Below are 43,179 nucleotides of genomic sequence, written 5' to 3' on the forward strand. Positions count from 1 at the left end.
GCTGGGGTGCGTGCATCGCAAGGCGGAGGATTGAGCCATGGTGATGGACGACAACGCCGCGAGGTGCGTGCCCCAGCCCCGTGACGCCGCCCCCCAATTGCCGGTCGGTCTAAGGAGCATTCCGACTAGGCTCGGTCCATGAGCTGGCTCCGGGCGCTGAGAGAGACCGCCCGCTCGGGGCTGACGATCGAGCGGCGGCGCCTCGAACCGCTCATCGCGATCCGTGGCGCGGCCGGACTCGCCCTGGTCATCGGGGTCGGCCTCGCCTTCTTCGGGCCGGTGGTCGCCGCCAGTTCCGCGTTCGGCGCGTTCCAGGCGGCCATCGCCACCTTCCAGCGCAGCTGGCGCCCCCGGCCCGTCCTGGCCCTGGTTTCCGGTGCGAGTCTCGCGGTATCGACGTTCCTCGGCTATCTCACCGGCGCCCATCTCCCGCTGTTCATGGCCCTGCTGGTCCTCTGGACGTTCCTGGCCGGGCTGGCCTGGGCGGCCGGGCCGACGGGCGGCATCATCGCCGCATCCAATGTCGGCATCATGCTGGTCACGATCACCCTCCCCACCTCCGTCGCCCAGGCGGCCGTACACGCTGTGATGATCGCGTTCGGCGGAGTCGTCCAGGCGGCGTTGATCGTCCTGTTTCCGGTACGCAGATGGGGCGCCCAGCGCGACGCCCTCGCCGACGCACTGGCGGCGGAGGCCGACTACGCCCGCAGGCTGCGCCACGACCCGGTCGCCGTGTTCGACCCGGTCCCGCTGATGACCGCCCGCAGCGCCGCCGCCGTCACCCCGCGCCAGGCCCGCCACCGCCCCGCCGAACTGCATGGCTCCCGCGGCGTCGCCGAACGGATCAGGCCGGTGCTCGCCTCGCTCGCGGACCCGGCGGTGGGCGCCCCCGCCGAAGGTCCGGAACGCGGCCGGGTCCGCGAACTCCTTGCCGCCGCAGCCTCCGTACTGGACGCCGCGGCCCGCGCGATCCGGCACGGCATCCCAGTGCGCCTTCCCGCCCCCGCCGTCGCCGCCCTGAAGACCCCCGACACCGGGGCGATCCTCACCGGAGCCGCGCGCCGTGCCGCGCGCCGCCTCGGCGCGCTGCTCGCCGATGTCATCGAGACCGCCGAGGGCGACGGGACGAAGGAGGACCGGGCGGAGGCCGATGACGCGGCCGACACGATCGCCCCGCACCGCCGCCGCCCCACCCTGCTGCGGCTGGTCCCCGTCGTCCTGCGGGCGATGCGCGCCGAACTGCGCCCCGGTTCGCCGATCCTGCGGCACGCCGTCCGGGCCACTGCTGTCGTCGCCGTCGGCTATCTCATCGGCGCCGCCCTGCCGTTCGGTCACGGCTACTGGGCGCCGATGGCCGCCGTCATGGTGATGCGGCCCGAGTTCTCCCAGACGTACGCCCGAGCCGCGGGCCGGTTCGGCGGCACGATCGTCGGGGTCTTCGTCGCCACCGCCATCGTCCGGGCCGCCCATCCCGGTGTCGGTCCCGCTGCCGCGCTCGCCGTCGGCTGCGCCCTGCTGATGTACCTGCTGATGCGCACCGGGTACGTGGTCGGCCAGGCGTGCGTCTCCGCGTACGTCGTCTTCCTGCTCGGCATGGCGGGCGACCACTGGTCGCAGACCGTGGCCGAACGCGTCGTCCTCACCCTGGTGGGCGGGCTCCTCGCGATGATCTCGTACGCCGTCTACCCGGCCTGGGAAACCCCTCGGCTGCGCAACCGGCTCGGAGACTGGCTGACAGCCGGTGGACGGTACGCCGCCGCCGCCGTCGACCAGTACGCGGATCCGGCGGAGCGCGGCCCCGAGGACGTCCGCGCCGCGCTTCTCGCCTCCCGCGTAGCCCGCGTGGCCTGGCAGGAGGCGGTCGCGAGGGCCCAGCACGAACCCGTGCGCCACCGCGGCCTCTCCCGCACGGACGCCGACGACGCCCAGCACGCCCTCGCCCAGCTGAGCCGGGCCGCGATGCTGATGGAGGCGCACCTGCCGGAGGGCGATGCCACTCCCGTCCCCGCCGCCGCGCAACTCGCCGACGCGCTGCGCCGGGCCACCGAGCAGGGCGCGAAGGACGTGCGGGAGCGCCGCGCACCGCGCTGGGACGCGGTCCGTGAGGCGCTGGAGCGGTGGGACGAGGAGGACCGACGGCGCGGGCGGACATCCGACCCGGTCGTACGGAACGGGGCCGATCTGCTGCTGGAGTCCCTGGAGGAGTTCTCCCGGGCACTGGACGGCGGCGCGGGCGCCCGGCCCGGGACGAGCGGTGCCGGACGGAGCTGAACGGTCCGGCAGCGCTCCCGCGTCACGGGGTGGGCAGGCCCGGCAGTCCCGTCGGCAGCGCACCCGGCTCCGTCTTGGCCAGCGTGTCCTTGCCGCCGGCGTCCCACTGAACGACGATCGTCCTGCCGTCGTTGGACGCGATGACTCCCATGGTGCGGGCGGTGTCGCCGTCGGTGCACTTCAGCGCCAGCATCACCTTGCCCATGTCCTTCACCTCGCCCGAGCAGACGTGGGCGTCGGCGACGAGCGCGGCCTTGCCGGCGGTGACCGACAGGGCGACGGCCTTGCCGTCGGTCACCCCGGCCCATGTCCCGTCGAGCGCCGCGGCGTCTCCCGCGGAACCGCTGTCGCTGCCGTCGGCGGGTGCCGAGGTGCGCCCGTCGGCTGCGCCCGTGTCCGAGTCGCTCTTCCCGCTGTCACTGCCGCAGCCCGTCAGTGCGACCGCGGCGGCCAGACCCGCGACGGCGACGGCGCCGGTTCGTACGAGTGGGTGCACCCGGAATTCCCCCTTGTTGACGAAAGACCGCCCAAAGTTACCAGGGCGTGCCGATCGATCTGCGGGGCAACTCCTCCTGCCGGGAGCCAAATAGACGCTGCGTTCGTCTATCTCTGCGTGCGAGCGGGCGGGCGGGCGAAGGTAAAGCTGTAATCAAGAGGACACCCCGCGTGCACGTGCATCTGCTCATGCATCGGCATATGAACACAGCTATGATCCGAACCAGTTGACACTTGCACCTTGCAACTCGGGGAGCGTCCTGTGCACCACGTGTACAACGGCATGGCCGCCACAGAGCTTCGCGGAGTCGTCTGGCAGAAGAGCAGGCACAGCAACTCCCAGGGATCCTGCGTGGAGTTCGCCAAGTTGCCCGACGGGGGTGTGGCGATGCGGAATTCACGCCACCCCGACGGTCCCGCCCTGGTCTATACGCCGGCCGAGATAGAGGCGCTGCTGCTCGGCGTGAAGGACGGGGAGTTCGATCATCTGATAGCGGGCGGCTGACCGCCGCACGGGCGGAAAGCGCAGGCCGTGCGCGCGGAACGCCGCGCCGGGCCGCGTGCGTCAGACGGTGTCGGAGAGCCGGAACAGCGCCCAGACCACCTTGCCGCGCGGCGCCTGCGAGCCCGTCGGCGGATTCTCCGGACCCAGTACGGGGGACGGGTGCCAGCCCCAGCCGTCACTGAACGACTCGACCAGGAAAAGACCGCGGCCCGACTCCGCCGAGTCCGCCGCCTCGGACGCCACCGGACTCGCCTGACTGGGGTCGCGGACCGCGCACACCAGACGTGCGGACCAGCGCATCAAGTGCAGTCTTACCGGAGCCTCCTGAGGGTCCCTCGGGGCGTCATCGGGCAGCGCGTGCCGCAGCGCGTTGGTGACGAGTTCGGAGACGACCAGGGCGACGTCGTCGAAACGGTCGCTCAGCTCCCACCGGGTCAGCGTCGCCTTGGTGAACTGGCGGGCTCCACCGACGGCTTCGTAGCGGGCCGGCAGGGTGCAGGTGGCTGATCCGGAGACGGCTGAGGGATCGATGGGGGGAAGGCCCTGCCGTAACGGCCCGAGCATCGTCGATCCATTCGTCCCCATGCGAGGCACTCCCGGGATTCGCGGCTGTAGCGGTACTGCGGCACAACACGAACGAGCACGCAGGTGCGCGGGGCCCATGGTTCCGAATGCGCTGAGCAGATGCAAGGGCAGATGCACGTGCACGCGCCGGACCTGTCCGACCCCGTGCCGGTTCTTGCTCATTTCTTCCTACGGACAGATTCATGGCTTTCTGCAAGTCTTCTCATTTCCGTAATCGAATGAGTACGGGCTGAAGCGTTTTGATGGCAGAATCCGGCTCTTGGGGTTCAGGGGGTGCCCCGATGCCCAGGAAGCGATGGGGAGGGTTGGACCAGTGGCGGCAGGCGAGTCGAGTGGATCCGTGGTACGGCGCATCCTGCTGGGCTCTCAGCTCAGGCGACTGCGTGACTCGCGCGGCATCACCCGCGAGGCGGCCGGCTACTCCATCCGTGCTTCCGAATCGAAGATCAGCCGCATGGAGTTGGGACGGGTGAGGTTCAAGGCCAGGGACGTCGAGGACCTGCTCACGCTCTACGGGGTCACGGACGAGGCGGAGCGCGACTCGCTCCTCGGCCTGGCTCGCGAGGCCAACGTGGCGGGCTGGTGGCACAGTTACGGAGACGTGCTGCCCGGCTGGTTCCAGACGTACATCGGTCTGGAGGGGGCGGCCTCGCTCATCCGGATCTACGAAGTCCAGTTCATCCATGGCCTGTTGCAGACCGAGGCCTATGCGCACGCCGTCGTCTCCCGCGGCATGTCCGGCGCCCCCGCCGCCGAGATCGACCGCAGGGTCGCGCTCCGGCTCGAGCGGCAGAAGGTCCTCGTCTCCGAACACGCTCCGAGCTTCCATGCCGTGCTGGACGAAGCGGCACTGCGCCGCCCGTACGGCGAACGCGAGGTGATGCGCGCACAATTGCGGCATCTGATCGAAATGTCGGAACAGCCGAACATCACGCTTCAAGTGATGCCCTTCAGTTTTGGCGGGCATGCCGGAGAGAGCGGCTCCTTCACGATGCTGCGATTCCCGGAATCCGATCTGTCGGACATTGTCTATTTGGAGCAGCTGACAAGTGCGCTCTATCTGGACAAGGCCGAGGAAGTCGCCCAGTACGAAAGGGCGATGACGCGGCTCCACCACGACAGTCCGGGTCCCGAAGAGAGCCGTGATCTACTCCGCGGTCTTCTCCAACTGTCCTGATTCATCAGTAAGATGACGTATCAACAGGAGTCTGCACCTGCAGTAAGGGATCGCATGTCCTTCTTCAACGAGCTGGCCAACCAGTACATCGACGGTGAGTGGCGGACCGGCACGGGCTCGTGGGACATCATCGATTTCAATCCGTACAACGGGGAAAAGCTCGCCGCCATCACCGTCGCCACCGCGCAGGAGGTCGACGAGGCCTACCGTGCCGCCGAGCGCGCCCAGCGGGTCTGGGCCACCACCAACCCGTACGAACGCCGCCTCGTCCTCGAACGCGCCCTGCGTATCACCGAGGAGCGCACCGAGGACATCATCGGGGCGATCAACGACGAACTGGGCGGCACCCGGCTCAAGGCGGAGTTCGAGATCCGCTGCGCCAAGGACTTCCTGCGCGAGGCGATCCAGCAGGCGGTGCGAGCCGAGGGGCGGATCCTGCCGTCCCCGCTGGACGGCAAGGAGAACCGCGTCTACCGGCTGCCCGTCGGCGTCATAGGCGTGATCAGCCCGTTCAACTTCCCCTTCCTGGTGACGATGAAGTCGGTCGCACCGGCCCTGGCGCTCGGCAACGCGGTCGTCATCAAGCCCAACCAGAACGCCCCCGTCGTCGGCGGCGGACTGATCGCCAAGATCTTCGAGGACGCCGGGCTGCCCGCCGGACTGCTCAACGTCCTGGTCACCGACATCGCCGAGATCGGCGACGCGCTGATAGCGCACCCCGTGCCCAAGGTGATCTCCTTCGCCGGCTCGGACCGGGTCGGCCGCCATGTCGGTGCGACCGCGGGCGGACTCTTCAAGCGGGCCATCCTCGAACTCAGCGGCAACAGCGCCCTGGTGGTGCTGGACGACGCGGACATCGACTACGCGGTCGACGCGGCCGTCTTCAGTCGCTTCGTCTACCAGGGGCAGGTCTGCATGGCCGCCAACCGCATCCTGGTGGACCGCTCACTCGCACCCGAGTTCACCGAGAAGTTCATCGCCAAGGTGGCGGCGCTCAGGACCGGCGACCCGCGCGACCCCGAAACCCAGATCGGCCCGGTCATCAACACCTTCCAGGCCGACGCGCTGACCGCGCTGGTCGACCAGGCGGTCGCCGAAGGCGCCACGGCGCTCGTACGGGGCGGCACCCGCGGCAATCTCGTCGAGCCGACAGTCCTCGCGGGGCTCCCGGACGACTCGCCGCTGCTCGCCCAGGAGATCTTCGGTCCGGTGGCGCTGCTGATGACGTTCGACGGCGAGGAGGAGGCCGTACGGATCGCCAATGACACCCCGTACGGGCTGAGCGGCGCCGTGCACACCGGGAACGTTGAGCGCGGGGTGCGGTTCGCGCAGCGCATCGTGACCGGAATGTTCCACGTCAACGACTCCACGATCGCGGACGACCCGATGGTGGCGTTCGGCGGCGAGAAGTTCTCCGGGACCGGGCGGCTGAACGGCGACGCCACCGTGGAGGCGTTCACCACCCAGAAGTGGATCTCGATCCAGCACGGCCGGACCGAATTCTCGCTCTGATGCCCGCCCGTTGAGGACGGAAGCTGTCCGCAAGGGTCCGTAGCTTGGTCGGTGTCAGGAAGACACCGAGCGCAGGCTCGGACGGTTCCGAAGGGCGGACATCATGGTCACTCACGTTCCCGCAGAGGCCCACGGCGACGAGCGCGGCGCGCTCCTCTCCTTCGTCGAGGCCCAGCGCGGCGCGATCCGGCGCTCGCTGCTCGGACTCACCGAGGAGCAGGCGGCGAGCCGGCCCAGCGCCAGCGAACTCTCCCTTTCCGGGCTGCTCAAGCATGTCGCCGAGACCGAGCTGAACTGGCTGCGCCTCGCCCAGCAGCGGCCCAATGAGAAGGCCCGCACCGAGGAGACCTGGGCGGACAGCTTCCGGCTGGTCGGGGACGAGACCGTCCCGCAGATGCTGGAGTTCTGGGCGAAGGTCGCGGCGGAGACCGAGGGGTTCATCCACTCGGTGGAGAGCATGAACGACACGTTCCCGCTGCCCGAGGCGCCCTGGTTCCCCAAGGACCAGAAGTGCTCGATGCGCTGGCTGCTGGTCCATCTCGTCGAGGAGATCGCCCGGCACTCCGGGCACGCGGACATCATCCGGGAGTCCCTGGACGGCCGGACCGCGTTCGAGCTGGTCGCCGAGGAGGCGGGCTACCCTAGTCAAAGTTGAATAGGAAGGGTGAGTGGGATGTCCGCGATCCGGCTGCTGGTCCTCGGTGCCGTGCGTCAGCACGGCCGGGCGCACGGCTATCAGGTCCGCAACGACCTGGAGTACTGGGGCGCCCACGAGTGGTCCAACGCCAAGCCGGGCTCGGTCTACCACGCCCTGAAGCAGATGGCGAAGCAAGGGCTGCTGATCGCCCATGAGATCGCCCCGAGCGCCGCGGGCGGCCCGCCCCGTACCGAGTACGAGATCACCGAGAAGGGTACCGAGGAGTACCTCTCCCTGCTGCGTGCGGCGCTGACCTCGTACGACCAGAAGATGGACGTGCTGTCGGCGGGCATCGGCTTCATCGTCGACCTGGAGCGGTCCGAGGCGGTCGCGCTGCTCAAGGAGCGGGTGGCGGGGCTGGCGGCCTGGCGGGCCTCGGTCACCGAGTACTACACGCCGCAGGACGGGCCCGAATCGCTCGGTCACATCGGCGAGATCATGAACATGTGGGTCCACTCGGCGGACGCGGGAGCCGAGTGGACGCGGGGGCTGATCGAGCGGATCGAGGGCGGCGCGTACACCTTCGCAGGGGAGGGCGATCCGTTCGTCGGGGTGCTCGCCGAGGGCGAGGAGAACCCGTACGCGACCGGTGTCCCGGATCCCGGGGATCTCGACTGATCAAGTTTGACGAATGGGTTGGCTCCGGTTACCTTTCTCCATCTAGTCAAGTTTGACTAGATGGGTGGGTGGCGACGAGAGGGTGTGGCGAGAGTGACGGACGCGATCGTTCTCGACGATGTGCACAAGAAGTACGGGGGCAGACGCGCCCTGGACGGCCTCGATCTCACGGTCGGCCGGGGCACGGTGCACGCCGTGCTCGGCCCCAACGGTGCGGGCAAGACCACGGCCGTACGCATCCTGTCCACGCTGCTCCGCCCCGACGGGGGCCGGGCCGAGGTGGCGGGGTTCGACGTACGGACCGAGGCCGGTGAGGTCCGGCGGCGGATCGGGCTGCTCGGACAGCACGCCGCCCTCGACGAGGAGCTCGGCGGACGGCAGAACCTGGAGATGTTCGGCCGGCTGCACCACCTGGGCGCACGCCGGGCGGGCGCACGGGCCGACGAACTGCTGGCCCGCTTCGGGCTCGCGGACACCGGCCGCAAGCCGGTCAAGGAGTACAGCGGCGGTATGCGCAGGCGGCTCGATCTGGCCGCGTCCCTCCTCACCGACGCCCAGGTGCTCTTCCTGGACGAGCCGACGACCGGACTCGACCCGCGCGGGCGCGCCGAGGTGTGGTCGTCGGTGCGCTCCCTGGTCGGAGGAGGTACGACCGTCCTGCTGACCACGCAGTATCTGGAGGAGGCCGATCAGCTCGCGGACCGGATCTCGCTGATCGACGGCGGCCGGGTCGTCGCGGGCGGCACCGCCGACACACTGAAGGCGCAGGTGGGCGGGGACCGTATCGACGTCGTCGTCCGTGACGCGTCCCAGCTGGACGCCGCGGCGCGGCTCCTGACGGGCGGCACGGTCCTCGACGCCGACCGGCGGCTGATCGGGGCGCCCGCCGGGGACCGGATGGCGACGCTGACCCGGACGGTGCGGGCGCTGCAGGAGGCGGGGATCGAGGCGGATGACGTCGCGGTGCGCCGCCCCACCCTGGACGAGGTCTTCATGGCGCTCACGGGCGCGGACACGGAGGTTGCCGCATGAGTGCCATCGTTTCGAGCAGCGGCACGAGCGCGCTCGGCTGGGCGCTGGCCGATTCATGGACGATGACCCGGCGCGAACTCGCCCACTGGGCGCGGCAGCCGGTGCAGATCGTCGTCGGTCTGGTCTTCCCCGTGATGCTGCTGCTGATGTTCACGTATCTGGTCGGCGGCGGCCGAGGAGTCGACGGCGACCACGCCGAGTTCCTGGTGCCGGGCATGCTCGCGCTGACCATGGCGTTCGGCCTGGAAGCAACCATGCTCGCCGTCACCCAGGACCTCACCAAGGGCGTCATCGACCGGTTCCGCGCCATGCCGATGGTGTCCGGCTCGGTGCTGGTCGGCCGGAGCGTCGCGGACATGCTCCGGTCGGTGGCGGCGCTCGCGGTGATGATCGGCGTCGGATACGCGGTCGGCTGGCGCTGGCACAACGGGGTCACCGCGGCGCTGGGCGCGGTCGGGCTGCTCCTGCTGCTGCGGTTCGCGATGCTGTGGATCGGCATCCAGCTGGCGATGGTGGCGGGGAGGCCGGAGATGGTGCAGGCGGTGCAGATCCTGGTCTGGCCGGTCGGCTTCCTCTCCAACGTATTCGCGACGCCGGAGTCGATGCCGGGCGGGCTGGGCGCGGTCGTCGAGTGGAACCCGATGTCGGCGACGGCCACGGCGGTCCGCGGGCTGTTCGGCAACCCCGGCGGTTCCGGGGGGTCCTGGGCGGCCGCCCATGCGGAACTTCTCGCGTTGGTGTGGCCATTGGCACTGATCGCGGTGTTCTTCCCGCTGGCGGTGCGGAGGTTCGCCCGGCTCGGCCGGTAGAACCCCCACCCCTGACTCAGTGATGGAACGCCGTCCTGACGTTTCGGTCGTGGCTCAGCGGATGCCGCTGGGAGCGCAGATCGGGCAGCAGCAGGCGCAGGTCCTCCATGAGCAGTTCCGCGAGGTCCGAGGAGAAACCGTTGCGGCACACCACCCGGAGCACCGACAGGTCCTGCCGGTTGGCAGGGAAGGTGTAAGCGGGCACCAGCCAGCCGTGCTCGCGCAGCCGCCGGGACACGTCGAAGACGTCGTACGCCCGCACATCGGGCGCGGTCGTCAGCGCGAAGACGGGCAACTCGTCGCCCCGGGTGAGGAGGTGGAAGTCGCCCAGCTTCTCGATCTGGGCGGCGAGTCCGCTCGCCACGTCGCGGGACGCCTGCTGAACGGCTCGGTAGCCGTCCCGCCCCAGCCGCAGGAACGTGTAGTACTGAGCCACCACCTGGGCTCCGGGCCGGGAGAAGTTCAGCGCGAAGGTCGGCATGTCACCGCCCAGGTAGTTGACCCGGAAGACGAGCTCCTCGGGGAGTTCGGCGGGCGAGCGCCACAGCGCCCAGCCGACGCCCGGGTAGACCAGGCCGTACTTGTGCCCGGAGGTGTTGATGGACGACACCCGGGGAAGCCGGAAGTCCCACACCAGGTCCTCGTCCAGGAACGGTGCCACCATCGCCCCGGACGCACCGTCGACATGGACGGGGATGTCGAGCCCGGTGCGCTCCTGCAGCGCGTCCAGGGCGGCGCAGAGTTCGGCGATGGGCTCGTACGAACCGTCGAAGGTGGAGCCCAGGATCCCGACGACACCGATGGTGTTCTCGTCGCAGAGCTCGGCGGCGGCCTGCGGGTCGAGATGGAAGCGGCCACCCTCCATCGGGACCTGCCGGGCCTCGACCTCCCAGAAGTTGCAGAACTTGTCCCAGCAGACCTGCACATTGATGCCCATGACCAGATTGGGCCGCGCGGTCGCCGGGTAGCGGTCGGCGTTCCTGGCCGCCCAGCGTCGTTTGAGCGCCAGGCCGGCGAGCATGCAGGCCTCGCTGGAGCCGGTGGTCGAACAGCCCACGGCCGTCGACGGGTCGGGGGCGTTCCACAGGTTGGCGAGCATCGCCACACAGCGCCGTTCCAGCTCGGCGGTGCGCGGGTACTCGTCCTTGTCGATCATGTTCTTGTCCCGGCACTCGCCCATCAGTGAGCCGGCCTCGGGCTCCATCCAGGTGGTGACGAAAGTGGCGAGATTGAGCCGGGAGTTGCCGTCGAGCATCAGCTCGTCATGGACGAGTCCGTACGCGGTGGAGGGCGGCAGCGGACCGTCGGGCAGCTGATGCCTGGGGGGTGCGGACGTCATACCCGCGGTCGGGTCCGCCTCCCCGAAAAAGGGGTTGAGGGCGAGCCTGCGGCGCTCCGCGGTCGGTTCCCTGCCGTGGTTCGAACCCTGATGGAGAGGCATTGGCGGACAGCCCTTCTCAGCTGGTGGTGGCTCTGACGGTGGTCTGCTCGGTGCTCGGGGTCAGCTCGCGACCGCGAGGCCGTCCTTGATGGCACGGGTGAACTTCACGACACGATCGGCCTGCACCCGGGCGGCGGTCAGCGTCTGCTCGCCGACCGGGATGTCGCCCTGCCCCGCCACGTGCGAGGTGCCGTACGGATTTCCTCGGCGACCCTGCGCAGCCGGACCTCGGCGCCCGCCTTCTCGGCGTCCTCCGCGATCGCCTTGGCCACGGTGGCCACGGTGCCGGTGGAGGAGTAATAGATGACGGCGACGTTGACGGGCGTGGGCATTGCGCGAACCTCCGTGGGGCAGGGCGAGGCATGACCATACGAATGCGACGATACGGACAACTGCCGTGACCGGCGCGTCGGACGGCACCGGGAGGGGACCCGGTTCACCGCAGCGGTGTGCCGTCCGTGCGCAGCTGCATCTGCGGCCGTCCGGTCACCAGCAGCCAGGCCGGCAGGGAGGCGACGCAGAGCAGCGGCAGCACTCCCGAGTCACTGACCAGCACCGCCGCCGTGAACAGGCTCAGCCAGCCCTGCCGGGTGACGGCCAGCAGGACCCCCAGCACCGCGCTCGGCACCGCGAGGGCCAACGGCACCGCGTCGGCCAGCGCATGGGCGCACATGCCGAGCGCGACGCCCACGAAGACGGACGGGAAGATCCGCCCGCCCCGGAAGCCACAGGTCGTGGCGATCACCAGGGCAGCCGTCTTCACCACGGCCATGGCGGCGAACTGCGCGGCCGACCAGCCGCTCGGATCGGCGCTGAGCTCCTTCGCCTCGTCCAGCCCCTTGAAGAGGGTGAGATGCCCGCCGAGCGCGCCGAGCAGCCCGAGCAGCAGACCACCGGCGGTCAGCACCAGGACCGGATGCCGCAGCGCGCGGAACGCCCGGTGCGCGTGCGGCACCGCGTACACCGCCGCCAGGCCGAGCAGCGCCCCCGCCGAGGCGATCACGGTCGACGAGAGCAGATCGCCCCAGTGCGCTCCCGGGTACGGCGGCAGCGACAGGTCGAAACTGGGATGGGCCAGCAGTGTCATGGTGAGCGCCCCCGCGGCGCCCGCCGCGAGCGGGGCGAAGAGCCGGTTCCAGAGCGCGCCCGGTTCGCCGCCGCCCGTGGTGAGCGACTCGGTGAGGATCAGGGCCGCGGCGACCGGGGTGCCGAAGAGGGCGCCGATCGTCCCGGCCGAGGCGAGCGCGATCCAGAGGTCGGCCGTACTGTCCGGGGCGGCCCGGCGGCCCAGCCAGAAGGCGAGCGCGATATTGGTGGCGGTGATCGGGTTCTCGGGCCCCAGGCTGACCCCGCCCGCCAGCGCCAGCACCGTCACGACCAGCAGCCCGGGGATGACGTCCGGAGGCAGGGGTGGATCGACCAGCCCGGTGGTGGCCGGATCGGGGCCTGCGTGGCCGTGCACCGTGCGGACGGCCAGCCCGACGGCGAGGCCGGTCGCGGTGAGCATCACGATCATCCACAGCGAGGAGTAGCGGCCGATGGAGAGCGCGTCCGGCAGCGTCTTCCAGAGCAGGTCCTGGAGTTGCTCGGCGAGCAGGCTGACGGCGAGCAGGATCAGGGCCGAGGCCATCCCGACGACCAGGGCGGGCACGATGAGGAGCAGCAGCCGGCGCGCCGGGGTGGTCCGGGCGAGAGCGACGGAGTCGGAGGCCATCGGGTCACCATAACTATGCAAAAGCCGCATAACACACCCATTGCATCGGGGTGTGAGGGCAATTCGGGCTTGCACGTCACGTCAGGGCTCAGGCTCGGGTTCGTACCGACGCACCGACGTACAGAGCGAAAGCAGAAGGGAGCGGAGAGCCGTGGACTTTTCCGTGGGACAGGTCGCCGGGTTCGCAGGAGTCACGGTGCGCCCCTGCACCACTACGACGGGATCGGACTGCTTTCGCCCAGCGGGCGCAGCCACGCGGGTCACCGGCGTTACAGCGACGCCGACCTCGACCGGCTGCAGCAGATCCTGTTCTACCGGGAACTCGGCTTCCCGCTCGAAGAGATCGCGGTGCTGCTCGACGGCCCGGCAGCGGGTCCGCAGGACCACCTGCGCCGCCAGCACGCGTTGCTGTCCGGCCGGATCGCCGAACTCCAGAAGATGGCCGCCGCCGTCGAAACAGCCATGGAGGCACGGAAGATGGGTATCAATCTCACGCCCGAGGAGAAGTTTCGAGGTCTTCGGGGCCAAGGATGCGGAGGGCGCGGAGCGCCGTTGGGGCTCCACCGCCACGTACGCGGAGTCACAGCGCCGGGTGGTCCGCTACACCAAGGACGACTGGAAGCGGATGGAGGCCGAGGTCGCCGAGTGGAGCGAGGCGTACACCGCGGTGATGGAGGCGGGCGAACCCGCCACCGGGGAGCTTGCGATGGAGCTCGCCGAGGCACACCGGCTCCGCATCTCCACATGGTTCTACCTCTGGTCTCGCCCAATGCTCCGCTGTTCAGGGCGGGGGTGAAGGGCTCCTTGTCCCGGAGGCGCGGAGCGCCGGAGCTCGTTGCGCCTTAAAAACGGTGAGTGTCACGCGGGTCGCTGTTGGTTTTCGATGTATTGGCGGACGGCGGTGAGCGGTGCGTCGCCGCAGGACCCGGCGAAGTAGGAGCCGGACCAGAAGTGCCCGCCCCACAGGTGGCGGCGGATGAGCGTGTCGTATTCCTGTCGCAGATACCGGGAGGAGACGCCCCTGAGGCTGTTGACCAGCTTCGACAGGGCGACCTTCGGCGGATAGTGCACCAGCAGGAATCTCCCTCGCTCACGAGGGAGAGCACTTCAAGAGTGCACCTACGAGATCCATCGTGGGCTCGGCGAGATGTACGTCGGCGACCCGCAGTTCCGCGCCTACTACGAGTCGATCGGGCCCGGCCTGGCCGAACACCTGCGGGATGCGATCAATGCCAATGCGGAGCGCCGGGCGTAACTCCAGGTACGGGGGTCGAGAGCGCCTCGGCCCCCGTCGGTGTCCGTCGGGACGGTCAGGCCTTCTCGACGACGGCCGCCGTGCCGTACGCGCAGACCTCCGTGCCCGCGTCGGCCGCCTCCGTCACATCGAACCGCATCATCAGCACCGCGTTGGCGCCGCGCGCCTTCGCCTGCTCGACGAGCCGCTCCATGGCCTGATTGCGGGTCTGGACAAGAGTCTTGGTCAGCCCCTTCAGCTCGCCGCCGATCATCGACTTCAGCCCGGCGCCGATCTGGCTGCCGAGGTGACGCGAGCGCACGGTCAGACCGAACACCTCACCGATCACCCGGGTCACCCGGTACCCGGGGACGTCGTTCGTGGTGACGACCAGGACATCGGACTGTGCCGTCTGCCCGCCGCCGTAATCCTCAATGCCCATCGTGTGGCACCTCCTGGGGACAGCTTTGTCCCGGTTCACCCGGTGTGCATCCCCGCGCGGTCCACTGGAACCCGGAGCTGTCTTCCGGCGTTGATAGCTTTGGGCGCTACGCAGCTGCCATCGACCGATCCTGGAGCCCGGACCTTTGAATACGCTTGCGCTCGGACCGAGCTGGCTGGACCCGGACCATCTCATCGGGCAGTTCGGACTGCTCGGTGTGCTGGTCATCGTCTTCGCCGAGTCCGGGCTGTTGATCGGCTTCTTCCTGCCCGGCGACTCCCTGCTGTTCACCACGGGTCTGCTGGTGACGACGGACAAGCTGCACACCCCGCTGTGGCTGGTCTGCGTCCTGGTGGCGCTGGCGGCGATCATCGGCGACCAGGTGGGCTATCTCTTCGGCCGCAAGGTCGGACCTTCGCTCTTCAAGCGCCCCGACTCCCGCCTCTTCAAGCAGGAGAACGTCGAGAAGGCCCACGAGTTCTTCGAGAAGTACGGGCCGAAGTCGCTGATCCTGGCCCGCTTCGTGCCCATCGTGCGTACGTTCACCCCGATCATCGCCGGTGTGAGCCGGATGAACTACCGCTCGTTCATCACGTTCAACATCATCGGCGGCGTGCTGTGGGGCGTCGGGGTCACCCTGCTCGGCGCCGGGCTCGGGCAGATCGAGCTCGTCCGCAAGAACATTGAGGCGATGCTCATCCTGATCGTGCTGATCTCGGTGGTGCCGATCGCTGTCGAGTTCCTGCGCGCCCGCAGCCAGTCGAAGAAGGAAGCGGCCGCCGGGGGCGGCGAGGGCCGGGGCCCGATCGCCGGCGGTGGCGCCCCGTCCACGGGCCAGCGCGGCCGCCACGCCAAGCGCTGACCGCTGCTCGATACGGGGCCCGTACCCGGGTCAGAAGCCGCGCGTCCGCTTGGCCGCGCGGCGGTTCGCCCCGCCGACCGCTCCGGGCACCCGCATGAACAGCCGGGAGATCTCGCTTCCCAGATTCACCCCGATCGCGATGGCCAGCGCCGTCGCCACCGCGGTCGACAGCGAGGCGAGCCCGCGGACCAGATCGTTCTGCGCGACACCCAGCAGACCGAAGTACGTCGCCGAACCCGGCAGCAGCGGACCGATCGCGGCCGTGATGAACGGCAGCGACGAGGTGTACCGGTACCGCGAGAGCAGCTGCCCGAACAGCCCCACCAGCCCGGCGGCCACCGCCGTGGCCGCCACCGGCGAGATACCCCCGGTCCGGGCCATCGCCCCGTAGATCACCCACGCCACACCGCCGTTCAGGGTCACCGCGAGCACCGTGGACCGCTCCTGCTGCAACAGGATCGCGAAGGCGAAACAGAGGGCCATCGACGCCAGGATCTGCACCACCGGCCGGTCGTGGGCCACGAACCGCGTCTCCGGATTGAGCTGGGCGCCCAGCTGCACTCCCAGATACAGGACCAGCAGCACCCCGGTGACGATGCCGATGAAGAAGTACGTGACTTCGAGGAGCCGGGCCGCCGCGGTGATGTAGAAGCCGGTCAGGCCGTCCTGGACGCCCGCCACCAGGGCCCGCCCCGGCAGCAGCGCGAACAGCCCACCGGTGATGACGGCGGACGGCCGGATGTCCGTCGAGTGGGTGAGGGTCAGCGCGACCCCCATCGCGGCCGGGGGCATCGCCGCCACCACGAACTGGTAGAACTCCGGCAGCCCGCGCCCAGCGCAGAGCCAGGCGAGCCGGTCGCCGAGCATCGCGCCGACCGCCGCCGCCACGAAGACCAGTGCGTTACCACCGACCAGCACCGATGCCGCACCCGCCAGCCCGCCAGCGGCCAGTGTCAGCACCCAGCCGGGGTACGGATGCCGGTTGCGGCGGATCTCGGCGAGCCGCCGGTACGCCTCCTCCAGGGAGACCTCGACGTCCTCGTGGGTGATGTCGTCGATGAGCCGGAAGACGGCGGCCAGCCGGGTGTAGTCGGTGCCGCGGCGGCGTACGGTACGGCTCGCCGTCACCGGGTCGTCGACCAGCGACGGCTGGTGCGAGATCGACAGCAGGGTGAAGGTGACCGTCGGCTCGCACCGGTCGAGACCGTACGAGCGGGTCACCGCGAACATCGCGGCCTCGACGTCCTCCGCGCCCTCACCACCCGCGAGCAGCAGCTCCCCGATACGCAGCGTCAGGTCGAGCACGCGCGGCACCGCGGGTCCCGTGTCGTCGGGCTTCTGCACCGGCTCGGGCGCCGGCCGCTCGGCGACCGGCATCCGCAGCATCGTGCGCATCCGGTCCTGCCAAGGAGCTTCCTTGGTCAGCCGGATCATCGGGATGCCGTGCGCGGGAGTGAATGCGGGCGGCGACTGGCTGGCGCTGTACGTGCTCGGCGGGGCGAAGGCCGAACCGATCGTGTCCGAACCCGAGCCCGGGCCGGAACCCGGTCCGGAGCCGGAAGCGGAACCTGCTCCCGGGCCGGATCCGGACCCCTGCGGTTCGGTCGCCAGACCGGCCGGGAGGGCGAACTCCGATGTGGGGTGGTCGTCCTCGTGCGGCGCTGCGGGGCGCCCCACCCCGGCCGGCGGGGCAAAGGCGCTGCGCGCCTCGTCGGACTGGGGCTTCTGATCCTCGGGACCGCCCGGTTCCGCCACCACTGGACCTTGCTCCTTCTTGGCTGCGCGTCTTGGGTTGCGCTCCTGCCCAGTATGGGCACGGACATGGGCGCACATGCGAAACGGGCGGCACACCGGTGAGGGGTGTGCCGCCCGTTCCTTGCGCCGAACTCTTTACGGAACCGCAGCCGGAACCGTAAGCGGAACCGGGATCACGCCTGTGCGGCGGTCACGGACACCGCAGTGTCAGTGCTTGCCGCCCTGCGCCTCGAGGCGCTTGTAGGAGGCCTCGATCTCGGCCTCGGCCTCGGCGCGGCCGACCCAGTCGGCACCCTCGACGGACTTGCCGGGCTCCAGGTCCTTGTAGACCTCGAAGAAGTGCTGGATCTCCAGGCGGTCGAACTCCGACACGTGGTGGATGTCGCGCAGGTGCTCCACCCGCGGGTCGGAGGCCGGGACGCACAGCAGCTTGTCGTCGCCGCCGGCCTCGTCCGTCATGCGGAACATGCCGATGGCGCGGCACTTGATGAGGCAGCCGGGGAAGGTCGGCTCGTCCAGGATGACCAGCGCGTCCAGCGGGTCGCCGTCCTCGCCGAGGGTGTTCTCGACGAAGCCGTAGTCCGCCGGGTAGCTGGTCGAGGTGAAGAGTCGACGGTCCAGGCGGATCCGACCGGTCTCGTGGTCCACCTCGTACTTGTTCCGCGAACCCTTCGGGATCTCGATGGTGACGTCGAACTCCACGGGTGGCTCCTCCATGATCAACACATACGACTGGTGATTAAGTGTCCCCCACGGAGATGTGTGCTCGCGAAAGGGGCTGGTCAACGGTGGCCGAGCCGGTGAAAAGACCGTCGATCAACCCGTTGCGCAAGCCGACCGTGGCGGGCTGCCTGAACAAGGTGAACGGATGGAGCAACTGGCAGTTCACGGCAGGCTCCGCCGTCCTCGGCCTGGCGCTTGCAGCCGGCGCCGTCCTCGCCGCCGGTCCCTGGGACTCGGGTCAGCGTAAGGCCGAGCAGCAGTGGGCAGCCGCCCGGGACCGCACAGGTGGCGCACATCACGAAGCCGGCGCGCCCGCCGCGCCCGCCGCGCCGGCCCCCGCCCCCAGTGCCCCGGCCGTCCTCGCGGCCCTCGGCACCCGGGTCGACGAGGCCGCCCCGGACGAGCCGGACACCCCGGACGGAGCGGCGGCCGCTCTCCGCACCACCCTCGACAAGCTGCTGGCCTCCTCCGCGCTCGGCACCGTCCGTACCGCCGTCGTCATCGACACGGCCACCGGCAAGCGGCTGTACGGGAAGGGTGCCGACACCGCGATGACGCCCGCCTCCACCGTCAAGATCGCCACCGCCGTCGCCGCACTCTCCGCCCTCGGCCCCGACCATCGCATCGCCACGACCGTCCAGGCATCCCCGGACTCCCGCACCCTCACCCTCGTGGGCGGCGGCGACCCCACTCTCGACAAGGCGGCGCTGCGCGAACTGGCCGCCGGGACCGTACGAGCCCTGCGCGACCGCGGCGTCGACTCCGTCCGGCTCCGGTACGACACCTCCCGGTACTCCGGCCCCGCCCTGCACCCGATCGGCCCCAACGAGAACATCGCCCCGGTCAGCGCCCTGATGCTGGCCGAGGGGCGGCTCGACCGGACGGACAGCGGACCCGCCCCGCGCAGCGGCGACCCGGCCGGTGACGCCGCCCGCACCTTCGCCGGACTCCTGAACGACGCCGGTATCGGCACCGGGTCCGCCCCCGCGCGGGGGCGCGCCGCCGCCGCGTCCCGGCCGGTCGCCAAGCATCTCTCGGCCCCACTGTCCGCCCTGGTCGAACGGGCCCTGACCAACAGCGACAACGACATCGCCGAGGCGTTGGCCCGGCAGACCGCCCTGGCCGCCGGCGAACCGGCCGACTTCGACGGCGGCCGACGGGCCGTCACCGCCCGGCTGAAGAAGCTGCACCTGCCGCTGGCCGGCGCGAACTTCGCCGACGGCAGCGGACTGAACCGCAAGGACAAGGTCACCGCCGGGCTGCTGGCGGGCCTCCTCGCCCGCGCCGCCGAACCCGGCCGCCCCGAGCTGCGCCCGGTCCTGACCGGCCTTCCGGTGGCCGGTTTCACCGGCACGCTCAGCAACCGGTACACCTCGACCTCGCGCGGCACCGGACTGATCCGCGCCAAGACCGGCACCCTCACCGGGGTGAACACCCTCGCCGGGACGGTCGTGGACGCACGGGGCCGGCTGCTCGCCTTCGCCTTCCTGGCGTCCGGCACGACGTCACCGTCCGAGGCCCAGTCCGCCCTCGACGCCCTCGCCACGAGCCTCGCCGTCCGTACCCGATGAGCCGGTCAACAGCACACCGCGGACGGACCCGAGCACGTACGGTTGACGCATGACGAGCATCGGTGGTGCCGAGATGGTCGACTGGAATCTCGCGGTCGCGACCGCGACCCGGCTCGTGCGGCCGGGACCCGACATCAGCCGCGAGGAGGCCCGCGAGGTCGTCGCGGAGCTCCGCAGGCATGCCAAGGCGTCGGAGGAGCACGTCCGTTCCTTCACCCGGATGATCCCGGAGGGGGCCGAACCGGAGGACACCCCGGTCCTGGTCGTCGACCGGGCCGGCTGGATCAGGGCGAACGTCGCGGGCTTCCGCGAACTGCTCCGCCCGCTCCTGGCAAAAATGGAGAACCGACGCTCCGGCAGCCCCGGCGGAGCCGTGCTCGGCGCGGTCGGCTCCAAGGTGACCGGCGTCGAGCTGGGCATGCTGCTGTCGTTCCTGGCCTCCCGGGTCCTCGGACAGTACGAGACGTTCGCCCCTGCGAGCCGTGAGCTCCCGGCCTCCCTCAGCGGCGGCGGCAGACTGCTGCTCGTCGCCCCGAACGTCGTCCACGTCGAGCGCGAACTCGACGTCGACCCGCACGACTTCCGGCTCTGGGTCGCGCTCCACGAGGAGACCCACCGCACCCAGTTCACCGGTGTCCCCTGGCTCCGCGACCATCTGCAGGGCGAAATCCAGTCATTCCTCGACGAGACCGACGTCGACCCGATGACCGTGCTGGAACGGCTCCGCGAGGCCGCCCAGTCGCTCGCCGGCAGCACGCCCGAGGGCGAGGAGGGCGAGGACGGCGGCCGCAGCCTCGTCGAGATCGTCCAGACGCCCGCCCAGCGCGAGATCCTCGGCCGGCTCACCGCCGTGATGTCCCTGCTCGAAGGACACGCCGACTACGTGATGGACGGTGTCGGCCCCGAGGTCGTCTCCTCCGTCGGAGAGATCCGGGAGAAGTTCCAGCAGCGCCGGGCGCGCGGCGCCAGCCGCCTCGACCAGGCGTTGCGCAAGCTCCTCGGCCTCGATGCCAAACTGCGCCAGTACCGGGACGGCGCGCGGTTCGTGCGCGCCGTCGTCGACGAGGTCGGCATGGACGGCTTCAACCGGGTCTGGACCTCCCCGAACACGCTCCCCACCAAGGCCGAGATCGCCAAACCGGCGGACTGGATCGCGAGGGTGCACCGTAAGGCAGAGTCGTGATCATGAGGCGGCCGACGGGGGAAGCCGGAAGACGTACGCCCCGGTAATCACCCATCCGAGGGACCGTAGGGGCATGGGAAGGCGTGCAATGCTCGATGAACGGGCTTGACTCTGTCACCATCGACGCACTCTGGGTGACGGCACTCTTCCCGTTCCGACGCTCCGAGGCACCCCCAAAACTTCACGAAGGGCACCGGACATGGGTCCCCATCCTGCGGTCGCGGCGATACGCCTGGCGGTCCGCCGCGTACTCCACGACGTACTGAACGAATTCGCCGAACGCACCGAACGCACCGAACGCACCGAACGCGCCCCGCGCCCCGAGCTCGCCGAAGCCGGCCCGGGCAGGCGGCGCCCCGCGCTCCCCGGACGCCCCGACGCCCCGCTGGTGCTGGTGGCCTGCTCCGGCGGCGCCGACTCCATGGCGCTCGCCTCCGCCCTCGCCTTCGAGGCCCGCAAACTCGCCGTCCGGGCCGGCGGCATCACCGTCGACCACAACCTCCAGGACGGGTCCGACGTCCGCGCCGCCGAGGTCGCCGCCCGCCTCGCCGCCATGGACCTCGACCCGGTGGAGGCCGTCGCCGTGCACGTCGGCCGCGACGGCGGACCCGAGGCCGCCGCCCGCGACGCCCGCTACGCAGCCCTGGACGCCGCGGCCGAGCGCCACGGCGCCGCCGCCGTCCTGCTCGGCCACACCCGTGACGACCAGGCGGAGACCGTCCTGCTCGGCCTCGCCCGCGGCTCCGGTATCCGCTCGCTCTCCGGCATGGCCGCCGCCTCCGGCCCGGCCGGCCGCTACCGCCGCCCCTTCCTGCAGCTCGACCGGCAGACCGCCCGCAAGGCGTGCCTGGTCCAGTCACTGTCCGTCTGGGACGACCCGCACAACGTCGACCCCGCCTACACCCGCTCCCGGCTGCGCCACGAGGGCCTGCCCGCCCTGGAGAAGGCCCTCGGCAAAGGCGTCGTCGAGGCCCTGGCCCGTACCGCGCAGCTCTCCCGCGACGACGCCGACGCCCTGGATACCTGGGCCGCCGAGGCCGACACCGCCGTACGGGACGACGCCGGGCAGCTGGATTGCGCCAAGATGTACGCGCTGCCCCCCGCCGTACGCCGTCGGGTGCTGCGCCGGGCGGCCGTAGAGGCAGGCGCTCCGGCCGGTTCCCTCTTCGCCCGCCACATCGAGGAAGTCGACCGACTGATCACCGGCTGGCGCGGCCAGCAGGCCATCAACCTGCCCGGCCGCGTCGAAGCCCGGCGCCAGGGTGGCAGACTGGTGATTCGGCAGAGCTGAAGCACAAGCGGCTGACATGCAGGCGAGCGGCCGCGCACGGCCGGGGCACCACCCCGGACCGGGCAGGCAAAGAAAGAGACGTGGGTGAACGAGAAGGACATGGGCACCGACCTTCAGTCGGTGCTTCTCACCAAGGAAGAGATCGACGCGAAGCTCGTCGAGCTGGCCGCGAAGATCGACGCGGAGTACGCGGGCAAGGACCTGCTCATCGTCGGCGTCCTCAAGGGCGCCGTGATGGTGATGGCGGACCTCGCGCGCGCGCTGTCCACCCCCGTCACGATGGACTGGATGGCCGTCTCCTCGTACGGAGCGGGCACCCAGTCCTCCGGTGTCGTCCGGATCCTCAAGGACCTGGACACCGACATCAAGGGCAAGCACGTCCTGATCGTCGAGGACATCATCGACTCGGGCCTGACCCTGTCCTGGCTGATGTCGAACCTGGGCTCGCGTGAACCCGCCAGCCTGGAGATCTGCACCCTGCTGCGCAAGCCGGATGCGGCGAAGGTCGCGCTCGACTGCAAGTGGGTCGGGTTCGACATCCCCAACGAGTTCGTCGTCGGCTACGGGCTGGACTACGCGGAGAAGTACCGCAACCTGCCCTTCGTCGGCACGCTCGCCCCGCACGTCTACGGCGGCTGAAGGCCCCGCAGGCCTCCTCCGGCCCGCACCCGACCCGGGTGCACCCCCGGGAACCACTGACGGGTTCCCGCCGTTGGAGCCTTTGAAGGCCGGTTTGACAGACGGCCCAGGCGGTCGCAGGTGACAATGCTGGGGTACCGTCCGAAGAACAGTCTTTTCTCACAGCAGCATTTACCTACGGGCAGGAGGGACGGGGCGACTTCGCTCCGTATGGATGGACGTGAAGCGATACTTCCGTGGGCCGGTCATGTGGATCGTGCTGGCCGTCCTCGCCGTGGTCGTGTTGATGCAGGTCGTCGGCTCGTCGGGCGGCTACAAGACGGTGGACACCGGCAAGGTGATCCAGGCGATCAGCAAGAACCAGGTGGAGCAGGCCAAGCTGACCACCGGCGACGAACAAATCCTCAAGATTGAGCTGAAGGACGGCCAGAAACTCTCGGGCGAGTCCGGCAGCAAGTTCCAGGCGAGCTACATCGGTGACCAGGGCGTCCAGCTCGCCGACACGCTGCAGAAGAAGTTCGAGAGCGGTGACATCGAGAAGGGTTACACCGTCTCGCCGTCGAAGCAGTCCCCGTTCATCTCGATCCTTCTCTCGCTGCTGCCCTTCGTCCTGATCGTGGTCGTCTTCCTGTTCCTGATGAATCAGATGCAGGGCGGCGGCTCCAAGGTCATGCAGTTCGGCAAGTCCAAGGCCAAGCTGATCACCAAGGACACCCCGAAGACGACCTTCGCCGATGTGGCGGGGTCCGACGAGGCTGTCGAGGAACTCCACGAGATCAAGGAGTTCCTCCAGGAGCCGGCGAAGTTCCAGGCCGTCGGCGCGAAGATCCCCAAGGGTGTCCTGCTGTACGGGCCTCCCGGTACGGGCAAGACGCTGCTCGCACGCGCCGTCGCGGGCGAGGCCGGCGTCCCGTTCTACTCGATCTCCGGTTCCGACTTCGTCGAGATGTTCGTCGGTGTCGGTGCCTCCCGGGTCCGTGACCTGTTCGAGCAGGCCAAGGCGAACGCCCCGGCGATCGTCTTCGTCGACGAGATCGACGCCGTCGGCCGGCACCGCGGTGCGGGTCTCGGCGGTGGTCACGACGAGCGTGAGCAGACCCTGAACCAGCTGCTTGTCGAGATGGACGGCTTCGACGTGAAGGGCGGCGTCATCCTGATCGCCGCCACGAACCGGCCGGACATCCTCGACCCGGCGCTGCTGCGCCCGGGCCGCTTCGACCGGCAGATTGCGGTCGACCGGCCGGACATGCAGGGCCGTCTCGAAATCCTCAAGGTGCACCAGAAGGGCAAGCCGGTCACCCCGGACGTCGATCTCGGCGCCGTGGCCCGTCGTACGCCCGGTTTCACCGGTGCCGACCTGTCGAACGTGCTGAACGAAGCGGCGCTCCTCACGGCGCGCAGCAACAAGAAGCTGATCGACAACGAGATGCTGGACGAGGCGATCGACCGTGTCGTGGCGGGCCCGCAGAAGCGGACCCGGATCATGTCCGACAAGGAGAAGAAGATCACCGCGTACCACGAGGGCGGACACGCCCTGGTCGCGGCGGCTTCCCCCAACTCGGACCCGGTGCACAAGATCACGATCCTCTCCCGCGGCCGCGCCCTCGGTTACACGATGGTGCTGCCGGAGGAGGACAAGTACTCCACGACGCGCAACGAGATGCTCGACCAGCTGGCCTACATGCTGGGCGGGCGCGCGGCCGAGGAGCTGGTCTTCCACGACCCGACCACCGGCGCTGCGAACGACATCGAGAAGGCCAGTGCCACGGCCCGCGCGATGGTCACGCAGTACGGCATGACGGAGCGGCTCGGCGCGATCAAGTTCGGCGGCGACAACACCGAGCCCTTCCTGGGCCGGGAGATGGGCCACCAGCGCGACTACTCGGAAGAGGTCGCGGCGCTCGTCGACGAAGAGGTCAAGAAGCTCATCGAGACCGCGCACAACGAGGCGTGGGAGATCCTCGTCGAGAACCGCGACGTTCTCGACAACCTGGTTCTCCAGCTGCTGGAGAAGGAGACCCTCGGCAAGGAGCAGATCGCCGAGATCTTCGCCGGAATCGTGAAGCGTCCGGCCCGCCCGGCGTGGACCGGCTCCGCACGGCGTACGCCGTCGACGCGGCCGCCGGTGCTCTCGCCGAAGGAGCTCGCCCTCACCAACGGGGTCACCACGGCCAACGGGTCGACTCCGACGGACACCGCCGCGGCCACCGAGGCGATCCCTGAGGACCGTCCCGAGAGCTAGTGCGGACCCCGGTGTGGCCCCTGTCACGGGGGTCCACCGACCCGGAATGGATGCCGCGCCCCCCAGGTTTTAGCCTGTGGGGGCGCGGCTTTTTGTATGTCTGCGCGATGTCCGCGCAGGTGACAGCTGAAGGAACGAGGCACAGATGACCGACCCGGTGACGCTGGACGGCCAGGGTTCGATCGGTGAGTTCGACGAGAAGCGGGCCGAGGCAGCGGTGCGCGAGCTTCTCCTCGCCGTCGGGGAGGACCCGGACCGGGAGGGGCTGCGTGAGACGCCGGGACGGGTGGCGCGGGCGTACAAGGAGATATTCGCGGGTCTGAACCAGCAGCCGGAGGACGTCCTGACGACCACGTTCGACATCGGCCACGACGAGATGGTGCTGGTCAAGGACATCGAGGTGTTCTCGACCTGCGAGCACCACCTGGTGCCGTTCCGTGGGGTCGCGCATGTCGGGTACATCCCGGCGACCACCGGCAAGATCACGGGCCTGTCGAAGCTGGCCCGGCTGGTCGACGTCTACGCCCGGCGCCCGCAGGTCCAGGAGCGGCTGACCACGCAGATCGCCGATTCACTGATGAGGATCCTGGAGCCGCGCGGAGCCATCGTCGTCGTCGAGTGCGAGCACATGTGCATGTCGATGCGCGGCATCCGCAAGCCCGGGGCGAAGACGCTGACCTCGGCGGTACGCGGCCAGCTCCGTGACCCCGCGACGCGCGCCGAGGCGATGAGCCTGATCATGGCCCGCTGAGGGCCGGGGGCGGAGCGTCAGGCGGAGGCGGCGCTCTTGTCGTCGTCCTTGTCCTCCGGGAGCTTGCAGACGCGCTCCAGGAACAAGGCGGCGGCGACCACCCCGATCCCGGCCAGCACCGCGAAACCGGCGTAGATCGCCTGGTCGCGGCGGGCCGGGATGTCGAGCGAGCCGAGCAGGAAGACCCCGGTGCCGCCGTACAGGCCGGCGACCAGCGACACGACGAGGGCGCTGGCCTGGCCGAAGACCACGGCGCGGGCGGCCATCAGCGGCTCGACACCCTTCGCGCCCGGGCGGCGCTCCCGCTGCGCGCGCAGCCGGGAGCGGATGGAGAGCGCCGTCGCGAGCAGGATGACGGCGATCACCGCGAGCACGATGGGCGCGGCGATCGGCACGCTCGGCAGGGTCGCGAGGGAGTCCCAGAGGCGGGCACCGCCCCAGGACAGCACGCCGGCCGCGGCGAAGAGTCCGGCCAGTACCCCGAGCCGTAGTTGCTTCACCGAGAAAGCCGCCCTTCGCCGCCGGCCGACCGGGCCGTTCGCCCGTCTGTCCGGCTGTCTGTTCTGTGTCCTGTGCTGACCTGCCCTGAGCCTAACGACTACTCGGGCAGGCGGAGTTCCAGATCGGCCCGGGGGCGTACGCCGTCGCGGCCGATCGTGCCGAGCAGCTCCGCCACCGGGCCGTGGCCGGGCAGCTGCGCCTCGGGGTCGACGTCGTACCACGGGGCGAGCACGAAGGCCCGCTCGTGGGCCCGGGGGTGGGGAAGGGTCAGCGCCGGGTCGTCGGAGACCACATCCGCGTACGCCACGATGTCCACGTCGATGGTGCGCGGGCCCCAGCGCTCCTCGCGGACGCGGTCGAAGGCCTCCTCGATGGCCTGGCCGCGCTCCAGGAGGGAGGACGGGGGCAGCGTCGTCTTCACGACGATCACCGCGTTGAAGTACGACGGCTGGGAGCCGGGGGCGACACCCCACGGCTCCGTCTCGTACACCGGGGACACCGCCTTGACCCGGAGGCCGGGGGTGTCCTCCAGGGCGTCGATGGCGCCCTGCAGGGTCTCCAGGCGGTTGCCCAGGTTGGAGCCGAGCGAGATCACGGCCGGTTTGGGGTTGGAGAGGGTGATGTCCGCCGCGTCGACCTGCTCGACCACGGAGGCGGGCACCGGCTGTACGGTCGGGTCGCTCTGCCCCTCGGTAGAAAATGCTGTCATGCTCGGCTCCGGGTGATGGTGATGGTCACGTCGTCGAACGGGACGGTGATCGGCGCATCCGGCTTGTGCACGACGACCTCGACCTCCTCGACGCCTTCGTGTCCCAGGCACTTCTGGGCGATGCGCTCAGCGAGCGTCTCGATCAGATCGACCGGCTCGCCCTGCACGATGTCGACGACCTCCTCGGCGACCACGCCGTAGTGCACGGTCTTGGTCAGGTCGTCCGCGGCTGCCGCGGGGCGGGTGTCGAGGCCGAGAACCAGGTCGACAATGAAGGTCTGGCCCTCTTCCCGTTCCCGGGGAAAGACGCCATGGTTCCCACGGGCCTTGAGGCCGCGCAGCGCGACACGATCCACGCGAATCACTCCTGCTGTTGTTGGTCGTAGAAACACGGGGCCGCGTGCGGACGGCAAGGTGCCCTCTTTCGAATCTACCTGCGAGCGCGGACAGTGCTTGCCTGCGGGGGCTATGGATGGGACCGCGCGGGGCTGGTAGGCGCGTCCCCTACCCCGCAGCCCGGAGTCCAATCCCCTCGGGGGCGTATCCGCCCGGGACTGCGCCCCCGCAGGGGGTCAGGAGGGCGACTCGTCCTCGTCCTCGTCCTCGTCCTCGGTCAGCACCGGGGACCCGTGATGGGACCAGAGCTTCCAGCCGTCCTCGGTGCGGCGGAACACATTGGTGGCGACGACGAGTTGGCCGACCAGTGGTCCGAGCTCGCCGCCGTCCTCCGCGGGACCGCCGCTGAGGATGTTCTCGGTGCAGGTGACCAGGGCCGTTTCCCCGGTCATCGAGACCCCGATATCGGTCAGGAAGAACTGGATGTACTCGGTGTTCGCCATGATCAGGGCGTAACTGCGCAGCACCTCGCCGCGTCCGCTGAGCACCGGCCAGCCGGGGTGGACGCAGGAGATCGTGAGGTTCTCGCCGGGCAGCCAGAGCCCGGAGAGCTCGTCCAGGTCGCCGCGTTCCATCGCCTCGTAGAAGGCGGTGTTGGCCTGTTCGACCGCCGCGATGTCGGCAGCCACCTGTTCCTGGTCGTCGCTCACGCGGCTCCCTCGACGGCGCGGGCGACCCGGACGGCGTCGGCGGTCGCCCGGACCTCGTGGACCCGGACGGCCCAGGCGCCCGCCTGGGCGGAGAGGGCGGAGATCGCGGCGGTGGCCGCGTCGCGTTCCCGGGCGGGCGGCGGTGCGGCGCCCTCACCGGCCAGCACATGGCCGAGGAACCGCTTGCGGGAGGCGGCGACCAGCAGGGGGCGGCCCAGCGCGCGCAGCTCGTCGAGGTGGGCGACGAGGGAGAGATCGTGGGCGGCGTCCTTGGCGAAGCCCAGGCCGGGGTCGACCACGATTCGTTCGGGGGCGACACCGCCCGCGACCACCGCGTCCATCCGCGTCCGCAGCTCCGCGACGACCTCGGCGACGACGTCCTCGTACACCGCACGGCTGTTCATCGACTTGCTGAAGCCACGCCAGTGCATGACCACGAACGGCGCTCCGGCGGCGGCGACGACCGGGATCATGTCCGGGTCGGCGAGCCCGCCGCTCACATCGTTGACCAGCGCCGCACCTGCGGCGACGGACTGTTCGGCGACCCGGGCCCGCATGGTGTCCACGGAGACCGTGATGCCTTCCTGGGCCAGCCCCCGGACGACCGGGATCACGCGCCGCAGCTCCTCGGCCTCGTCCACCCGGCTGGCGCCGGGACGGGTCGACTCGCCGCCGACATCGACCAGGTCGGCACCTGCGGCGACCAGGTCGAGGCCGTGCTTGATCGCAGCCGTGGTGTCGAACCAGCGGCCTCCGTCGGAGAAGGAGTCGGGGGTCACATTGACGACACCCATGACCGCACAGCGATCCCACTCCGGCAGGCCCTGGACCGTGCCTCGTCCACGCAACGTACTCATGCGACCAGCGTAGGCCCGTACGGAGCGGTGTTACGCCGCGCTGGTACCGCGCTCCGGTCCGGGACCCGGCGCGTGGGCGCAGGGCCGGGGCCGGGAGGCCGGGAATCGGCGGGCGAACGGACGGGGCAGCCCGACGTTGACGAAGCCCTCGGCCTGCATCGCGGCGAACGAGATCCGGGGCAGGTCGCGGCTGGAGCGGTAGACGACGAAGCGGGGCTCCCAGCGGGGCCGGAATTTGGCGTTGAACTTGTACAGCGACTCGATCTGGAACCAGCGCGACAGGAAGATCAGGAGCCCGCGCCAGCCCCGCAGCACCGGGCCCGCGCCCAGTTTCTCGCCGCGGGCGAGCGCCGAGCGGAACATCGCGAAGTTCAGCGAGACACGCTCGATGCCGAGCCGGGGCGCGTCGTGCAGGGAGGCGACGATCAGCAGCTCGTTCATCCCGGGGTCGGCGGCGCGGTCGCGGCGCATGAGCTCCAGGGACATGCCGTCCGTGCCCCACGGGACGAAGTGGAGCACGGCCTTCAGATCGCCGTACGGGGAGTCGGCGGTGTGCTCGTCGGCCTTGTGGGCGGTGGCGATGATGCAGTCGCCGTCGGCCGGGTCGCCGATCCGGCCGAGCGCCATGGAGAAGCCGCGCTCGGTATCGGTGCCGCGCCAGTCGGCGGCGGCCCGCCGGATGCGGGCCAGCTCGGTCTCGCCTATGTCGCGGACGCGCCGGACGCGGGTCTCGTAACCGTTCCGCTCAATGCGCTTCACCATCTGGCGCACGTTGCGCATCGCGCGCCCGGCGAGCGAGAAATCCGCGACATCCACCACCGCCTCGTCGCCGAGCTCCAGCGCGTCGAGCCCGGTCTCGCGGGTCCAGACCTCGCCGCCCGTCTCACTGCAGCCCATTACCGCGGGGGTCCAGGAGTGCGCCTTGGCCTCGTCCATGAAGCGTTCGATGGCGCCCGGCCAGGCCTCCACGTCGCCGATCGGGTCGCCGCTGGCCAGCATCACCCCGGACACCACGCGGTAGCAGACGGCGGCCTTGCCGCTGGGGGAGAAGACGACGCCCTTGTCGCGACGGAGCGCGAAGTGGCCGAGCGAGTCGCGGCCGCCGTGCTTGTCGAGGAGTGCCCGCAGCCGGACCTCGTCCTCCTCGGTGAGCCGGGCGGCCGGATGCTCGGGGCGGAACGCGAGGTAGATGGTGGTGACGGCGGTCAGCAGACCGAGTGCGCCGAGCGAGTAGGCCACGGTCCAGGAGGTCACTCCGGCGTACTCGACGGGGCCCTCGAAGCCGAACAGCCCGTACAGGACGTGCTGGAGACGGTCGGCGATGGAGGGGTTGCCGACGACGTGGCCGGGGTGAACGGAGACGATGATCAGCCCCAGGCTGAGCGAACCCGCCCCGAGGAGAACGAAGTTGGCCAGCGCCCTCCAACGGCTGCGCGGGTCGGGGAGCGCGGCGAATTCACTCCGGTGGAGGACCAGCAGACAGCAGAGCGTGAGGGAGACGAGGACGCCGAGGATCGAGTGCCGGTAGACGAACTGCGCTGCCGCGCCTGCCGGCAGCAGGACCACGGCGGCGCGCCAGGCCCGCCGTTTGTTCCGCTTGAGGCCGTGGGCGAGGAGCAGCAGCAGGACGCCTGCGCTCAGCGACAGCGCGGCGGCGAAGGGGCCGAGGGCTCCTGGAAGGACTTCGGCGAGCGTGTGCATCCGGCTGTGCCGGAAGCGCGGGAACACCCCTGCGGCGACGTCGATCAGACCGACGAGGGTGCAGGAGGCGCCGACGAGCGCCGGTACGGATTCGGGGTGCGGTCCGCGTACGAACTTGCGTACAGCATTCGGAACCGATTCCGATTTATCCCCATCTAGAATGATAGACATCGCTTCCCGTGGCTCCGCGAGAGATTCTTGAGTCCGTCGGCCGAAGCGGTCCGGACGATGTGCGACCTCTAGGACGAGGCTTCCGGGCGATGGGTTCACCCGCATCCCGGAAAAATCCTGACAAGAAGGCTCACCCAACCATGGGGCTCACCAGCAAGGCAGTTCTGACCCTGTCCACTGTGCTGACCGTCGTTCTGTTCGCTGCCACGGTCCTGATCTGGCCGAGACTGGCCCGCCGCAGTGTGCCCGCGGTGTTCGGCCGGGTCGGCCTGCTGCTGGCGACCCAGGTGATGGTCTTCACCTCGGTCGGTCTGATGGCCAACAACTCCTTTCTGTTCTACGGCTCCTGGGCCGATCTCTTCGGTACGCAGCAGGAACTGGGCGTGGTCACGGACGGGGCGGCCGGGACCCTGGCATCGAAGAACATTGTCCGGGTCGGGATACAGCGGCCGGACGTCCCCGGTGATTTGCGCCCGACGACGGCCGGCCGGATCGACAAGGTCGTCATCGCGGGGCGGCGGTCGAAGATCAAGAGTTCGGCGTACGTGTATCTGCCGCCGGAGTACTTCCAGCCGGAGTACGCCAACCGGAAGTTCCCCGCGGTCGTCGTCCTCACCGGCTATCCGGGCACCGCGGAGAACCTCCTGAAGGGTCTTGCGTATCCACGCACCGCACTCGATCGGGTGAAAGCCGGACGGGCACAGCCGATGATCCTGGTGCTGCTGAGGCCCACGGTCGCGCCGCCGCGGGACACCGAGTGCGTGGACATAGCGGGCGGGCCGCAGACCGAGACGTTCTTCGCGAAGGATCTGCCCCAGGCGGTCTCGGGCTCGTACCGGATCGGGAAGCGGGCACGGAACTGGGGCATCATGGGCGACTCGACCGGTGGGTACTGCGCACTGAAGATCGGCCTGCACCACCCGGACAGGTTCGCGGCGAGCGCCGGTCTGTCCGCGTACTACAAGGCGGCCGAGGACCCGACGACCGGTGATCTCTTCCACGGGAACCGGGCGGAGCGCGAGCGCGCGAACCTGCTGTGGAGCCTGGACCATCTGCCCCAGCCCGAGTCGTCGTTCCTGGTGACGACGTCACGGCAGGGCGAGGGGAACTACCGGAGTACGCGGAGGTTCATGGCGAAGGTGAAGGCGCCCGCCCAGGTCTCCTCGATCGTGCTGGACAGCGGCGGGCACAACTTCAACACCTGGCGGCGCGAGATCCCTTCGGCGCTGGAGTGGATGAGCAGCCGGCTGAGCGAGAACTGACCGAGTGCGGCAGGCTCGTGGAGATGCCGGGCGCGTGCCCCCGGTTCAGAGCCTGTCGGGTGGCCTCCGATCGGGCGGCCACGCGGTCTGGCACGCACGCTTCCCGCGTTGCCGAAATGCCCTAGTAGCTCCTTCCCCAAGCTCTCAGCTTCGTTCGAGCAGGGGAGACCCCATCCGAGGGCCCTCCGGCGCCTTGGAATCGCACGCACCAGACCGCGTCCGCTTTCCGATCGAAGGCCACCCGACAGGCTCTCAGAGCGAGCCTGCCCGGGCCACCGTCTCCACATTCACGTCGGCGCGCGGCAGGTCCTGGGCGTCCGCGTCGATCGAGCGGCGCAGCGCCTCATGGAGGCGGGCGGGGGTGAGCACCCCGAGGAACCGGCCGGTGCTCTCCTTGTCGATGACCGCGATCCAGCCCGCGTCGTGCTGCAGCATCGTGGCGAACGCCTGCTTGAGCGGGGCGCCGACGGGGAGCCACGCTTCCATGCGGCGGGCGTGTTCGCGGACCGTGCCCTTGGCCTCGGTGAGGGCGGTGCCGGCCGGGATCCAGCCGTGCAGATGGTCGTCGGCGTCCAGGACGACGGCCCAGCGCGCACCCTCGGCACGCAGCCGCTCGGTCGCCCGGGAGAGCGGGTCGTCCAGATGGACGACGGGCGGCTGGTCGAGATCGCTCTCCTCGATGGGGGTCACGGAGAGCCGCTTGAGGCCGCGGTCGGCGCCGACGAAGTCCGCCACGTACGGGGTGGTGGGGGCACCGAGCACGGTCGCGGGGGAGTCGAACTGCTCGATGGAGCCCTGCCCGTAGACGGCGATGCGGTCGCCGAGCCTGACGGCTTCCTCGATGTCGTGCGTGACGAACAACACGGTTTTCCGGACCTGGGCCTGGAGTTTGAGGAATTCGTTCTGCAGCCGTTCACGGACCACCGGGTCGACCGCACCGAAAGGCTCGTCCATCAGCAGTACCGGCGGATCCGCAGCCAGCGCCCTTGCCACTCCTACGCGTTGGCGCTGACCACCGGAGAGCTGGTCCGGATATCGGTCACCATAAACGGAAGGATCGAGTCCGACGAGGTCGAGGAGTTCGGCGGCGCGCTCGCGGCCCTTTCCCCGCTTCCAGCCCAGGAGATGAGGAACCGTCGCGGTGTTCTCCAGCACCGTCCTGTGCGGAAACAGCCCGACCTGCTGGATCACATAGCCGATACGGCGGCGGAGCCGCACGGGGTCGATGGCGGATATGTCGTCCCCGTCGAGGAATATCCGGCCCTCGGTCGGTTCGATCAGCCGGTTCACCATCTTCATGGTGGTGGTCTTGCCGCAGCCGGACGGCCCTACGAGCGTGACCAGTTCACCTTCGGCCACTTCGAAGGAAAGGTCGTCGACTGCGGTCGTGCTGTCGGCGTACCGCTTGGTGACGTGCTCGAAACGGATCATGGTTCCCCATTGTGGCGCGTGTTCTGTGAAGGACATGTTGCTGGAATACAACGGCCTCGGCGATTGTCAGTGGTCGGGGATAGGGTCGCCAGACATCAGTACGGACCGGCGAACGGGAGGTGGGGGACGGATGGCCGGACAGAACTGCCTGGTGACGAACGACTGGATCTGCGGTGAGTATCTCCGTTCCCGTAGCCAGGAGTTGACCGATGCGACCGTTCAGCACATCTGGCTCACCGCTGTCTCGGTGGTGATCGGACTCCTGGTGGCATTTCCGCTGGCGCTGCTCGCGCGCCGCAGCCGGCGTATTGCGGGACCGGTGCTCGGACTGACGACGGTGCTCTACACCGTGCCGTCGCTGGCGATGTTCTCGCTGCTGCTGCCGCTGTTCGGGCTCTCGGCCGCGCTGGTCGTCACCGGGCTGGTGCTGTATTCGCTGACCATTCTCGTACGGAACATCCTGGCCGGGCTCGAAGCCGTGCCGCAGGAGGCGAAGGACGCCGCGAAGGGCATGGGATACGGGCCGGGCCGACTCCTGTGGGAGGTCGAACTCCCGCTCGCCCTGCCCGCGGTGATGGCCGGGGTCCGGATCGCCACCGTCTCCACCATCGCGCTGACCACGGTCGGCTCGATCGTCGGCAGAGGCGGCCTCGGCAACCTCATCGAGGACGCCCTGCCGAGCTTCTTCAAGGCACAGGTGCTCACCGCTTCGGCGCTCTGCGTGCTGCTCGCGGTGGTCGCGGACCTGCTGCTGCTCGGGGTGCAACGGCTGCTGACGCCCTGGACCCGCATACGCACGACGCGCGACGCCGTGGGTGCGGTCGCCAAGGTGAAGGCGGTCTGACCCATGGGAGTACTCGGAGAGGCCTGGACCTGGCTGACCACCGGCGCCAACTGGTCGGGGGAGAGCGGGGCGGGGCACCGGCTCGGCGAGCATCTGTACGTCAGCGGGGTGTCACTCGCGCTGGCCTGCGCGATCGCGCTGCCGGTCGCTCTGTACCTGGGGCACATCGGGAAGGGCGGCGCACTGGCCGTGAACCTCTCCAATGTGGGGCGGGCGATCCCGGTCTTCGCGGTGCTGGCCCTGTTCATGGTGTCGCCGCTGCGCAACGCCGGTTATGTGCCGACGATCACCGCGCTGGTCCTGTTCGCCGTGCCGCCGCTGCTGACCAACGCCTATGTCGGGATGACGGAGGTGGACCGGTCGGTGGCCGAGGCGGCGCGCGGCATGGGGATGTCGGGCGGCCAGCTCTTCGTACGGGTCGAGCTCCCGCTCGCCTACCCGATGATCATGACCGGTCTGCGCTCGGCGGCGGTCCAGGTGATCGCCACGGCGACGATCGCCGCCATGGTCGGTCAGGGCGGGCTCGGCCGCATCATCACCGCCGGCTTCAACACGTACAACACACCGCAGGTGGTTGCCGGCGCGCTGCTCGTCGCCGTGCTCGCCCTGGCGGTGGAGGCCGTGCTGGTGGGGCTGGACCGGGCCCTGTCGCCGCTCCGCCGCCGCCGGACCGCCTGGCCCATCCGATTTACCCAACACAACTCGTAATCAGCCCTGTTGCTGTGGACGGAGAACATCATGAGCAAGACCTTGCGCATAGCGGGCGCGGTCATCGGCATGGTCGCACTGGCCGGCTCGCTCGCCGCCTGCGGCGGCGACAGCCTGGAGAAGGACAAGGGCGGCTCCGCCGCGTCCGGTGACTCGGGGAAGAAGGGCTCGCTCGTCGTCGGCGCCGCGGCTTTCACCGAGTCCAAGGTGCTCGCCGAGCTGTACGCACAGATCCTCGGCGACGCCGGATACAGCACCTCGGTCACCACGGTGAAGAACCGGGAACTGTACGAGCCGTCCCTGGAGAAGGGCGAGATCGACGTCGTACCGGAATACGCCGCGACGATCGCCGAGTTCCTCAACGCCAAGGCGAACGGCGCGAAGACGGCCGAGAAGAATCCGGTCGCCTCCGGTGACGCGGCGGCCACCACCGCCGCGCTGGAGAAGCTCGCCACCCCGCGCGGACTGAAGGTGCTCCCGTACGGCGAAGCGGTCGACCAGAACGCGTTCGCGGTGACCAAGGAATTCGCCGACAAGAACAAGCTCAAGACCCTTTCGGATCTGGGTGCGTCCAAGCTGAAGGTGAAGATCGCGGCGGGTGACGAGTGCGAGGTGCGGCCCTTCTGCGCACCGGGTCTGAAGAAGACGTACGGCATTGATGTCACCGGTATCGACCCGAAGGGAGTCGGCACCCCGCAGTCCAAGCAGGCCGTCAAGGACGGCAAGGACCAGCTGGTCCTCACGACCACCACGGACGCGGTGCTGGACAGCTTCAACCTGGTGTTCCTGGAGGACGACAAGAAGCTCCAGAATGCGGACAACGTCGTTCCGGTTCTCAATGCCAAGGACGCCGGAGCGCAGGACATTGCCGATGCGCTCGGCAAGCTCACCAGGACGCTCACCACCGAGGACCTCGCGGAACTGAACCGCAAGGTCGACGCCGAGCGTGCCAAGCCGGCCGATGTGGCCAAGGACTATCTGCAGTCGAAAGGTCTGATCAAGAAGTAGGAAGGGACCACTCCGGGGGCTGCCGGGTAACCCGTCAGGTAACCGCCGGGGAACAGATTGCCGGGTGGCCTCCCAAGCGACCCGCACGCACGGTAAATTTCAGGCCATGCCACGTGGACGTCATCGCCATTCGCCACCTCTGCACAGAATCCTTCCGCCTTCGGTTGTCGCCGGAGCGTCGGTCGTCTGTGCTGCGGGCGCCTGGCTCCTCGCCGAGCCCCTGGTCCTGCGCGGACTGGTCGCCGCCGCTGCGGCCGCCGCCGTCACCGGTGCGTATCTGATGCGCTCCTGGGACCGGGAGGCCGGCCGTCGCGTCGCGGAGCTGATGCGTGCCCGCGCAAGCGACGAATGGAAGACCGAGGAGCGCATCGCGGAGCTCGAGGCCGACCTGGAGGAGTCGCGGGCCCTGCGCGTCCGGCTGGAGACGAAGCTGCGCCGCAAGCGTGTGGAGCTCGCCGGTCTGCGCGGCGAGCACGCCGCACTGCTGCGCCGTTACGCCAACGCCGAGACCGAGCGGGCCAGCGCGCTGGAGGGACGCAGGCAGCTCGCGCTCGAAGCGGCCGCCTCGCCCCGGGAGCTGCCCACGGCCCGCTCCACGCCGACACCGGCCGCGTATGCGCGCGCCGCTCAGGCCCTGCAGGACCTCACCCGCAACGCCGCGCTCCAGGAGGCCCGCCGCACCGCCGAGCAGGCCAGGAAGCGCGATCTCGCGGAGCGAGCCCAGGAGGCGGAGGAGCGCAAGGGGAAGCACGCGGCGGCCGCTGCCGAGCAGCACCGCCGCCCGTCGGCCGCCCTGCCTCCGGCCCGCCCGTCCACCGCGCTCCCCGCGCCGCGCGCCGTCCCGGCCGCCACCGCGGTCGTTCCGTACGCCGCGTCCCGCCGTCATCCGGTGCCGCAGGGCAGCTTCGACTTCTTCGGTACGCAGAAGGCGCGCGCCGCGATCGAGTCCGTGCAGAACGAGGACCTCGCGGACGTGGTCGGCGAGGAGGCGCTGGCAGCGCACCGCACGGGGACGGCGCAGAACCGGGCCGTCGGCAAGGTCATCGACCTGACCGCGCACGACGAGACGGAGCAACTGGACGTCGTGGAGCTGCGCAGCGCGATCTCGTAGGCCCTGGCCTGCCGCCGGTCGGTCGTCGGCGGAGCTACTTGTCGATGTCGCCGACGACGAAGAACAGCGAGCCCAGGATCGCGACCATGTCGGCGACCAGCGTGCCCGGCAGCAGCTCGGTGATCACCTGGATGTTGTTGTACGAGGCGGAGCGGAGCTTCAGCCGGTACGGGGTCTTCTCGCCCTTGGACACCAGGTAGTACCCGTTGATCCCGAGCGGGTTCTCGGTCCAGGCGTAGGTGTGGCCCTCGGGGGCCTTCAGCACCTTGGGCAGCCGCTGGTTGATCGGACCGGGCGCCAGCCCGGCCATCCGGTCCAGGCACGCGTCCGCCAGGTCCAGCGCGTTGTGGGTCTGTTCCAGCAGGCACTCGAACCGGGCCAGGCAGTCGCCCTCGGTGCGGGTGACGACCTTGAGGGTGTCCTGCAGCTCCCCGTACGCCAGATACGGCTCGTCGCGCCGCAGATCGAAGTCGACCCCGGAGGCGCGGGCGATCGGCCCGGACACCCCGTACGCGTGCACGGTCTCGGCGGACAGCACACCGACACCGCGGGTACGGCCCCGGAAGATCTCGTTTCCGAGCACCAGCCGGTCGTACACGTCCATCCGTGAACGGACCGACGCGACGGCGTCCCGGGCGCGGCCGAGCCAGCCCGCCGGGAGGTCCTCCTTGAGACCGCCGACCCGGTTGAACATGTAGTGCATCCGGCCGCCGGAGACCTCCTCCATCACGGCCTGGAGCTCCTCGCGTTCCCGGAAGGCGTAGAACACCGGGGTGATGCCGCCCAGTTCGAGCGGGTACGAGCCGAGGAACATCAGGTGGTTCAGCACCCGGTTCAGCTCGGCGAGCAGCGTCCGCGTCCAGACCGCGCGCTCCGGGACCTCCATGCCGAGCATCCGCTCGACAGCCATCACGACACCCAGCTCGTTGGAGAAGGCCGACAGCCAGTCGTGACGGTTGGCGAGCATCACGATCTGCCGGTAGTCGCGCGCCTCGAAGAGCTTCTCCGCACCGCGGTGCATATAGCCGATGACGGGCTCGGCGTGCTGGATCCGCTCGCCGTTGAGAACGATCCGCAGACGGAGCACGCCATGTGTCGAGGGGTGCTGAGGCCCGATGTTGAGCACCATGTCGGTGCTCTCCGCCGCGCCACCGATGCCGACCGTCGTCTCCGTCATACGGCCAGTATTCCCTGCGCGCCGCACGGCGCGCTCCGGGCCCCGGGCTTTCCGGCCCGTCCGCCCGGCGCCCCGGGCCGCGTTGCCTCCGGGGCGCTGCCTGGGAGCCCGCTCGTCAAACGCCGGAGGGGCTCGACAGGCTCGCCCCCACCCGTTGCATCAGCCACCCGAAATCGCCCAGCCCGCCCCGTGCGGTCAGCTCGGCCGCCTCGCCCGCCGACGCCAGCGCCCGCACATACGCCGCCGGGTCGGTCGAGGCGAGTGCGAGCGACGGCCGCTCCCCGCTGACCCCCAGCCCCCGCAGCGCCTCCCGCTGATCCACCACCTCCGGCCCCATCCCGCCCCCCGCACCCGCCGCCGCGCACGCGTCCAGCGCCACATGCGAGGTCAGGTCGCAGCTGCCGTCCGGCACCGGCCGCACCTCGCGCCCGGCCCGGAAGCCGGTCAGCGTGCCGAACGGCGGCCGCGCCTCCCGTACGTGGGCGTAGTCGACCGCCACCGCGAGCCCTTCGGACAAGGTGGCGACCGCCCGCGCCCACGCCTCGTCGCGCGGCCGCCCGATCTCCGCGCGGCTGCCGGGACCGGCCGACGGCCACCAGCGGCGCAGCCACTCGGCGTCTGCTCCGGTCACCGGTGCGCCCAGCCGCTCCGTGCCGTCCGCCGTCCGGACAAGCACATACCGGTCGACGCCGTCCGCGTCGGTCTCCGCGACCGGCGTCGGCACGTTGTCCAGCCACTCGTTGGCGAACAGCAGCCCCCGCACCCCCTGCGGCGGCTCGGCGCACCACTCGATCCGGGGGTCAAGACCCGGCGGCCGGGCGGCAATCTCCACCGCGTACGCCCGTACCGCGAGCCCCGCCGGGGCGATGCCCGGCAGCGCCGCCAGCACCCCCGTCAGCAGCTCGCCCCGCCCGGCCCCGAGGTCGACCAGATCGACCCGGTCAGTTCCCAGCTCCCGCGCCGTCCCGGCCAGCAGCCTGGCCACGGCGGCGGCGAACAGCGGCGAGGCATGCACGGAAGTACGGAAATGCCCGGCAGGCCCCTCGGGGCTCCGGTAGAACCCCCCGTCCCCGTACAAAGCGGTCTGTGCCGCCTCCTGCCACCCACGCCACTCATCCGTCACGGAGCCAAGTCTCCACCTTGGGGAGTACGGTCCCAGGAACCGGATCGGCCCTTCGGCTGACCCAGTCACCTATCGGCCTTCCCTACGCTGGGTTACGTGCAGCGCCTCTACGACTTCATCCGCAGACACCCGACGGGCGTCGACACCTTCTGGGCTGTCGTCCTCCTCGGTCTCTCCGGCCTGTCCGTGGTGGCCGACCCGAGCCGCGGATCGGAGCGGCTCCCCGCCGTGCCGATCACCATCGGCCTCTGCCTGGTCGTCGCGCTGCGCCGCAGGGCACCGGAGAAGATGCTGCTGCTCGCCGTCGCGATGGGCGTCGCGCAGCTGGTGTTCGGCGTTAGACCGAGCGTCGCGAACTTCGCCATGCTGGTGATCACCTTCACCGTGGCCACGGTCGGTGAGCGCTGGGCGTCCCGGCTCGCGCTGGTCTGCAGTCTCTGCGCGGCCGGTCTCTCACAGCTGCGCTGGCCGAACGAGATGCGCGGTGGCTGGGCGCAGGAGGTCTTCGTCGTCGTCGTCATGACGGTGCCGTTCGTGCTCGCCTGGGTGCTCGGCGACTCGATGCGGACCCGGCGGGCGTACTTCGACCAGCTGGAGGAGCGCGCCGCCCGGCTGGAGCGGGAGCGCGAGGCGCAGTCGAAGGTCGCGGTGGCCGCCGAGCGGGCCCGTATCGCCCGCGAACTGCACGATGTCGTCGCACACAACGTCTCCGTCATGGTGGTGCAGGCCGACGGTGCGGCGTACGTGATGGACGGGGCGCCCGACCAGGCCCGGCAGGCCCTGGAGACGATCTCCAGCACCGGCAGGCAGGCCCTCGCCGAGATGCGCCGGCTGCTCGGCGTGCTGCGGACCGGCGACGCCCGGGAGAGCGGGGAGTACGTCCCGCAGCCCGACGTCGAGCAGATCGAGGACCTGATCGAGCAGGTCAGGCAGACCGGCCTGGCAGTGGACTTCAAGATCGAGGGCACCCCGCGCCCGCTCCCCAGCGGGGTCGAGCTGACCGCGTACCGCATCGTGCAGGAGGCCCTGACCAACACCCGCAAGCACGGTGGCCCGGACGCCGGTGCGAGTGTGCGGCTGGTCTACTTCGACGACGGGCTCGGGCTGCTGGTCGAGGACGACGGCCGGGGGGCCGCGCACGAACTGTACGAGGACGGCGGCGCCGACGGCGCGGGCCACGGGATGATCGGCATGCGGGAGCGGGTCGGCATGGTCGGCGGCACGCTCGACGCCGGGCCGCGCCCCGGCGGCGGTTTCCGGATCAGCGCGCTGCTGCCGCTCAAGCCCGCCCACTAGCCCACTGACCCTTGCTGGACAGGAACAGGAGACAAGGACCCTCATGGCGATCCGCGTGATGCTCGTCGACGACCAGGTGCTGCTGCGCACCGGTTTCCGGATGGTGCTCGCAGCCCAGCCGGACATGGAGGTCGTCGCCGAGGCCGGCGACGGCGCGGAGGCGATCGAGAACCTTCGTTCCACCGACGTGGATGTGGTGCTGATGGACGTCCGCATGCCGAGGCTGGACGGCGTCGAGGCGACCCGGCGCATCTGTGGCGGGCCCGATGCGCCCAAGGTGCTCATCCTGACCACGTTCGACCTCGACGAGTACGCCTTCTCCGGACTGAAGGCGGGGGCCAGCGGCTTCATGCTCAAGGACGTGCCGCCGGGCGAGCTGCTCGCCGCGATCCGTTCGGTGCACAGCGGAGACGCGGTCGTCGCCCCGTCCACCACGCGGCGACTTCTCGACCGCTTCTCGCCCTTGCTGCCGAGCAGCGGCAACGAACCGCAGCACAAGGACGTCGGCAAGCTCACCGAACGCGAACGCGAGGTGATGCTGCTGGTGGCGCAGGGCCTGTCGAACGGCGAGATCGCGGCACGCCTGGTGCTGTCCGAGGCGACGGTGAAGACGCACGTCGGCCGCATCCTCACCAAGCTGAACCTGCGCGACCGGGTGCAGGTCGTCGTCCTCGCGTACGAGACGGGGCTGGTGCGGGCCGGCGGGGGCGGGGCGGGCTGACCGGCATCGCGGCCTCTCCGTGGGACCCGTCCGGGCTTAGGGCTTCCCCCGCGATAGGTAATGGGCTCCCGACGCCCTGCGACTCCGCTTGCGGCGTTGTCGTCGGTCACCGACGCTCCGCGTCGACTCCGTCCTCCGCCGTGCCATCGAAGCCGCATGACGCCGCTCGCTGATCCACTCCCTGCCGCGGGGGAGGCCGTTAGGCACAGGCGGCTGCACCGGGCCCACGGCGCCCGGTGCCGCTCACCGCAGCACACCCTCCAGGAAGTCGCTGCCGAGCCGGGCCACCACGGTCAGGTCCAGCTGGTGCAGTACGTAGCGGCCACGGCGTCGCGTGGTGACCAGGCCGGCCTTCTTCAGTACCGAAAGATGCCGGGAGACCTCGGGTGCCGTGATGCTGTGCGAGTCGGCGAGTTCACCGGTGGTGTACGGGGAACGGGCGAGGTTGCGGCACAGGCGCATCCGCATGGGGTGGGCCAGCGCCTCCATCCGCAGCTGCAGGATCTCGACCGAGGCGGGGGACGGCAGCTCCGGGCGGTGCACCGGGTAGTGGATCACCGGGCGCCAGCCGGGTGCGTGCAGCACCATCAGATGCGGCCAGCCGAAGCTGGACGGGATGAGGGTCAGCCCGGCGCCGATGGACGGGTCGGTCGCGGTGGTCGAGCCCTTGGTTATTTTGTCGACACTGATCCGGCTGCCGCTCTCGTCGAGCGAGAGCGCTGCGGACACCGCGCCCAACGCCTCGCCGGCGCCCTTGCGGCGCAGCAGATCTGTCTTGTGCCGGGCGTCGGCGACCAGCTGGACCTGGACCCGGCGCCAGGTGTCCGCGAAGAACGCCTCGTCGCAGTCCTCGAAGAGGCGCCGGACCCAGCGGCGTACGGGGGCGGGGTCGGCCAGCAGCTGCTGGGTGAACTCCACCTGCCGCGGACCGCGCGCCGCCGCCATGTCCAGGGCCCGGGCGCGCATGCCCGGGTCGCTGAGCGGGGAGGGCGCGCCGATCCCGTACAGGCTGGCGCAGGTGAACTCCAGGGCGGAGGCGACGAACCGCTCGTCGTCCAGCCGGTCGAGGATGTCGAGGTCCTCGGCGAGCGTCGCCCCGGTCCTGCCGTCACCGCCGCGGACCCCGGCGAACGCCATGAAGACGTCCGAGAACGTGTTCCGCCACAGGAACTCGGCCTCGTGCAGCCGGTCGGCCAGGTCCGGCTCCAGCACACTGCCGGTCGCCGTCGCCCAGCCGTGCAGGCCGGGGTGGTGCCCCGGCTCGGAGAGCGCATGCAGCGCGAGCCCCAGCTCGGCGAGGGGCGAGGTCTCGAAGACGATGCGTTCGGACGGCAGTCCCGCGATGTCGATGTTCACGCTCACCCGTCCATAGTGCCGGGTGCGGAGAGAGCGTCACGCGCCATTTGACGGTGGTCGTCAATCGACGGGCCGGACCCGCCGGAGCGGCCCAGGCTGAGGTCATGGACGCGATGCAGCAACACATGATCGACAGCTACCGTGCAGCTCAGCACGGGGAAGCGCCGCCGCCACTGCCTGGCCGGCACGACTGGGAGGTCGTGCGGGAGGCCCGCGACGCCCGCCGCTTCGAAGCGGTGATCGAAGGCCGCCCGGCGAACCGCCGCTGGAGAACGGCCCTACGAGAACGCCTCACCCGCCGCCCGCCGGGCACCGTCGGCCGGTCCGGCAGCTCCGCCCGGCCCGTCGGTCCCGGCACTTCCGGCCCGTCCGGCGTGTGAGGACGGAACGGGTGCTCGGACGACCGGGGCACCCGTTGACCGGGGCGGTGGCCCTGGCGCCACCAGCCGGCCCGTCCGGCGCTTGAGGACGGAACGGCCCCGGACGCCCCGGCACCCGCTCCTCTAAGACCGACCGGCAATTGGGGGGCGGCGTCACGGGGCTGGGGCACGCACCTCGCGGCGTTGTCGTCCATCACCATGGCTCCGCCATGGCTCAATCCTCCGCCT

At 70.1% G+C, this 43,179-nt stretch carries 40 protein-coding genes and 4 pseudogenes; 25 read left to right on the forward strand and 19 right to left on the reverse strand.

All coding sequences use genetic code 11. The features are described 5' to 3' along the window. The first annotated feature begins 138 nt into the window (after positions 1–138). Complete coding sequence (locus ACWD6R_RS28045) at positions 139–2,271, forward strand: FUSC family protein (protein ID WP_451821250.1); 2,133 nt, start codon at positions 139–141, stop codon at positions 2,269–2,271. A gap of 22 nt (positions 2,272–2,293) precedes the next feature. On the opposite strand, the gene ACWD6R_RS28050 is transcribed toward ACWD6R_RS28045, so the two are convergent. Further along, positions 2,294–2,767 (reverse strand): hypothetical protein, encoded by a 474-nt coding sequence (locus ACWD6R_RS28050; RefSeq protein WP_451821251.1) that lies wholly within the window; start codon positions 2,765–2,767, stop codon positions 2,294–2,296. Positions 2,768–3,028: 261 nt separating this feature from the next. On the opposite strand from ACWD6R_RS28050, the gene ACWD6R_RS28055 reads away from it, so the two are divergent. Continuing rightward, positions 3,029–3,271 carry a DUF397 domain-containing protein gene (locus ACWD6R_RS28055; RefSeq protein WP_384364997.1) on the forward strand — a complete coding sequence of 81 codons (243 nt, stop codon included), beginning with the start codon at positions 3,029–3,031 and terminating at the stop codon, positions 3,269–3,271. A 60-nt stretch (positions 3,272–3,331) separates the two neighbouring features. Here ACWD6R_RS28055 and ACWD6R_RS28060 read toward each other — a convergent pair whose 3' ends face one another. Then, positions 3,332–3,856 carry an ATP-binding protein gene (locus tag ACWD6R_RS28060; RefSeq protein WP_451821252.1) on the reverse strand — a complete coding sequence of 175 codons (525 nt, stop codon included), beginning with the start codon at positions 3,854–3,856 and terminating at the stop codon, positions 3,332–3,334. Between the two features lie 295 nt (positions 3,857–4,151). Between ACWD6R_RS28060 and ACWD6R_RS28065 the strand changes: the two genes are divergently transcribed. The 6 genes from ACWD6R_RS28065 to ACWD6R_RS28090 all read left to right on the forward strand — a co-directional run bounded on the left by ACWD6R_RS28065 (position 4,152) and on the right by ACWD6R_RS28090 (position 9,701). After that, a complete protein-coding gene (locus tag ACWD6R_RS28065; protein ID WP_451821253.1) occupies positions 4,152–5,033 on the forward strand; it encodes a helix-turn-helix domain-containing protein in 882 nt (293 codons plus the stop codon). A 54-nt stretch (positions 5,034–5,087) separates the two neighbouring features. Next, on the forward strand, positions 5,088–6,545 hold the full coding sequence (locus tag ACWD6R_RS28070) for an aldehyde dehydrogenase family protein (protein ID WP_451821254.1): 1,458 nt from the start codon (positions 5,088–5,090) through the stop codon (positions 6,543–6,545). A 103-nt stretch (positions 6,546–6,648) separates the two neighbouring features. Then, on the forward strand, positions 6,649–7,200 hold the full coding sequence (locus ACWD6R_RS28075) for a DinB family protein (protein WP_451821255.1): 552 nt from the start codon (positions 6,649–6,651) through the stop codon (positions 7,198–7,200). Between the two features lie 18 nt (positions 7,201–7,218). Continuing rightward, entirely contained in the window at positions 7,219–7,860 is a 642-nt protein-coding gene (locus ACWD6R_RS28080) for a PadR family transcriptional regulator (protein WP_451821256.1), read from the forward strand. A gap of 93 nt (positions 7,861–7,953) precedes the next feature. After that, positions 7,954–8,892: an ATP-binding cassette domain-containing protein gene (locus tag ACWD6R_RS28085; protein WP_451821257.1), complete on the forward strand. Its 939-nt coding sequence runs from the start codon at positions 7,954–7,956 to the stop codon at positions 8,890–8,892. After that, positions 8,889–9,701 (forward strand): ABC transporter permease, encoded by an 813-nt coding sequence (locus tag ACWD6R_RS28090; RefSeq protein WP_451821258.1) that lies wholly within the window; start codon positions 8,889–8,891, stop codon positions 9,699–9,701. The genes ACWD6R_RS28085 and ACWD6R_RS28090 overlap by 4 nt, the downstream gene beginning before the upstream one ends. Positions 9,702–9,717: 16 nt before the next feature. On the opposite strand, the gene ACWD6R_RS28095 is transcribed toward ACWD6R_RS28090, so the two are convergent. From ACWD6R_RS28095 to ACWD6R_RS28105, 3 genes and pseudogenes are all read right to left on the reverse strand, one after another. Next, a complete protein-coding gene (locus tag ACWD6R_RS28095; protein ID WP_451821259.1) occupies positions 9,718–11,142 on the reverse strand; it encodes a glutamate decarboxylase in 1,425 nt (474 codons plus the stop codon). Positions 11,143–11,202: 60 nt separating this feature from the next. Continuing rightward, positions 11,203–11,474: pseudogene (locus ACWD6R_RS28100) on the reverse strand (flavodoxin domain-containing protein). Between the two features lie 104 nt (positions 11,475–11,578). Beyond that, on the reverse strand, positions 11,579–12,856 hold the full coding sequence (locus ACWD6R_RS28105; protein ID WP_451821260.1) for an ion channel protein: 1,278 nt from the start codon (positions 12,854–12,856) through the stop codon (positions 11,579–11,581). 151 nt (positions 12,857–13,007) lie between these two features. Here ACWD6R_RS28105 and ACWD6R_RS28110 point away from each other — a divergent pair. Continuing rightward, positions 13,008–13,643, forward strand: a pseudogene (locus ACWD6R_RS28110) (MerR family transcriptional regulator); the annotation flags it as partial. Positions 13,644–13,714: 71 nt separating this feature from the next. Here the strand turns inward: ACWD6R_RS28110 and tnpA are convergent. Next, positions 13,715–13,933, reverse strand: a pseudogene (tnpA, locus tag ACWD6R_RS28115) (IS200/IS605 family transposase); the annotation flags it as partial. Between the two features lie 40 nt (positions 13,934–13,973). Here tnpA and ACWD6R_RS28120 point away from each other — a divergent pair. Continuing rightward, a pseudogene (locus ACWD6R_RS28120) lies at positions 13,974–14,111 on the forward strand (TipAS antibiotic-recognition domain-containing protein); the annotation flags it as partial. A gap of 55 nt (positions 14,112–14,166) precedes the next feature. On the opposite strand, the gene ACWD6R_RS28125 reads toward ACWD6R_RS28120, so the two are convergent. Further along, positions 14,167–14,532, reverse strand: coding sequence for a YbjQ family protein (locus ACWD6R_RS28125; RefSeq protein ID WP_451821261.1), 366 nt, complete (start codon positions 14,530–14,532; stop codon positions 14,167–14,169). A 145-nt stretch (positions 14,533–14,677) separates the two neighbouring features. Here ACWD6R_RS28125 and ACWD6R_RS28130 point away from each other — a divergent pair, with 145 nt between their 5' ends. After that, on the forward strand, positions 14,678–15,394 hold the full coding sequence (locus tag ACWD6R_RS28130; protein WP_451821262.1) for a DedA family protein: 717 nt from the start codon (positions 14,678–14,680) through the stop codon (positions 15,392–15,394). A 30-nt stretch (positions 15,395–15,424) separates the two neighbouring features. Here ACWD6R_RS28130 and ACWD6R_RS28135 read toward each other — a convergent pair whose 3' ends face one another. Both ACWD6R_RS28135 and ACWD6R_RS28140 read right to left on the reverse strand, forming a co-directional pair. Continuing rightward, positions 15,425–17,152, reverse strand: coding sequence for a threonine/serine ThrE exporter family protein (locus tag ACWD6R_RS28135; protein ID WP_451821263.1), 1,728 nt, complete (start codon positions 17,150–17,152; stop codon positions 15,425–15,427). Positions 17,153–17,356: 204 nt separating this feature from the next. Further along, the gene (locus ACWD6R_RS28140; RefSeq protein WP_037691000.1) at positions 17,357–17,851 is read right to left on the reverse strand and encodes an inorganic diphosphatase; all 495 of its coding nucleotides are present in this window, start codon (positions 17,849–17,851) and stop codon (positions 17,357–17,359) included. Between the two features lie 86 nt (positions 17,852–17,937). On the opposite strand from ACWD6R_RS28140, the gene dacB reads away from it, so the two are divergent. The 6 genes from dacB to folE all read left to right on the forward strand — a co-directional run bounded on the left by dacB (position 17,938) and on the right by folE (position 25,549). Further along, positions 17,938–19,443, forward strand: a complete 1,506-nt coding sequence (dacB, locus tag ACWD6R_RS28145) for a D-alanyl-D-alanine carboxypeptidase/D-alanyl-D-alanine endopeptidase (RefSeq protein ID WP_451821264.1) — start codon at positions 17,938–17,940, stop codon at positions 19,441–19,443. Between the two features lie 49 nt (positions 19,444–19,492). After that, the gene (locus ACWD6R_RS28150; protein ID WP_451821265.1) at positions 19,493–20,626 is read left to right on the forward strand and encodes a zinc-dependent metalloprotease; all 1,134 of its coding nucleotides are present in this window, start codon (positions 19,493–19,495) and stop codon (positions 20,624–20,626) included. 199 nt (positions 20,627–20,825) lie between these two features. Beyond that, positions 20,826–21,917 carry a tRNA lysidine(34) synthetase TilS gene (tilS, locus tag ACWD6R_RS28155; protein ID WP_451821266.1) on the forward strand — a complete coding sequence of 364 codons (1,092 nt, stop codon included), beginning with the start codon at positions 20,826–20,828 and terminating at the stop codon, positions 21,915–21,917. Between the two features lie 99 nt (positions 21,918–22,016). Beyond that, complete coding sequence (hpt, locus tag ACWD6R_RS28160; protein ID WP_072487175.1) at positions 22,017–22,556, forward strand: hypoxanthine phosphoribosyltransferase; 540 nt, start codon at positions 22,017–22,019, stop codon at positions 22,554–22,556. Positions 22,557–22,770: 214 nt separating this feature from the next. Beyond that, on the forward strand, positions 22,771–24,798 hold the full coding sequence (gene ftsH, locus ACWD6R_RS28165) for an ATP-dependent zinc metalloprotease FtsH (RefSeq protein ID WP_451821267.1): 2,028 nt from the start codon (positions 22,771–22,773) through the stop codon (positions 24,796–24,798). Positions 24,799–24,943: 145 nt separating this feature from the next. Then, positions 24,944–25,549, forward strand: a complete 606-nt coding sequence (folE, locus tag ACWD6R_RS28170; protein ID WP_451821268.1) for a GTP cyclohydrolase I FolE — start codon at positions 24,944–24,946, stop codon at positions 25,547–25,549. Positions 25,550–25,566: 17 nt separating this feature from the next. On the opposite strand, the gene ACWD6R_RS28175 is transcribed toward folE, so the two are convergent. The 6 genes from ACWD6R_RS28175 to ACWD6R_RS28200 form a co-directional block, all read right to left on the reverse strand. After that, positions 25,567–26,049 carry a DUF3180 domain-containing protein gene (locus tag ACWD6R_RS28175; RefSeq protein WP_366689382.1) on the reverse strand — a complete coding sequence of 161 codons (483 nt, stop codon included), beginning with the start codon at positions 26,047–26,049 and terminating at the stop codon, positions 25,567–25,569. Between the two features lie 98 nt (positions 26,050–26,147). Further along, the gene (folK, locus tag ACWD6R_RS28180; RefSeq protein WP_451821269.1) at positions 26,148–26,759 is read right to left on the reverse strand and encodes a 2-amino-4-hydroxy-6-hydroxymethyldihydropteridine diphosphokinase; all 612 of its coding nucleotides are present in this window, start codon (positions 26,757–26,759) and stop codon (positions 26,148–26,150) included. Beyond that, positions 26,756–27,115 carry a dihydroneopterin aldolase gene (folB, locus tag ACWD6R_RS28185; protein ID WP_266984344.1) on the reverse strand — a complete coding sequence of 120 codons (360 nt, stop codon included), beginning with the start codon at positions 27,113–27,115 and terminating at the stop codon, positions 26,756–26,758. Before folB ends, folK begins: the two co-directional genes overlap by 4 nt. Before the next feature lie 216 nt (positions 27,116–27,331). Further along, complete coding sequence (locus ACWD6R_RS28190; protein ID WP_451821270.1) at positions 27,332–27,805, reverse strand: nuclear transport factor 2 family protein; 474 nt, start codon at positions 27,803–27,805, stop codon at positions 27,332–27,334. Beyond that, positions 27,802–28,662, reverse strand: coding sequence for a dihydropteroate synthase (gene folP / locus ACWD6R_RS28195; RefSeq protein ID WP_451821271.1), 861 nt, complete (start codon positions 28,660–28,662; stop codon positions 27,802–27,804). Before folP ends, ACWD6R_RS28190 begins: the two co-directional genes overlap by 4 nt. Before the next feature lie 30 nt (positions 28,663–28,692). After that, positions 28,693–30,534 (reverse strand): phosphatidylglycerol lysyltransferase domain-containing protein, encoded by a 1,842-nt coding sequence (locus tag ACWD6R_RS28200; RefSeq protein ID WP_451821272.1) that lies wholly within the window; start codon positions 30,532–30,534, stop codon positions 28,693–28,695. Positions 30,535–30,674: 140 nt separating this feature from the next. Here ACWD6R_RS28200 and ACWD6R_RS28205 point away from each other — a divergent pair, with 140 nt between their 5' ends. After that, positions 30,675–31,796 carry an alpha/beta hydrolase gene (locus tag ACWD6R_RS28205; protein WP_451821273.1) on the forward strand — a complete coding sequence of 374 codons (1,122 nt, stop codon included), beginning with the start codon at positions 30,675–30,677 and terminating at the stop codon, positions 31,794–31,796. A gap of 252 nt (positions 31,797–32,048) precedes the next feature. Here ACWD6R_RS28205 and ACWD6R_RS28210 read toward each other — a convergent pair whose 3' ends face one another. Then, positions 32,049–33,227: a betaine/proline/choline family ABC transporter ATP-binding protein gene (locus ACWD6R_RS28210; protein ID WP_451821274.1), complete on the reverse strand. Its 1,179-nt coding sequence runs from the start codon at positions 33,225–33,227 to the stop codon at positions 32,049–32,051. 130 nt (positions 33,228–33,357) lie between these two features. Between ACWD6R_RS28210 and ACWD6R_RS28215 the strand changes: the two genes are divergently transcribed. The 4 genes from ACWD6R_RS28215 (at position 33,358) to ACWD6R_RS28230 (ending at position 36,898) form a co-directional block, all read left to right on the forward strand. Then, complete coding sequence (locus ACWD6R_RS28215) at positions 33,358–34,071, forward strand: ABC transporter permease (protein ID WP_451821275.1); 714 nt, start codon at positions 33,358–33,360, stop codon at positions 34,069–34,071. A gap of 3 nt (positions 34,072–34,074) precedes the next feature. Next, on the forward strand, positions 34,075–34,779 hold the full coding sequence (locus tag ACWD6R_RS28220) for an ABC transporter permease (protein ID WP_451821276.1): 705 nt from the start codon (positions 34,075–34,077) through the stop codon (positions 34,777–34,779). A gap of 30 nt (positions 34,780–34,809) precedes the next feature. Next, complete coding sequence (locus ACWD6R_RS28225) at positions 34,810–35,787, forward strand: ABC transporter substrate-binding protein (protein ID WP_451821277.1); 978 nt, start codon at positions 34,810–34,812, stop codon at positions 35,785–35,787. A 106-nt stretch (positions 35,788–35,893) separates the two neighbouring features. Then, the gene (locus tag ACWD6R_RS28230) at positions 35,894–36,898 is read left to right on the forward strand and encodes a hypothetical protein (protein WP_451821278.1); all 1,005 of its coding nucleotides are present in this window, start codon (positions 35,894–35,896) and stop codon (positions 36,896–36,898) included. 34 nt (positions 36,899–36,932) lie between these two features. Here the strand turns inward: ACWD6R_RS28230 and ACWD6R_RS28235 are convergent, their stop codons facing one another. Then, on the reverse strand, positions 36,933–38,075 hold the full coding sequence (locus ACWD6R_RS28235) for an NADH-quinone oxidoreductase subunit D (protein ID WP_451821279.1): 1,143 nt from the start codon (positions 38,073–38,075) through the stop codon (positions 36,933–36,935). Between the two features lie 115 nt (positions 38,076–38,190). Further along, the gene (locus tag ACWD6R_RS28240) at positions 38,191–39,198 is read right to left on the reverse strand and encodes an SAM-dependent methyltransferase (RefSeq protein ID WP_451821280.1); all 1,008 of its coding nucleotides are present in this window, start codon (positions 39,196–39,198) and stop codon (positions 38,191–38,193) included. A 96-nt stretch (positions 39,199–39,294) separates the two neighbouring features. Here ACWD6R_RS28240 and ACWD6R_RS28245 point away from each other — a divergent pair, with 96 nt between their 5' ends. Further along, positions 39,295–40,494: a sensor histidine kinase gene (locus ACWD6R_RS28245; protein ID WP_451821281.1), complete on the forward strand. Its 1,200-nt coding sequence runs from the start codon at positions 39,295–39,297 to the stop codon at positions 40,492–40,494. A gap of 43 nt (positions 40,495–40,537) precedes the next feature. Further along, positions 40,538–41,215, forward strand: a complete 678-nt coding sequence (locus ACWD6R_RS28250; protein WP_451821282.1) for a response regulator — start codon at positions 40,538–40,540, stop codon at positions 41,213–41,215. 243 nt (positions 41,216–41,458) lie between these two features. On the opposite strand, the gene ACWD6R_RS28255 is transcribed toward ACWD6R_RS28250, so the two are convergent. Continuing rightward, positions 41,459–42,571 (reverse strand): DUF5937 family protein, encoded by a 1,113-nt coding sequence (locus tag ACWD6R_RS28255; protein WP_451821284.1) that lies wholly within the window; start codon positions 42,569–42,571, stop codon positions 41,459–41,461. A gap of 104 nt (positions 42,572–42,675) precedes the next feature. Here ACWD6R_RS28255 and ACWD6R_RS28260 point away from each other — a divergent pair, with 104 nt between their 5' ends. Then, complete coding sequence (locus tag ACWD6R_RS28260; RefSeq protein ID WP_451821283.1) at positions 42,676–42,951, forward strand: hypothetical protein; 276 nt, start codon at positions 42,676–42,678, stop codon at positions 42,949–42,951. Positions 42,952–43,179: the final 228 nt, after the last annotated feature.

This window comes from Streptomyces sp. NPDC005151, assembly GCF_053599875.1.

Excerpts from the sequence above, each read along its gene's own strand:
- ACWD6R_RS28070 (WP_451821254.1), top strand. The coding sequence starts at position 5,088 with ATGTCCTTCTTCAACGAGCTGGCCAACCAGTACATCGACGGTGAGTGG.
- ACWD6R_RS28210 (WP_451821274.1), bottom strand. The coding sequence starts at position 33,227 with ATGATCCGTTTCGAGCACGTCACCAAGCGGTACGCCGACAGCACGACC.
- ACWD6R_RS28060 (WP_451821252.1), bottom strand. The coding sequence starts at position 3,856 with ATGGGGACGAATGGATCGACGATGCTCGGGCCGTTACGGCAGGGCCTT.
- ACWD6R_RS28260 (WP_451821283.1), top strand. The coding sequence starts at position 42,676 with ATGGACGCGATGCAGCAACACATGATCGACAGCTACCGTGCAGCTCAG.
- ACWD6R_RS28065 (WP_451821253.1), top strand. The coding sequence starts at position 4,152 with ATGGGGAGGGTTGGACCAGTGGCGGCAGGCGAGTCGAGTGGATCCGTG.
- ACWD6R_RS28045 (WP_451821250.1), top strand. The coding sequence starts at position 139 with ATGAGCTGGCTCCGGGCGCTGAGAGAGACCGCCCGCTCGGGGCTGACG.
- hpt (WP_072487175.1), top strand. The coding sequence starts at position 22,017 with ATGGGCACCGACCTTCAGTCGGTGCTTCTCACCAAGGAAGAGATCGAC.
- ACWD6R_RS28095 (WP_451821259.1), bottom strand. The coding sequence starts at position 11,142 with ATGCCTCTCCATCAGGGTTCGAACCACGGCAGGGAACCGACCGCGGAG.
- tilS (WP_451821266.1), top strand. The coding sequence starts at position 20,826 with ATGGGTCCCCATCCTGCGGTCGCGGCGATACGCCTGGCGGTCCGCCGC.
- folK (WP_451821269.1), bottom strand. The coding sequence starts at position 26,759 with ATGACAGCATTTTCTACCGAGGGGCAGAGCGACCCGACCGTACAGCCG.
- folE (WP_451821268.1), top strand. The coding sequence starts at position 24,944 with ATGACCGACCCGGTGACGCTGGACGGCCAGGGTTCGATCGGTGAGTTC.
- ACWD6R_RS28080 (WP_451821256.1), top strand. The coding sequence starts at position 7,219 with ATGTCCGCGATCCGGCTGCTGGTCCTCGGTGCCGTGCGTCAGCACGGC.
- ACWD6R_RS28125 (WP_451821261.1), bottom strand. The coding sequence starts at position 14,532 with ATGGGCATTGAGGATTACGGCGGCGGGCAGACGGCACAGTCCGATGTC.
- ACWD6R_RS28200 (WP_451821272.1), bottom strand. The coding sequence starts at position 30,534 with ATGTCTATCATTCTAGATGGGGATAAATCGGAATCGGTTCCGAATGCT.
- ACWD6R_RS28075 (WP_451821255.1), top strand. The coding sequence starts at position 6,649 with ATGGTCACTCACGTTCCCGCAGAGGCCCACGGCGACGAGCGCGGCGCG.
- ACWD6R_RS28150 (WP_451821265.1), top strand. The coding sequence starts at position 19,493 with ATGACGAGCATCGGTGGTGCCGAGATGGTCGACTGGAATCTCGCGGTC.
- ACWD6R_RS28090 (WP_451821258.1), top strand. The coding sequence starts at position 8,889 with ATGAGTGCCATCGTTTCGAGCAGCGGCACGAGCGCGCTCGGCTGGGCG.
- ACWD6R_RS28235 (WP_451821279.1), bottom strand. The coding sequence starts at position 38,075 with ATGACGGAGACGACGGTCGGCATCGGTGGCGCGGCGGAGAGCACCGAC.
- folP (WP_451821271.1), bottom strand. The coding sequence starts at position 28,662 with ATGAGTACGTTGCGTGGACGAGGCACGGTCCAGGGCCTGCCGGAGTGG.
- ACWD6R_RS28225 (WP_451821277.1), top strand. The coding sequence starts at position 34,810 with ATGAGCAAGACCTTGCGCATAGCGGGCGCGGTCATCGGCATGGTCGCA.
- ACWD6R_RS28215 (WP_451821275.1), top strand. The coding sequence starts at position 33,358 with ATGGCCGGACAGAACTGCCTGGTGACGAACGACTGGATCTGCGGTGAG.
- ftsH (WP_451821267.1), top strand. The coding sequence starts at position 22,771 with ATGGACGTGAAGCGATACTTCCGTGGGCCGGTCATGTGGATCGTGCTG.
- ACWD6R_RS28220 (WP_451821276.1), top strand. The coding sequence starts at position 34,075 with ATGGGAGTACTCGGAGAGGCCTGGACCTGGCTGACCACCGGCGCCAAC.
- ACWD6R_RS28205 (WP_451821273.1), top strand. The coding sequence starts at position 30,675 with ATGGGGCTCACCAGCAAGGCAGTTCTGACCCTGTCCACTGTGCTGACC.
- ACWD6R_RS28250 (WP_451821282.1), top strand. The coding sequence starts at position 40,538 with ATGGCGATCCGCGTGATGCTCGTCGACGACCAGGTGCTGCTGCGCACC.
- ACWD6R_RS28105 (WP_451821260.1), bottom strand. The coding sequence starts at position 12,856 with ATGGCCTCCGACTCCGTCGCTCTCGCCCGGACCACCCCGGCGCGCCGG.
- ACWD6R_RS28230 (WP_451821278.1), top strand. The coding sequence starts at position 35,894 with ATGCCACGTGGACGTCATCGCCATTCGCCACCTCTGCACAGAATCCTT.